The sequence below is a fragment of the Vibrio rotiferianus CAIM 577 = LMG 21460 genome (genome assembly GCF_002741985.1).
Classification (GTDB): domain Bacteria; phylum Pseudomonadota; class Gammaproteobacteria; order Enterobacterales; family Vibrionaceae; genus Vibrio; species Vibrio rotiferianus.
This window is the reverse complement of the sequence record NZ_APHW01000019.1, coordinates 1-57,671: the sequence shown is the minus strand read 5'-3', so window position 1 is coordinate 57,671 and position 57,671 is coordinate 1. Positions and strand designations below refer to the sequence as shown.

At 45.4% G+C, this 57,671-nt stretch carries 48 protein-coding genes and 2 pseudogenes (1 of these 50 running past the window's edge); 25 read left to right on the top strand and 25 right to left on the bottom strand.

Going from position 1 to position 57,671, the window contains the following annotated elements; translation table 11 throughout:
- Positions 1-1,800: the 3' portion of a trimethylamine-N-oxide reductase TorA gene (gene torA, locus B853_RS08765; protein WP_038884501.1), read on the top strand. The gene continues 663 nt to the left of window position 1, outside the view; 1,800 of the gene's 2,463 nt are visible here — the last part of the coding sequence; its start codon lies beyond the left edge, outside the window; its stop codon occupies positions 1,798-1,800.
- A gap of 199 nt (positions 1,801-1,999) precedes the next feature.
- The gene (locus tag B853_RS08760; RefSeq protein ID WP_038884499.1) at positions 2,000-3,739 is read left to right on the top strand and encodes a glycoside hydrolase family 36 protein; all 1,740 of its coding nucleotides are present in this window, start codon (positions 2,000-2,002) and stop codon (positions 3,737-3,739) included.
- 68 nt (positions 3,740-3,807) lie between these two features.
- Here the strand turns inward: B853_RS08760 and B853_RS08755 are convergent, their stop codons facing one another.
- Positions 3,808-5,022: a putative manganese transporter gene (locus B853_RS08755; protein ID WP_038884498.1), complete on the bottom strand. Its 1,215-nt coding sequence runs from the start codon at positions 5,020-5,022 to the stop codon at positions 3,808-3,810.
- A 206-nt stretch (positions 5,023-5,228) separates the two neighbouring features.
- Here B853_RS08755 and B853_RS08750 point away from each other — a divergent pair, with 206 nt between their 5' ends.
- Together B853_RS08750 and B853_RS08745 are read left to right on the top strand one after the other, a co-directional pair.
- A complete protein-coding gene (locus B853_RS08750; RefSeq protein WP_010449115.1) occupies positions 5,229-6,134 on the top strand; it encodes a manganese-dependent inorganic pyrophosphatase in 906 nt (301 codons plus the stop codon).
- Positions 6,135-6,208: 74 nt separating this feature from the next.
- Positions 6,209-6,598, top strand: coding sequence for a DUF2750 domain-containing protein (locus tag B853_RS08745; RefSeq protein WP_005425781.1), 390 nt, complete (start codon positions 6,209-6,211; stop codon positions 6,596-6,598).
- Between the two features lie 122 nt (positions 6,599-6,720).
- Here the strand turns inward: B853_RS08745 and B853_RS08740 are convergent, their stop codons facing one another.
- The 6 genes from B853_RS08740 to pspF form a co-directional block, all read right to left on the bottom strand.
- The gene (locus B853_RS08740) at positions 6,721-7,503 is read right to left on the bottom strand and encodes a peptide ABC transporter ATP-binding protein (RefSeq protein ID WP_010449113.1); all 783 of its coding nucleotides are present in this window, start codon (positions 7,501-7,503) and stop codon (positions 6,721-6,723) included.
- Entirely contained in the window at positions 7,500-8,495 is a 996-nt protein-coding gene (locus B853_RS08735; RefSeq protein WP_010449111.1) for a peptide ABC transporter ATP-binding protein, read from the bottom strand. Before B853_RS08735 ends, B853_RS08740 begins: the two co-directional genes overlap by 4 nt.
- Positions 8,495-9,382, bottom strand: coding sequence for a putrescine export ABC transporter permease SapC (sapC, locus tag B853_RS08730; RefSeq protein ID WP_010449109.1), 888 nt, complete (start codon positions 9,380-9,382; stop codon positions 8,495-8,497). Before sapC ends, B853_RS08735 begins: the two co-directional genes overlap by 1 nt.
- Positions 9,369-10,331, bottom strand: a complete 963-nt coding sequence (locus B853_RS08725; RefSeq protein WP_010449107.1) for an ABC transporter permease — start codon at positions 10,329-10,331, stop codon at positions 9,369-9,371. The genes sapC and B853_RS08725 overlap by 14 nt, the downstream gene beginning before the upstream one ends.
- Positions 10,331-11,950, bottom strand: a complete 1,620-nt coding sequence (gene sapA, locus B853_RS08720; RefSeq protein ID WP_038884495.1) for an ABC transporter substrate-binding protein SapA — start codon at positions 11,948-11,950, stop codon at positions 10,331-10,333. Before sapA ends, B853_RS08725 begins: the two co-directional genes overlap by 1 nt.
- 264 nt (positions 11,951-12,214) lie before the next feature.
- Positions 12,215-13,225, bottom strand: coding sequence for a phage shock protein operon transcriptional activator (pspF, locus tag B853_RS08715; protein WP_038884493.1), 1,011 nt, complete (start codon positions 13,223-13,225; stop codon positions 12,215-12,217).
- 234 nt (positions 13,226-13,459) lie between these two features.
- Between pspF and pspA the strand changes: the two genes are divergently transcribed.
- The 7 genes and pseudogenes from pspA to B853_RS08680 all read left to right on the top strand — a co-directional run bounded on the left by pspA (position 13,460) and on the right by B853_RS08680 (position 20,768).
- On the top strand, positions 13,460-14,131 hold the full coding sequence (gene pspA, locus B853_RS08710; RefSeq protein WP_010449102.1) for a phage shock protein PspA: 672 nt from the start codon (positions 13,460-13,462) through the stop codon (positions 14,129-14,131).
- Positions 14,132-14,145: 14 nt separating this feature from the next.
- A complete protein-coding gene (pspB, locus tag B853_RS08705) occupies positions 14,146-14,379 on the top strand; it encodes an envelope stress response membrane protein PspB (RefSeq protein ID WP_038884492.1) in 234 nt (77 codons plus the stop codon).
- Positions 14,372-14,761 carry an envelope stress response membrane protein PspC gene (gene pspC, locus B853_RS08700; RefSeq protein ID WP_010449099.1) on the top strand — a complete coding sequence of 130 codons (390 nt, stop codon included), beginning with the start codon at positions 14,372-14,374 and terminating at the stop codon, positions 14,759-14,761. Before pspB ends, pspC begins: the two co-directional genes overlap by 8 nt.
- Positions 14,762-14,916: 155 nt before the next feature.
- Positions 14,917-15,947: pseudogene (locus B853_RS08695) on the top strand (efflux RND transporter periplasmic adaptor subunit).
- A 1-nt stretch (position 15,948) separates the two neighbouring features.
- The gene (locus B853_RS08690) at positions 15,949-17,034 is read left to right on the top strand and encodes an efflux RND transporter periplasmic adaptor subunit (RefSeq protein WP_038884489.1); all 1,086 of its coding nucleotides are present in this window, start codon (positions 15,949-15,951) and stop codon (positions 17,032-17,034) included.
- The gene (vmeI, locus tag B853_RS08685) at positions 17,031-20,135 is read left to right on the top strand and encodes an efflux RND transporter permease subunit VmeI (protein WP_038884488.1); all 3,105 of its coding nucleotides are present in this window, start codon (positions 17,031-17,033) and stop codon (positions 20,133-20,135) included. Before B853_RS08690 ends, vmeI begins: the two co-directional genes overlap by 4 nt.
- 69 nt (positions 20,136-20,204) lie before the next feature.
- On the top strand, positions 20,205-20,768 hold the full coding sequence (locus B853_RS08680; RefSeq protein ID WP_038884486.1) for a DNA-3-methyladenine glycosylase I: 564 nt from the start codon (positions 20,205-20,207) through the stop codon (positions 20,766-20,768).
- A 45-nt stretch (positions 20,769-20,813) separates the two neighbouring features.
- On the opposite strand, the gene B853_RS08675 is transcribed toward B853_RS08680, so the two are convergent.
- Both B853_RS08675 and cls read right to left on the bottom strand, forming a co-directional pair.
- Positions 20,814-22,019, bottom strand: a complete 1,206-nt coding sequence (locus B853_RS08675; protein WP_038884484.1) for a cystathionine beta-lyase — start codon at positions 22,017-22,019, stop codon at positions 20,814-20,816.
- Between the two features lie 190 nt (positions 22,020-22,209).
- Entirely contained in the window at positions 22,210-23,667 is a 1,458-nt protein-coding gene (cls, locus tag B853_RS08670; RefSeq protein ID WP_010449085.1) for a cardiolipin synthase, read from the bottom strand.
- Positions 23,668-24,097: 430 nt separating this feature from the next.
- Here cls and B853_RS08665 point away from each other — a divergent pair, with 430 nt between their 5' ends.
- The 4 genes from B853_RS08665 to B853_RS08650 all read left to right on the top strand — a co-directional run bounded on the left by B853_RS08665 (position 24,098) and on the right by B853_RS08650 (position 29,039).
- A complete protein-coding gene (locus B853_RS08665; protein ID WP_050568948.1) occupies positions 24,098-25,468 on the top strand; it encodes a sodium-dependent transporter in 1,371 nt (456 codons plus the stop codon).
- A gap of 251 nt (positions 25,469-25,719) precedes the next feature.
- Entirely contained in the window at positions 25,720-27,333 is a 1,614-nt protein-coding gene (locus tag B853_RS08660; protein ID WP_038884481.1) for a methyl-accepting chemotaxis protein, read from the top strand.
- A 49-nt stretch (positions 27,334-27,382) separates the two neighbouring features.
- Complete coding sequence (locus B853_RS08655) at positions 27,383-28,075, top strand: TIGR01621 family pseudouridine synthase (protein WP_038884478.1); 693 nt, start codon at positions 27,383-27,385, stop codon at positions 28,073-28,075.
- Between the two features lie 31 nt (positions 28,076-28,106).
- The gene (locus B853_RS08650) at positions 28,107-29,039 is read left to right on the top strand and encodes a class I SAM-dependent methyltransferase (protein ID WP_038884476.1); all 933 of its coding nucleotides are present in this window, start codon (positions 28,107-28,109) and stop codon (positions 29,037-29,039) included.
- A gap of 92 nt (positions 29,040-29,131) precedes the next feature.
- Here B853_RS08650 and B853_RS08645 read toward each other — a convergent pair whose 3' ends face one another.
- From B853_RS08645 to norR, 3 genes and pseudogenes are all read right to left on the bottom strand, one after another.
- The gene (locus B853_RS08645; RefSeq protein ID WP_038884475.1) at positions 29,132-30,175 is read right to left on the bottom strand and encodes an FAD-binding oxidoreductase; all 1,044 of its coding nucleotides are present in this window, start codon (positions 30,173-30,175) and stop codon (positions 29,132-29,134) included.
- Positions 30,176-30,251: 76 nt separating this feature from the next.
- Positions 30,252-31,913 carry a hydroxylamine reductase gene (hcp, locus tag B853_RS08640; protein ID WP_038884474.1) on the bottom strand — a complete coding sequence of 554 codons (1,662 nt, stop codon included), beginning with the start codon at positions 31,911-31,913 and terminating at the stop codon, positions 30,252-30,254.
- Between the two features lie 410 nt (positions 31,914-32,323).
- A pseudogene (gene norR, locus B853_RS08635) lies at positions 32,324-33,852 on the bottom strand (nitric oxide reductase transcriptional regulator NorR).
- 271 nt (positions 33,853-34,123) lie between these two features.
- On the opposite strand from norR, the gene B853_RS25985 reads away from it, so the two are divergent.
- Positions 34,124-34,276, top strand: a complete 153-nt coding sequence (locus B853_RS25985; RefSeq protein ID WP_170001019.1) for a hypothetical protein — start codon at positions 34,124-34,126, stop codon at positions 34,274-34,276.
- Positions 34,277-34,346: 70 nt separating this feature from the next.
- Here the strand turns inward: B853_RS25985 and B853_RS08630 are convergent, their stop codons facing one another.
- From B853_RS08630 to B853_RS08595, 8 genes are all read right to left on the bottom strand, one after another.
- Positions 34,347-34,955 (bottom strand): CDP-alcohol phosphatidyltransferase family protein, encoded by a 609-nt coding sequence (locus B853_RS08630; protein WP_038884470.1) that lies wholly within the window; start codon positions 34,953-34,955, stop codon positions 34,347-34,349.
- Positions 34,948-35,595: an ATP-binding cassette domain-containing protein gene (locus tag B853_RS08625; RefSeq protein WP_038884468.1), complete on the bottom strand. Its 648-nt coding sequence runs from the start codon at positions 35,593-35,595 to the stop codon at positions 34,948-34,950. The genes B853_RS08630 and B853_RS08625 overlap by 8 nt, the downstream gene beginning before the upstream one ends.
- Positions 35,561-37,270 carry an ABC transporter permease gene (locus B853_RS08620; RefSeq protein ID WP_038884467.1) on the bottom strand — a complete coding sequence of 570 codons (1,710 nt, stop codon included), beginning with the start codon at positions 37,268-37,270 and terminating at the stop codon, positions 35,561-35,563. Before B853_RS08620 ends, B853_RS08625 begins: the two co-directional genes overlap by 35 nt.
- A gap of 9 nt (positions 37,271-37,279) precedes the next feature.
- Complete coding sequence (locus B853_RS08615) at positions 37,280-38,437, bottom strand: ABC transporter substrate-binding protein (RefSeq protein ID WP_038884466.1); 1,158 nt, start codon at positions 38,435-38,437, stop codon at positions 37,280-37,282.
- A 336-nt stretch (positions 38,438-38,773) separates the two neighbouring features.
- Positions 38,774-39,451 carry a TVP38/TMEM64 family protein gene (locus tag B853_RS08610; protein ID WP_031847243.1) on the bottom strand — a complete coding sequence of 226 codons (678 nt, stop codon included), beginning with the start codon at positions 39,449-39,451 and terminating at the stop codon, positions 38,774-38,776.
- Positions 39,452-39,520: 69 nt separating this feature from the next.
- Positions 39,521-40,291 (bottom strand): heterodisulfide reductase-related iron-sulfur binding cluster, encoded by a 771-nt coding sequence (locus B853_RS08605; RefSeq protein ID WP_005478886.1) that lies wholly within the window; start codon positions 40,289-40,291, stop codon positions 39,521-39,523.
- Positions 40,288-42,084 carry an FAD-dependent oxidoreductase gene (locus B853_RS08600; RefSeq protein WP_038886872.1) on the bottom strand — a complete coding sequence of 599 codons (1,797 nt, stop codon included), beginning with the start codon at positions 42,082-42,084 and terminating at the stop codon, positions 40,288-40,290. The genes B853_RS08605 and B853_RS08600 overlap by 4 nt, the downstream gene beginning before the upstream one ends.
- Before the next feature lie 20 nt (positions 42,085-42,104).
- Complete coding sequence (locus B853_RS08595; protein ID WP_010449058.1) at positions 42,105-43,088, bottom strand: sulfurtransferase; 984 nt, start codon at positions 43,086-43,088, stop codon at positions 42,105-42,107.
- A 319-nt stretch (positions 43,089-43,407) separates the two neighbouring features.
- Here B853_RS08595 and B853_RS08590 point away from each other — a divergent pair, with 319 nt between their 5' ends.
- The 4 genes from B853_RS08590 to B853_RS08570 all read left to right on the top strand — a co-directional run bounded on the left by B853_RS08590 (position 43,408) and on the right by B853_RS08570 (position 48,731).
- Positions 43,408-45,213, top strand: a complete 1,806-nt coding sequence (locus B853_RS08590) for a sensor histidine kinase (protein ID WP_038886874.1) — start codon at positions 43,408-43,410, stop codon at positions 45,211-45,213.
- Positions 45,203-45,799, top strand: coding sequence for a response regulator transcription factor (locus B853_RS08585; protein ID WP_038886876.1), 597 nt, complete (start codon positions 45,203-45,205; stop codon positions 45,797-45,799). The genes B853_RS08590 and B853_RS08585 overlap by 11 nt, the downstream gene beginning before the upstream one ends.
- A gap of 417 nt (positions 45,800-46,216) precedes the next feature.
- Positions 46,217-46,885 (top strand): hypothetical protein, encoded by a 669-nt coding sequence (locus tag B853_RS08575; RefSeq protein ID WP_038886877.1) that lies wholly within the window; start codon positions 46,217-46,219, stop codon positions 46,883-46,885.
- 355 nt (positions 46,886-47,240) lie between these two features.
- The gene (locus B853_RS08570; protein ID WP_038887290.1) at positions 47,241-48,731 is read left to right on the top strand and encodes a SulP family inorganic anion transporter; all 1,491 of its coding nucleotides are present in this window, start codon (positions 47,241-47,243) and stop codon (positions 48,729-48,731) included.
- Positions 48,732-48,809: 78 nt separating this feature from the next.
- On the opposite strand, the gene B853_RS08565 is transcribed toward B853_RS08570, so the two are convergent.
- Positions 48,810-49,256, bottom strand: a complete 447-nt coding sequence (locus B853_RS08565; RefSeq protein WP_038887289.1) for an META domain-containing protein — start codon at positions 49,254-49,256, stop codon at positions 48,810-48,812.
- A 220-nt stretch (positions 49,257-49,476) separates the two neighbouring features.
- Between B853_RS08565 and B853_RS08560 the strand changes: the two genes are divergently transcribed.
- On the top strand, positions 49,477-49,725 hold the full coding sequence (locus B853_RS08560; protein WP_081641255.1) for a DUF1289 domain-containing protein: 249 nt from the start codon (positions 49,477-49,479) through the stop codon (positions 49,723-49,725).
- A 124-nt stretch (positions 49,726-49,849) separates the two neighbouring features.
- Here B853_RS08560 and B853_RS08555 read toward each other — a convergent pair whose 3' ends face one another.
- A complete protein-coding gene (locus B853_RS08555) occupies positions 49,850-50,071 on the bottom strand; it encodes a hypothetical protein (protein WP_010449052.1) in 222 nt (73 codons plus the stop codon).
- 439 nt (positions 50,072-50,510) lie between these two features.
- A complete protein-coding gene (ushA, locus tag B853_RS08550; RefSeq protein ID WP_038887288.1) occupies positions 50,511-52,226 on the bottom strand; it encodes a bifunctional UDP-sugar hydrolase/5'-nucleotidase UshA in 1,716 nt (571 codons plus the stop codon).
- A 349-nt stretch (positions 52,227-52,575) separates the two neighbouring features.
- Here ushA and B853_RS08545 point away from each other — a divergent pair, with 349 nt between their 5' ends.
- Entirely contained in the window at positions 52,576-53,280 is a 705-nt protein-coding gene (locus B853_RS08545; RefSeq protein WP_038887287.1) for a GNAT family N-acetyltransferase, read from the top strand.
- Between the two features lie 14 nt (positions 53,281-53,294).
- Positions 53,295-53,810 (top strand): GNAT family N-acetyltransferase, encoded by a 516-nt coding sequence (locus B853_RS08540; protein WP_038887291.1) that lies wholly within the window; start codon positions 53,295-53,297, stop codon positions 53,808-53,810.
- A 218-nt stretch (positions 53,811-54,028) separates the two neighbouring features.
- Here B853_RS08540 and rplY read toward each other — a convergent pair whose 3' ends face one another.
- Positions 54,029-54,307 (bottom strand): 50S ribosomal protein L25, encoded by a 279-nt coding sequence (gene rplY, locus B853_RS08535; protein ID WP_010449038.1) that lies wholly within the window; start codon positions 54,305-54,307, stop codon positions 54,029-54,031.
- Positions 54,308-54,713: 406 nt separating this feature from the next.
- Between rplY and B853_RS08530 the strand changes: the two genes are divergently transcribed.
- Positions 54,714-55,448, top strand: a complete 735-nt coding sequence (locus tag B853_RS08530; RefSeq protein ID WP_038887286.1) for a glycosyltransferase family 2 protein — start codon at positions 54,714-54,716, stop codon at positions 55,446-55,448.
- A 15-nt stretch (positions 55,449-55,463) separates the two neighbouring features.
- A complete protein-coding gene (locus B853_RS08525) occupies positions 55,464-56,759 on the top strand; it encodes an LssY C-terminal domain-containing protein (protein WP_038887285.1) in 1,296 nt (431 codons plus the stop codon).
- A gap of 94 nt (positions 56,760-56,853) precedes the next feature.
- Here B853_RS08525 and B853_RS08520 read toward each other — a convergent pair.
- On the bottom strand, positions 56,854-57,671 hold an 818-nt coding region (locus tag B853_RS08520; protein ID WP_128826857.1), incomplete at its 5' end, for an IS4 family transposase.

Below are 57,671 nucleotides of genomic sequence, written 5' to 3'. Positions count from 1 at the left end.
AAAAACCTACAAGTAGGTTGGAACTGTGAAACGCACGAATCATTCAACTACCTAGCACAGTTGAAAGAAAAAGTAGCGAAAGGCGAGATCAATGTTCTTTCTGTAGACCCAGTTAAGAACAAGACTCAACGTTACCTAGAGAACGACCACCTGTACATCAACCCGCTAACAGACGTAGCATTCATGCTTGCTGTAGCGCACGTGCTGTACAACGAAGACCTATACGACAAGAAGTTTATTGAAACTTACTGTCTAGGTTTCGAAGACTTCATCAAGTACGTTCAAGGTGAAACGAAAGATAAAGTTGTTAAGACACCTGAGTGGGCTGCACCTATCTGTGGCGTGAAAGCGGACAAGATTCGTGAATTCGCACGCATGCTGGTGAACGGTCGTACACAGATCCTTATGGGTTGGTGTATCCAACGTCAAGAGCACGGTGAGCAACCATACTGGGCAGCAGCAGTAGTTGCAGCAATGGTTGGTCAAATCGGTCTACCTGGCGGTGGTATCTCTTACGGTCACCACTACTCAAGTATCGGTGTACCTTCAACTGGTTTCGCGGGCCCTGGTGGTTTCCCTCGTAACCTAGATACTGGTATGAAGCCGAAGTGGGATAACAACGACTTTAACGGTTACAGCCGTACTATCCCTGTTGCACGTTGGATCGACTGTCTGCTAGAACCAGGCAAAGAGATCAACTACAACGGTGGTAAAGTTAAGCTTCCGGACTTCAAGATGATGGTGATCTCGGGTTGTAACCCATGGCACCACCACCAAGATCGTAACCGCATGAAGCAAGCGTTCCAGAAGCTACAAACAGTCGTAACGGTTGAGTTCGCTTGGACTGCAACATGTCGTTTCTCTGATATCGTGCTTCCAGCATGTACTCAGTGGGAACGTAACGACATCGACGTGTACGGTTCTTACTCGAACAAAGGTCTGATTGCTATGCATCGTCTAGTGGACCCATTGTTCCAATCTAAGCCAGACTTCCAAATCATGAGCGAACTGACTCAACGCTTTGGTCGTCGCGACGAGTACACTCGTGGCATGAGCGAGATGGAATGGATCCGCAGCCTGTACAACGATTGTAAGAAAGCGAACGACGGTAAGTTCGAAATGCCAGAATTCGATGAGTTCTGGGAGAAGAGCGTACTAGACTTCGGTCAAGGTAAGCCTTGGGTTCGTCACGCTGACTTCCGTCAAGATCCAGAAATCAACCCACTGGGTACGCCTTCTGGCTTCATCGAGATCACTTCTCGTAAGATCGGTCGTTACGGTTACGAACACTGTCAAGAACACCCAATGTGGTTCGAGAAATCAGAACGTTCACACGGTGGCCCTGGCTCTGACAAACACCCGTACTGGCTACAGTCTTGTCACCCAGACAAGCGTCTGCACTCTCAGATGTGTGAATCTGAAGACTTCCGTGCAACTTACGCTGTTCAAGGTCGTGAGCCTGTATACATCAACCCAGTTGATGCAAAAGCGAAAGGCATCAAAGACGGTGACTTGGTACGCGTATTTAACGACCGTGGTCAGCTTCTTGCTGGTGCTGTACTTACTGACAGCTACCCACGTGGTGTTATTCGTATTGAAGAAGGTGCGTGGTACGGTCCTCTAAACGAGAAAGTAGGTGCAATCTGTACTTACGGTGACCCTAACACACTAACTCAAGACATCGGCTCTTCTGAGCTAGCACAGGCGACTTCTGCGAACACATGTATCGTAGACTTTGAGAAGTTTACTGGTAAAGTTCCACCAGTTACTTCATTCGGTGGTCCAATCGAAGTAGCTTAATCAGAGCGCTAAACTTTAAATGAAATGCCAGCCTTCGGGCTGGTATTTTTTTAACCAAAATTTCAGTGAGCATTCTCTCAATACTAATTAGATGAAAGTGAACGGGATTCGGTTTCGTGAGCTTGGTAACGAATTGGGAGAATGAAGCGAAGGATAATGGGGGAAATGACATAATAAAGATCAAGTGAGTAGAGACTCTATGGCACAGACCATTCAATTGGCCAATCACACCGAAATCTCGGTAAGTAACAATGATCTGCAGTTTGAGATTGTTGGCAATCAGGCCCACTTTTCGTTTGCTGGACTTCACAATAAAACTTTCACCGAACGTGAAGTGTTATTCGAAATGCCATTTATGTATGAGCATGGTGCAACAGTCATTGGTGACGGTTTTCAAATGCTTGCGCAAACCTCTGGCACGATTTCTCAACCTGTCGAAGTAGGGCGTTGTCCTGACAACAATAGCTCTTACAGAATTTATCCGGAACACGCACCTAAACGTTATTACAACTATTTAGTTATTGAAGATTCTGCAGGCTACAGCTTGTTTGGCTTCACCTCTTGTCGCCGCTTTGCCGGCTATTTTGAAGTGCAACAGCATGACGATCGCTGGGTTCTATCAGCGGCCATTGATGGTGAGCACACCCAAGTATCAGACTGGGAGCACAACCATCTTGAATCGGTTGCGGTACTGCGAGGAAGTTCATTGTCTGAACTTTACAAAGAGTACAGCGAAATGATTGCTGAGCATCATCCTGTCCGTAATGGTGTTGTGCAAGATGCCCCAATTGGTTGGTGTTCTTGGTATGCCTACTATGCCGATGTCACTGAAAATAACATTTTGGACAACGTTGAATGCATGCAAGATAGCTTGTCTGAGCTTGAGTGGGTGCTGCTTGATGATGGCTACCAAGCATTTATGGGCGATTGGTTAACGCCATCAGATAAATTCTCTGGTGGGGTGAAAGAGCTGATTCATAACATTCGCGCGAAAGGTAAAAAACCAGCGATTTGGATGGCACCATTTATTGCACAGCCAGAGTCTGAAATTTTTAAAAATTATCCAGATTGGTTTGTTCGCCACAATGACGGCAGCTTATTGAAAGCCGAAGAGGTGACTTATGGCGGATGGCGCTGCACACCTTGGTATATTCTCGATACCTCCAATCCAGAAGTACAAGATCATTTAACCCACGTTGTTTCAGTCATGCGTCAAGAGTGGGGCGTCGAGCTATTCAAACTAGACGCAAACTACTGGGGCACGTTAAAAGGTAAGCGAAGCCAATCGGGAGTTACTGGTGTAGAAGCCTACCGCATGGGTATGGAGGCAATCGCTAAAGGGGCTGGGGATGCATGGCTTTTAGGCTGTAACGCACCAATGTGGCCTTCTTTGGGCTTAGTTGATGCAATGCGTGTCTCTGACGATGTAGAGCGCCTTAGCCATCGCTTTGAGCAAATCGCGAAAGAGACCTTTTTCCGCAGTTGGCAGCATCGTAAGCTGTGGCAAATCGATCCAGATTGTGCGACGTTTACTTCATTACCAAACCAAGCGGCTTCGCGAGAAGATTATCAATTCCATCGTAATGCTCTACTGGCGTGTGGCGGTTTACTGCTATCTGGTGACCCTTTACCAGAAATTACGCCATTTGCGAGTAAAACGTTAGCAAAATTGATGCTGCGCCAGCGTCGTAATCAGGAATCTGCTAAATTTACTGCGCTCGGTTTGAACCATGCTTTCCTACCACTAACATCTAAAAACGATCTGCACTGTTTGTTCAACTACGCGAGCGATGAAGCGACAGAGTTTACGCTTACTGCAGACCAGCCTACCGATTGGTACGATTACTGGACGGGGGAGAAGCTTAACCAAGAGCCTTGTCAGTTGTTACTCGTTAGTTTGGATAAAGGCTTGAATGCTAAAGCGATTGTGACCGCATAATCTGCTTAAGTTGAAAAAGTAAAAGAGCCTCGATTGAGGCTCTTTTTATATCCATTTGCATTAGATTATTAATATTCGAATAGGAAGAAGTATCCGTAGCCGACAATTAACGCAGGGATTGCCGAGTAGACAGTCGCAACTAACGCTGCTTTTGGTGCCATTGCAATAGCGGGGAATAGCGCATCACCATCATTTGAGATTGCATTCGATAATTGTGCTGACAAAGGTACGGCACCAGAAATGTAAAGACTGGTAACGAGGATCTGCGGCCCACAGCCTGGTAGCATGCCAATCGCAAGGCCAATGAGTGGCATCCAAATCCCCCAACCAGAGAAAGTCGTACCTAAATCCAGACCTGAAAAGTACGTAGTGAGCTCAAAAGCGAGGAAAGCCAAAATCACCCATGCGCTAACAAAGTTAGTATCCTGCGCGGCTTTTTGAATTGGGTGAGAGTCTATGATTTTGTCATCTTCCGATACGGTCGACTGGTAGTCGCCAAGTTCCTTGGTCATTGCCCACAGGAACATACTTATCACCGCAAACGTCGCCCCTAACCACTCCATGGTATTGTCTTTCAATCCAAGCATTTGGTTAATATCGACTTGAAAAGAACCAAGTATTGCAACGATAGTGACAGGCAAAAGCAACCATTTCCAAAATGCACCTTGCAAGTTAATCGCGCGCTGCTCCATGGGGGTATGTGTGTCGCCGTGGCTGTTGCAGCACTGTGCTTGAGGTGATTGTTCTTTCTCCTTTGGGCGGAGGAAATCATCTGCATGAAAAGCATTCACTACCCATCCGGACAGAGTACCAACCACAATACCTAAGGCGATAACACCAAAACCAGTAGCTGGTTTCGCTGCTAGCAACAAGAAAGCTGCATCGCCCATGGTCGAAGTAAGTACGGCCACAATCGCCCCAAATCCCACACGTCCACTAATGAACTGGGTTGTTACGACGATTGCACCACCACAGCCTGGAAGTGCACCAAGGAGTGCTGCAAAGAACACTTGATGACTGCGAGAACGATGATAAAGCGCCGTCAATCGGTTGGTCTTCGACATGAAATTCGACAGGTAGTGGTAAATCGCTAGTGTTGCTGCCACATAACAAGAGACCGCCCAGAATGAATCAGATAGGGTTGCAACGGTGACTTCTCTCGTTGCGTCGCTTGCTAATAGAGCCAGCAGCGCAACAGGAAGCAATAGTCGCTTATAAGCAAGGCGAAATTGAGTGGGTTGCAGCAACTGATGTGCCGAATTAAAAATCTTGGTCGCGTTCATAATTAGCTCAAATGCAAATGGTAATTATTCTCATTATATGAAAGTGAGAATTATTCGCAATAGGCCGTAACAACTTTTCTTCGTGTCAATCTGCCCCAAATCAGGTAAAGTAAGCGCCTTTGTGAGAAAACCCGCTTCCTCGGTGTAATTCGTTATGCAATTCACCCTATTAGGAAGCCATCAAATTGACTTGAATAGGAAGAGACATGATTCTAGTTGTAGGTCATAAGAACCCAGACAGTGACAGTATTTGTAGTGCACTAGTTGCAACTGAACTTCTAAAGGCGCGTGGCGTAGAAGCAATGCCAATTCGCCAGGGCGAAATTAACCGTGAAACTCAGCACATCCTAGAAGTAGCTGGCGCAGAAGTTCCTGAGCTACGTACTTCAGTAGCTGGCGAAACAGTTTGGCTAGTAGACTACTCAGATCTAGCGCAAGCACCAGACGACATCGCAGAAGCTGAAATCGCAGGTATCGTTGACCACCACCGTCTAGGTGACGTGATGACAGTGAACCCAATGGAAGCATGGATCTGGCCTGTTGGCTGTACTAACACAGTACTATTCAACATGTTCAAGATTGAAGGTCACGAGATCAAGCCTCAAATCGCTAAGCTAATGATGTCAGCTATCCTATCTGACACAGTAGGCTTTGCTTCTCCAACTTGTACTCAAAAAGACAAAGATGCTGTTGCTGAGCTAGCGGCTATCGCAGACGTACAAGACGTAGACGCATTCACTAAAGATCTTCTAATTGCTAAAACAAACATCGAAGGTCTATCTGCGGCTGAACTTGTTGAAAAAGACCTTAAAGGTTACCCATTCAACGGCCGTGACGTAGTAGTAGGTCAGGTTGAACTTGCGACTCTAGAGCAAGTTGACGGCATGATCGAAGCTCTAGAAGCGGATCTAGAGGCGCGTTGTGCAAACGACAGCCTAGCATTCGCTGCTGTTATGCTAACAGACATCACTACTGCTCAAACTCGTCTTCTTTACAAAGGTGAGTGGGCTGAGAAACTTGTTAAGCACGAGAAAGACGGCATGCTAATGATGGAAAACACACTAAGCCGTAAGAAGCAAGGCTGGCCTTGGCTTCAAACTGAGCTTGTGTAATTTCATTATTACCAACGTATACTGTAAATGCCCGCCATTAGGTGGGCATTTTTCTATGGGAATAGGAGACGAACATGTCTGAAGCATTAACCCAAGAGCAAATGGACACCATCAATCGCTACAACGAAGAGCAGCGCTTGAAATACTGTGTGAAGGAAATCGTAGCAAACCGCAAAGTGTGGATTCTGAAGGATGAACACGGCTGCGTGATGCTAAACACAGAAGACGACGATTGTGTACCAGTGTGGCCAAACGAAGAGTTTGCACAGCAATGGGCGACAGGCGACTGGGAAGAGTGCGAGCCAGAAGCTATCTCTTTGAATAAATGGCACAGCCGTTGGACTTCAGGTCTAGAAGATGATGAGTTGTCTGTTGTGGTTTTCCCAAACCAGAATGAAGAAGGTGTGGTGCTGTTTCCAGATGAGTTCGATTTCGAACTGCGCAAACAAGCGAGCCGTCGTTAAGCATTATCAATTGCGTTCTGAAATTCAGAGACTAAAAAGCCTGCGTTGATGCAGGCTTTGTTGTTTTTAGAGAAAGTTTTTTTGAGGAAGTGAATACTAGAGACTTACTACTCGCTCAATTTTTAGTGGCTTGGCGCTTTGTAAAAGTGGCTCTCAACCAGTCGTTGGGTAATCGCATGCTCTGGATTGGTTAGGATTTGGTTTGTATCACCAAATTCCACTACTTCGCCTTCATGCATCACCATCACTTTGTCAGTAATGTGTTTCACGATGCCAATATGTTGAGATACATACACGAACGACAAGCCCATTTCTTCTTGAAGCTCCAAGAAGAGGTTGATGATCTGAGAGCGCATTGCCATATCGAGACCGTTTAACGCTTCATCGGCAACGATGATCGACGGCTGAAGTATCAAAGCACGAGCAAGGCATACACGTTGTTTCTGACCCGCTGCGAGCATTTGAGGGTAGAAGTAAGCATGCTCTGGTAACAAGCCTACACGTAACAAGGTGTCTTTCACACGTTTCATACGTGCATCTGGCGGCATGTTAGTATTACGCTTTAGTGGCCCCTCCAAAATACGGCCTATTTGAATACGTGGATTCAAAGACGTATTTGGATCCTGGAAAATCATGCGAATCAGCTTACAACGCGTTGAGTAATCCTTATGTTCAAGGCGTTCTCCGTTTACACGAATCTCACCAGAGGTCGGTTCAATCACGCCTGCAAGCATGCGTGCTAGGGTAGATTTTCCTGAGCCGTTTTGTCCGATAAAACCGATGGTTTGCCCCGGTTCTAAACTGAAGCTTACCGGTTTCACTGCCTCTTTGACTGTACGTTTAAACAGACCTGAGCGCGTGACGAACTGTTTCGATAGGTTATCGACTTCAAGCAACGCACTCATGAATTTTTCTCCGTATTCAGTGGGAAATGACAGCTAAATTTATGGTTCTTTATACGTTTAGTATGTGGTATTTCCACACACTGTCTCTGGGCGTAGGGACAACGAGGACCTAAGCGACAGCCAATCGGCAAATGTTGCAAAGGAGGGATAGAACCTGGCAGAGATTGCAGTTTCTGTTTATGCGGTATCCAGTCATTAAAGTCTGGCATCGCTTTCAGCAACGCTGCCGTATAGGGATGTTTAGGTGCTTCGATGAGTTTATCTGTATCCGCTGATTCCACCGACTGACCACAGTACATTACGGTAATGCGGTTTGCCCATTGTGTAATGGTCGTCAAATCGTGTCCGATCAATACAATCGTGGTGTTATTGAGCTGATTCATACGGCTCAACAAACGCAAGATTTGTGATTGCGTAATTGGGTCAAGGTCGTTAGTTGGCTCATCAGCAATTAAGATCTTCGGCTTAGTCGCGATTGCCATTGCGATCATGACTTTTTGACATTCACCATCGGTTAGTTCGTATGGATAGCTGCCCATTAAACGTTTGTGGTCTTTAATACCTACTTTGTGCAGTAGGGCAATGGCTTGCTTTTTACGCCATTTAAAGCGTTCCCACCATTTACCTTCAAAAGAGCGAGATGGGATCGATTCGATCAATTGACGTCCCACTTCTTCTGAAGGGTCTAAACAAGTTGAAGGCTCTTGGAATATCATCGCGATATCACGTGCAATCACACGTCGACGCTCTTTCGGGGTTAACTGTAGTAAATCAATATTACCGAGACGCATACGATCAGCCGTCACTTTCCAGTTGTCCTTACAGACCCCTACAATCGCTTTTGCAACCAGACTCTTACCCGAACCTGATTCACCCACCAAACCACGAATTTCACCTTCATTTAAGGTGATGCTCATGCGGTCGACGGCTTTCACCAAACCCGATGGTGTTTCAATTTCAATGGTTAAATGTCGAATATCTAATAACGGCATTATTCGATCCCTGCATTGAGCGCTTGGCGTACACCTTCACCCACTAAGTTTAGAACAACCACGGTAAACATAATGGTGAGACCTGGTAGCGTCACGGTCCATGGTGCGATGTAAATCAGCTCAACGGAGTCGCCCAGAATCGCACCCCATTCAGTACTTGGTGCTTGAGCACCTAAGCCTAGGAAACCTAGTGCTGTGATGTCTAGAATCGCTACAGACAGCGCCAGTGTGATTTCTGCAGCAATAACCGTTAGAACGTTCGGCAAAATTGAGTTCCACAGAAGGTAGAAATCATTAGCGCCATCTAGACGTGCGGCCATGATGTAGTCTTTTTCAACTTCTGTATGCACTGCAATGTACACCGAGCGAATAAAACGCGGAATCAAAGCTAAGCAGATTGCGAGAAGAATATTGAACTCACCAAAGCCCAAGAAAGCCACAAAGATAATCGCAAGCAGTAGCGATGGAATCGACATCACCGTGTCGAGTAGGTGATTCAACGTGCTTGAAAGAAGGCCTTTGGTCATGCCCGCCAAAACACCGATAAAGCAGCCGATAAGAGCTGCGATAGCAGTGACAGCGACAGCAGCACCAAATGTTAACTGTGAGCCGATAATCAGGCGCGAAAGAATGTCGCGGCCCAAGTCATCCGTACCTAAGAAGTAATCTACCGTTCCGGCTGGTGCCCAAGATGGTGGAACGAGTAATTCACCCGATTGTGCTTGTGGATCATATGGAGCTAGTAACGGCGCAAAAATGGTTACCAATACGATGAATACTAAGCACCATAGGCCGAACATTGCGAGACTATTTGCACGATAACTACGCCAGAAGCGCTCAAACTGAGTCGGAATACGCTCTTCCTGATAAACGTTATTTGTTAGCATACCATTCCTTTCTCACTAGAGGGTTGATCATCGCTCCGATCAAGTCTGATAGTATATTCGCGGTCAAAACCAGAGTTGCGAGAACCATAACGCCCGCTTGAATTGATGCATAATCTTGATTTGCAAGCGCATCCAATAACCAGCGACCTATCCCCGGCCAGTTGAAGATAGACTCTGTAATGATCGCCAAAGTGATCATACTGGATAGCTGAACGCCAACTTTTGGGATGATTGGTGGAATTGCGTTGCGAAGTACATGCTGAGTGACAATTTCACGGTTGGATAAACCTTTGATTCGCGCAGCACGGATATAGTTTTGGCTCATGACTTCCGCTACTGAAGAACGCATTAAGCCGATGACTTGAGTGGTAGGTGCAAGTGCTAATACCAAACATGGCAAGATCATGTGTTCGATTACACTTTGCAGTGCGTGCGCTCGGTACTCACCTTTTGCCATAAAGGCATCAATAATGGCGAAGCCCGTAACATGATCAATTTCGTAGAGTAAATCGTAACGCCCTGCGACAGGAAAGACGTGATACTGCAACGAAAACATCATGATCAACATCAGCGCGACCCAGAAAATCGGTGCTGAGTAACCTGACATCGCAACAAACGAGATGCTGGTATCGAGCCATTTGCCTTGTTTCATACCTGCAATGGTACCGAGTGGGATACCAATCAGTAGCGACACCACGAAAGCGAAAAAGCACAGCTCTAGCGTTGCAGGGAATACCACCGCCAGTTCATCGTAGATGGGGTTACCATTTTTGCTAATACCGAAATTGAGCTGAGACAGCTCGACTAAGTAGCTTTGCCAGCCTGACCAAAACTCAACGTTTGCCCAGTGTGAGATTGGATCTAGGCGTAGCAGAGAAAAGCCCACTAAAGTGAGAATCATCAAAGTGATGACAAAGAGATTAAGGCGTCTTACGGCATACCAAAACATTAATGAATTCTCTCAACTTTATCAAAAGGTTGTGAATTGAAAGGGCTCGATTTAAAGCCTTTCAGCGATTTATCGTGGACACGGAATTGAACGCCATGAGCCAGCGGAATAACCGGAAACTCCTCGTTCAAAATGTTCTGTGCTTGACGGTATAAGTTCAGGCGGTAACGTGGTTGTTGTGTTTCTAGTGCTAAGTCCAGCAAGAAGTCAAAATCATCGTTACACCACATTGATACGTTCAAACCGACACGTTCTGAATCACAAGAAAGTAGAGGCCTGAAGAAGTTATCCGGATCACCAGTGTCACCGATCCAGCCTGTGAGCAACAAGTCGACATTATCGATGGTTTCAAGTTGCGTTCGTTCAAAACGATCATCGGTCAATAACTTCAATTCAACACCAATATCGGCAAAGTTTGCTTGAATTAATTCTGCAGTCTTTCTTGGGCTTGGATTAAATGCACGAGGCTCTAATGGAACCCACATAGTCAGCTTAAGCCCTTTCTTAAACCCAGCATCGCGTAGCAATGCCAAAGCATAATTTCGGTCATAACGTATTTTTACGCTGTCTTTTTGATAAGCCCACGAGTTCGGAGGAAGTAGGGTATAGGCTTGAGTACCCGTACCGTAGTAAACAGAATCCAGAATATTTTGCCGATTGATCGCTAGGTTTAATGCTTGGCGAACTCGAGGATCACTAAGTGCAGAATGACTGGTGTTGATAGCGATAAAAGAAACGTTGTTCGCTGGCGTTGCGGTTAACTCAAGGTGCTCTGTTTCTTGAATGATCGGTATCTGGCTAGAAATTGGCGATGCTAAAACATCACATTCATTTCTTAATAGCTTGGCGAGAGTACCTGTCCCACGATGTGAGATATCAAATACGACTTGTTCCATCTTCGCTGGTGACTTCCAGTATCTAGGGTGACGCTCTAGCCGAATAAGATCGTTAACTTGGTACTCTTTAAGTTGGTAAGGACCACTGCCGATAGGCAAAAAGTCAATTTGTGCTTTTTCATCTTTTACAGCAAGCTGTTGACCATACTCGGCAGATAAAAGTACCGCATGGCTAGTAGCGATATTGGCTAGGAATGCAAAGTTAGGTTGAGTAAGAACAAATTTAACTGTGTAGTCATCGAGAGCTACCACATCTTTGACAAGGTTTTGGAAATCTAAGCCCGCAAACCATGGATAAAAACCACCACCAACGTCGTGAAACGGATGGTTTACATCAATGATTCGCTTAAAGCTAAATACGACATCTTGCGCATTTAATGCCCGAGTCGGTGTGAACCAAGCAGTACCCTGGAATTGAACACCGCGCTTAAGATTAAACGTGTATTCAGTTCCCGCTTCGTTTACAGACCAACTTTCTGCAATGTTTGCAACGGGTTGATGAGATTTTGGATCGAGCGTAAGCAGTGTATCGTAAAGCTGAGGACTTAAAGCTTCAGCAGTGATACCACTGTCAATGAGCTGAGGGTTAAATGTTGTTGGCTTACCTTGCCCACAAAACACAAATCCATTCTCACGAATCTCATTGTGATCGATTTCGTCACCACATGCGGTGAGTAAGCTAATACCAAGAAGGCTCAGCGATAGTCTTATAAAAGCTTTCATAATATGAAATGGTCATTGGACTTTGCTTGTTCCTTCTGCTTTTTGCATTAGGTATAACAAGCGAAAATGATCCCGCTAATTTATCATCTTTACCAACTCGCTCCAAACATAAAATCTTTGAGTCACGGGGTGTTAGATCAAATTACCGTATCATTGTCTGGTTGTTGACCTTCTTTGCCTCTCAAATTGCCCACTATTGATGTAAAACAGCTTGTTTTCCTTCAGTATAGTGAGCCATTTCTAGACTGAGAGGGCAGGTGAAATTTATCCTTGGCCGACTAAACTGTATTTTCTGACCATACCTCTAAGTTGGTGGTAGCTTAATCCCAATAACTCTGCTGCTTGGCGTTGGTTAAATTTCGCTTCTTCCAGTGCACGGTTGAGCAGTTCAATATCTTGTTCTTCTTGCCATTGTTTATAGTCCAGAGGGAACCGAATCACAGAGGTTTGATTGGTTTCAGTTGTTTCAGCTTCTTCTTGAACTGCGGTATGGCCAAGCGAGTTATCCCAACCAGTTTCAAATGGGTTAAAGGTAAGATGCTCGATAGGGTCAGCATTCAAACCGTGGCGATAGATTGCTCTTTCAATAACGTTCTTTAGCTCACGGACGTTACCCGGCCATTCGTAATCGAGCAGCGACTGTTGCGCTTCTTCCGTGAAGCCCACAAAGTATTCCAACTGCAATTCACGGCACATCTTGATCGCGTAATGCTCGGCAAGGGAAAGAATGTCTTCCTTTCGCTCTCTCAGTGGTGGAAGCATGATGACGTCAAACGCCAATCTGTCGAGTAGATCCGCTCGAAAATCGCCTTGTTCGGCTAGTTTCGGTAAATCGGCATTGGTCGCACACACTAGACGCACATCGGCAGTGAGTGCAGTATGCCCACCAACACGCTCATATTCGCCATATTCGATCACACGTAACAGTTTCTCTTGTACCAACAAAGGGGCAGTTGCTAACTCGTCTAGAAACAGAGTGCCGCCTTCAGCACGTTCAAAACGTCCTTTGTGTTTACCTTTAGAGCCAGTAAATGAACCGGATTCATGGCCAAATAGCTCGGAATCAATCAAACCTTCGCTTAGGGTCGCACAGTTTAAAGAAAGCAGTGGCTTGTCCCAACGCTTTGATAAATAGTGTAAACGTTGTGCGATGAGCTCTTTACCCGTGCCTCGCTCGCCAATAATGAGTACGGGGCGTTCGATTGGCGCAAGTTGTGATACTTTATCTAGTACGGCGAGAAAAGCGGGCGATTCACCAATGAGGTTTTGCTTCATAAAGTCCTTCTTATTTTCTATCTGGCCATAAGTTACCGTATTGAAGTTGGTGAAATTTACCAACTATTGGTAAAAAACATCATAGCATATCGGTGCGTCACAACAACAATGTGCTTAACTTATTGTTTATTAAGGTTAATTAAAGTTGGCACGCAACTTGTTATATGTAAAGGGAGACGCAAGGTAAATTAACGCCTTGTCGAGTTTAAATAGGAAAAAAAGAGGAGTTCCGTTATGGGTATTTTTTCTCGTTTTGCAGATATCGTTAACTCAAACATCAGTGCATTGCTAGACAAGGCGGAAGATCCTGAAAAAATGATCCGTCTTATCATTCAAGAAATGGAAGACACACTCGTAGAAGTACGTACTAACTCGGCTAAAGCAATTGCAGACAAAAAAGAGTTGGCTCGTAAAGTGGAAGCACTAGAAGACCAAATTAATGAATGGAGCCAAAAAGCAAGCCTTGCTTTAGTGAAAGAGCGCGAAGATTTAGCACGTGCTGCACTAATTGAGAAGCAAAAACTTGAGCAAGTGATTAAAGGTCTTCACACTGAACAGACGTTGGTAGAAGAGACCATCGAAAAATTGACGGGTGAAATTGGCAAGTTAGAAGCCAAGATCACTGAGACACGAGCAAAGCAACAAGCGTTAGCGATTCGTAATCAAACAGCATCTAACCGTCGCGATGTACAAAAACAGCTTCACGCAGGTCGTACAAACGAGGCGATGGCAAAGTTCGAGCAATACTCTCGTAAGATTGACGAAATGGAAGCGGAAGCGGATCTGTACGCGAAAACTGGCAACGCAAAATCTTTAGACCAAGAGTTTGCAGAGCTACAAGCACAAGATGAAATTGAAAAAGAGTTGGCAAAACTGAAAGAACAGATGTCATCGAACGATAAATAAGAAAGGAGCCATTTATGTCGACATTTTTTATTACTGGACCATTGATTGTCTTTTTAATCTTTGTCGCTCCACTATGGCTCTTCTTACACTATCGCAGTAAACGCAAAGCAGATAGTGCACTGTCGAGCCAAGATCTAGAGCGTCTTCAGGTACTGTCGGAAAAAGCGGAGTCGATGCAGTCTCGAGTTGAAACATTGGAGCGTATCTTGGACGCAGAATCCCCAACGTGGAGACGCAAATATGAATAAACGAGAACTGTATCGTGACCCTGTAAATGGAAAAATCTCCGGCGTGTGTGCCGGAGTGGCAAACTACTTTGGTGCGGAAGTTTGGCTAATTCGTATCGTTGTGATTTCAGCGGCATTACTAGGTGGTACCTTTCTAGTATTGCTAGCATATGTCGCGATGACCTTTATGTTGGAAAAGCAGCCAGTGACTTACACAGAAAACATTAAGTCACGCCAAGAACATACGCTGAAGAGTAAACCGTGGCAGAAAGGTCAAAGCCCAGACCAGTTGTTGAGTGTGCTAGAAAGCGACTTCAGTCGCCTTGATAGCAAAATTCGCGGTATGGAGGCGTATGTCACATCTGATACTTACCGTGTAAACAGAGAGTTTAATAAGCTCTAGTAATCAGTTCCCAATTTATTGATAAAGCAGACTCAGGTCTGCTTTATTTTTATCTCAAATTACTATTTTTTAAGAAATTTTTTCCTTCCTGCTCTAGAAGAACACCATAAATTCATCTACCTTAAATAGAATGGATGTTAAATGGATGAATTCACATGAGAAAAGCGCTCATTCCCTTAGCGGTCATGACGGTTCTATCTGGATGTGGGAAAGAACTGCCTCCTGTCCCTGAACCCGAATCACGGCCCGCAAAACTCTTCACGGTCTCTGTAGCAATGCCCAGTTTGAAAGACATTTTCCTGCCACCACAGAAGCCGGCGACCGAGCAGTACTCGCATTCCGAGTGCCTGGCTTACTTCAATCGATAGAAGTGAATGCCGGGCAAATGGTTAAAAAAGGCGATGTGCTCGCGGTACTCAACCCTGACGAGTATTCACTCCTCGAAAAACAAGCCCGAGCAAATTACACCTTAGCCGACGTTCAATACGAACGTTCGAAAAAGCTTCGCAAAGAGCAGGTGGTATCTGAACAAGACTTCGATGCGGCAAAAGCCAATCATAATTCCGCAAAAGCACAGTGGGACCAGGCCAAAGCAAACCTAAGATACACAAAACTTGTTGCGCCCTACGATGGCACTATTTCCTATCTGCCAGCCGAAAACCATGAGTTCGTGGCCGCTAAAGAAGGCGTCATGAACATTCAAACTAACCAAGTGATGAAAGTTCTGTTCCAGCTGCCTGATTACCTGTTGAGTAAATTCACCCAAGGTGCCAATGCCTACGCGACGATGACTTTTGATGCGTTTCCTGAGCGTTCTTTTGAACTCACTTTCCAAGAAATTGATACCGAAGCCGATCCTAAAACCGGCAGCTACAAGGTGACGATGGTAATGGATCGCCCAGAAGGTGTGGGTATCTTACCGGGTATGTCCGGTAACGTTCATTTAGTCTCTGAAAATGCTGGTGTGACCAAGATTCCTGATTCAGCTTTGTTTACTGAAGATGGCAAAACTTACGTTTGGCGTGTGAATGAACAAGGTATTGTTGAGAAAGTCTCAGTCACGTTGAACGAAAAGCAGCAAATTGAAGAAGGCTTGGATGATGGAGATCAAATCATCATCTCTGGTGTGAACGTGATTGAGTCAGGGATCAAGGTTCGCGAGTGGGTTAAGGAGCGAGGATTGTAATATGAAAGGAATCTTAGCTTTAACGGCTCTCTGTTCTGCCGTGTTGTTAGCGGGATGTGGTGACAAGGGCCCAGAGAGAGAGGTTGAAACACCGCGCGTCCGTGTTGCTTCATTAGAAGGAATGAAAGTGGATGATAACCTGTACTTCCCTGCTATCGCTAACGCTGCCGATCGTTCTCACTTGAGTTTTCGTGTTGCAGGAGAGGTGAGCCGAGTCTTGGTCAAAGAAGGTGATAAGGTCACAAAAGGTGATGTGATCGCGAAGTTGGATCCAACTGACTACCAATTGGATGTTGATAACGCCTCGGCGCGTTTTTCCGTGGTTGATAGCCAATATCGTCGTTCTGCGCCTTTGGTGAAGAAGGGATTATTGGCGAAATCTCAATTTGATGAAATTGCAGCGCAACGACAAATTGCACTTGCAGAGTTAGAACTGGCAAAACTGCGTTTGTCTTTCACCACACTTAAAGCCCCAGTTGATGGCATCATCTCGCGAGTTAATGTCGATCAATTTGAAAACATCAAGGTAGGTCAGTACATCGTAAATATTCACTCAGTGGAGCGAGTTGAAGTCTTAATTCAGCTTCCGGATCGATTGTATGTGAGTCAGCCACCAACAGAAGAGCGGTTGACTACGATTAATGCGGTTGTTCGTGTACCGAGTGGTAATGAATATGAAGCAAGAATCAAAGAATTTACCACAGAACCTGATCCTAATACGGGTACGTTCACCGTTACGCTTTCTTTGCCGATGCCTCAAGATGAGTACATTCTTGATGGTATGGCTGTGGATGTGACATCTAAAGACAAAAATGTTGGTTTGGAACTCAATGTTGGGATCAACGTGCCGATTGAAGCAATTTTCAATGCTGATGGTGATGAGTTAAGCCGAGAAAACAAATTTGTATGGGTATTGAACGACGATAATACCGTCAGTCGCCAAAAGGTACGAGCGGGCAAAGCCTCACAAACGTCGGTCCAAATCCTTGACGGTTTAGAGCTTGATGACAAAGTGGTTGTGGCCGGTTTATCTCGATTGAGAGATGGCATTAAAGTGGAAGTAATCAAGCAGGAGGCAACGCAATGAGTGAGCAAAATAATAGTGCGCCTCAAGATGATGATAATGTAACGGGTATTGCAGCGTATTTTATCCGTAACCGTGTAATCAGTTGGATGGTTTCATTGATCTTTTTGATTGGTGGTACCGCTGCATTCTTTGGTTTAGGCCGTCTTGAAGACCCTGCTTTTACCATCAAAGATGCAATGGTTGTAACGTCGTACCCAGGAGCGACGCCTCAACAAGTGGAAGAGGAAGTAACGTACCCGCTCGAAAAGGCCATTCAGCAGCTAACCTATGTGGATGAGGTTAACTCGATTTCCAGTCGTGGTCTGTCGCAAATCACTGTGACAATGAAGAATAACTACGGTCCAGATGACTTACCTCAGATTTGGGATGAATTACGTCGTAAAGTGAATGATTTGAAGGGGTCTTTGCCTCCGGGCGTAAACGATCCTTCGGTCATTGATGACTTTGGTGATGTATACGGGATCTTGCTTGCGGTAACTGGTGATGGTTACAGCTACAAAGAGCTACTCGATTACGTTGACTATTTAAGGCGTGAGCTCGAATTAGTTGATGGTGTTAGTAAAGTCTCAGTGTCAGGGCAGCAGCAAGAGCAAGTCTTCATTGAGATTTCGATGAAGAAATTAAGCAGCCTCGGCTTGTCACCAAATACAGTCTTCAATCTATTGTCTACGCAGAACGTGGTTTCGGATGCGGGGGCAATCCGAATTGGTAACGAATATATTCGTATCCAGCCAACAGGTGAGTTTCAAAGTGTTGATGAGTTAGGGGATTTGTTGCTAACCGAGTCCGGTGCACAAGGCTTGATCTTTTTGAAAGACGTAGCAGATATCAAGCGTGGGTATGTTGATGTACCAACGAATATCATCAACTTTAACGGTAACTTAGCTCTGAACGTTGGTGTGTCGTTCGCGCAAGGCGTTAACGTGGTTGAAGTCGGAAAATCATTTGACCGTCGCCTTGCTGAGTTGAAATATCAACAACCTGTTGGTGTTGAAATCTCTGAGATATACAGTCAGCCGAAAGAAGTAGACAAATCAGTGAGCGGGTTCGTTGTCAGCTTAGCGCAAGCGGTTGGTATCGTAATCATAGTATTACTGTTCTTTATGGGGCTTAGATCTGGTCTACTAATTGGTTTGATCTTGTTATTGACGGTTCTGGGTACTTTTATTTTCATGAAGTACCTAGCCATCGACTTGCAGCGTATTTCTCTCGGTGCTTTGGTTATCGCACTGGGTATGCTGGTGGATAACGCCATCGTGGTGGTGGAAGGGATACTGATTGGTACCCAGAAAGGGCGAACGAGGCTACAGGCTGCCACTGATATCGTAACCCAGACCAAATGGCCTTTGTTGGGTGCTACGGTTATCGCAGTAACCGCCTTTGCTCCGATTGGTTTGTCTGAAGACTCAACGGGTGAGTACTGTGGGACCTTATTTACGGTTCTGCTCGTTTCTTTAATGCTGAGTTGGTTTACGGCGATATCATTAACCCCATTTTTTGCTGATATCTTTTTTAAAGGTCAGAAAATAAAGAGTGGGGAGGGCGAAGATAATGACCCTTACAACGGCATTATCTTTGTTATGTACAAGAACTTCCTTGAGTTTTGTATGCGCCGAGCGTGGCTAACAGTCATTGTTTTGGTTGCGGGTCTTGCTGCAAGTATTTATGGCTTTACCTTTGTGAAACAAGCATTCTTCCCATCATCAACCACACCTATCTTCCAGGTAGATGTTTGGTTACCGGAAGGGACGGATATTCGTGCTACTAATACAAAACTAAAAGAGTTAGAGGGCTGGTTAGCAAAACAGGACCATGTCGATCATATTACGACGACAGCCGGTAAGGGCCTGCAACGTTTTATGCTGACGTATGCTCCAGAAAAGAGCTATGCCGCGTACGGTGAAATTACCACACGAATGGATAACTACGAAGCGTTAGCGCCATTGATGGAGCGATTCAGAGCGCATATAAAAGCGAACTATCCAGAGATCAATTATAAGCTGAAGCAAATTGAATTGGGTCCTGGTGGCGGCGCGAAAATTGAAGCTCGTATCATCGGTTCAGATCCTACCGTACTTCGCACTCTTGCCGCTCAAGTTATGGACATAATGTACGCGGATCCGGGTGCAACGAACATTCGTCATGACTGGCGTGAACGTACGCAAGTACTAGAGCCTAAATTTAATGAGAGCCAAGCTCGTCGTTACGGTATCACCAAATCAGATGTAGACGACTTCTTGTCGATGTCATTTTCTGGTATGAACGTTGGTCTATACCGTGATGGTACAACGCTGATGCCAATCGTCGCTCGTCTTCCTGAAGATGAACGCATTGACATCCGTAACATCGAGGGGATGAAAATTTGGAGCCCAGCTCAGAGTGAGTTTATTCCACTACAACAAGTAACCATGGGCTACGACATGCGTTGGGAGGATCCAATCATTGTGCGTAAGAACCGCAAACGTATGCTGACGGTTATGGCAGATCCAGATATTTTGGGTCAAGAGACTGCGGCGACCTTGCAAAAACGTTTACAGACTCAGATTGAAGCAATCGAAATGCCACCAGGTTACTCACTAGAGTGGGGCGGTGAGTACGAGTCATCAGGCGATGCGAAGGCGTCATTGTTCACAACGATGCCAATGGGCTACTTGTTCATGTTCTTGATCACTATCTTCTTGTTTAACTCAATCAAAGAGCCGCTGATTGTTTGGCTGACGGTGCCTCTGGCATTAATCGGTGTTACAACTGGTCTACTTGCCTTGAATACACCGTTTGGGTTTATGGCGCTCCTTGGATTTTTGAGCTTGTCAGGGATGGTACTGAAAAACGGTATCGTACTGCTTGATCAGATTGAGATTGAGATGAAATCGGGTAAAGAAGCGTACGACGCGGTTGTTGATGCGGCAGTAAGCCGTGTCCGTCCAGTATGTATGGCAGCGATTACTACTATTTTGGGGTTGATTCCGCTGCTACCGGATATCTTCTTTAAACCAATGGCGGTAACGATCATGTTTGGTTTAGGTTTTGCGACCATACTGACATTAGTTGTTGTGCCAGTGTTGTATCGTCTATTCCACAAGGTGGCAGTGCCTAAGTAACGGCTTAGTTTAAGTAACGTTCTAAAACGCCTCTGGCTAACGTCAGAGGCGTTTTTATAAGGATTAAATATGGAACAGAATACGTGTGCATGGGCGATGAACCATCCACTTGAACGCGAATATCACGATGCTGAATGGGGTGTGCCTGTACACGACGATACGGTATTGTTTGAATTCATCACGTTAGAAGGTGCTCAAGCCGGCTTAAGTTGGATTACGATTTTGAAAAAACGCGAAGGTTATCGAGAGGCGTTTGAAAACTATGACTTGGACAAGCTGATCCAACGCGATGAAGTACGTACAGAGTTCATTGTTGAAAACTTCGACGTGGTTAAACATCGAGGCAAAATCAACTCAGTATTTAGCAACGCTAAAGCGGCAAAGCAATTGATAGAAGAATACGGAAGCCTTTCTGCAGCCTTATGGCAATTTGTTGATGGCAAGCCAATTGTGAATCACTGGACAGACATGAGCCAAGTGCCAGCCTCTACAGAGCAGTCCAAAGCGATGAGCAAATTCCTCAAAAAGAAAGGCTTTAAGTTTGTGGGCGAGACGATCTGCTACGCCTTTATGCAAGCAGTCGGCATGGTCGATGACCATATTGTTGGTTGTCCTTGTAAAGCAGGTAAGTAGTAAAACGCCCTAAAATTAGGGCGTTTATATCTAATCTGAAGGAACTTAGTAAGACGCTTCTCTTTCTAGTACGAGAGCGTTGTATCGCTCGAAGCCAGCTTCAAGATCGGCAATGAGATCTTCCACATCTTCAAGACCGATGTGCAGACGGACAAGTGTGCCTTCGAAGTTTGGATTCGCTACTGTGCGCAAGCTGTTAAAGCTTTTTGGCTCGTTGGCTAAAATCAAACTCTCAAAGCCACCCCATGAATAACCCATGCTGAAGTGCTTCATACCATCTAACAGCGCAGTGGTTGCTTTCGGGTACGAGCTTTTCAATACGAATGAGAACAGGCCGTTAGCACCGGTAAAGTCGCGTTTAAAGAATTCATGACCTGGGCAGCTTTCTAGGGCAGGGTGACGAACGTGATCGACTTCAGGGCGGCTTGCCAACCATTGTGCAACTTTCAGGCTGTTTTCTGCATGCTGGCGCAGACGGACATCTAAAGTTCGAATACCACGCAGACCAAGGTATGCATCATCAGGAGAAACGCACTGACCCATTAGGTAGCTTTGCTCACGTAATTGATCCCAGTACTTCTCAGACGCGACCGCAGTACCCAACATCACATCTGAGTGACCAACAATGTATTTGGTCGCGGCTTGGATCGAGATATCAACGCCGTGCTTAAATGGAGAGAAGTTCACGCCCGCGCCCCAGGTGTTATCCAACATTACGATGATGTCTTGTTCGTGTGCGATGTTTGCCAGAGTAGGAACGTCCATCACTTCCATGGTGATCGAGCCAGGAGATTCAAGGAAAAGGATTTTGGTATTCGGTTGAATAAGTTCACGAATACCATCACCAATCATAGGATCAAAGTAAGTCGTCTCGACGCCCATCTTCTTCATGATGGTGTCACAGAAGTCGCGGGTTGGTTCATAACAGGTATCAACCATTAAAATGTGGTCGCCCGTTTCGACAAAAGACAGGATGGCATTAGAAATCGCTGCAGTACCGCATGGGTAAAGAGCACAACCTGCGCCGCCTTCCACTTCCACCATGGCATCTTGAAAGGCAAAGTGCGTGTTTGTGCCGCGGCGTCCATAGAACAGGGTCTTGTTTGCACGGTTGATCATCGCTTGATTCTTTTCCGCAACGGTATTAAATACGATGGTAGAAGCTCGCTGTACCGGAGGGTTTACCACGCCATTTGTCCACTTCTTATCGCGGCCAGCGGTGACGAGTTTGGTCTTTTTGCCTTCTGACATAAAAATTCCCTGTCTAAATTACAATTTTCAATATTTAAAACATGGACCAAGGGTGGTTTGCAAGGGAAAAATAGAAATGAAACGACTTGTCCGAGCATCACTCGAAAAACAGTGGTATAGGGCGTAAAAAAGAAAACCGACAGCATCAATCTGTCGGTTTTGTTGAGATTTAGCGGCTTTATCTTATTTATTAAAGTAGCGGGTTAAATAAATAGAAAACACGCTCTAAGAAACGAGAAAAGATACTGCGCTTTTTCCACTCGTCTTTGCAGACAGTGTGTGACTGTTTGATGTAAGTATCTTGCAGCCATGACATCTGTTTTGTGAACTCTTCATCGTCCACCGCAAGCGTAACTTCGAAGTTCAGCCATAAGCTGCGCATATCCATATTGACTGTGCCGACCAAACAGAACTGGTCGTCAATTACCACCGATTTGGTGTGCAGCAGGCCGCCATAGAATTCGTAGATCTTTACTCCTGCCGCCATTAACTCACTGTAGAAAGCTCTTGATGCCCATTGAACCATCATGGAATCATTTTTATGTGGGATGATGAGTTCAACTTCTACACCACGTTGTGCGGTCATTTTTAGCGTTTCAAGAAGATCGGCACTTGGGACAAAATAAGGCGTTGTGATTCTCAGTGAACGGTTCGCTTGGTTGATTGCTAAGGTCAATACCTGATAAATCAGATACTCCGGCATCCCTGGCCCTGATGGAACCACTTGAATCGGATGTTGAAATTCATCGCTATTGTCAATGCGACATTCAGGGTGTTTAGGTAGCTGACGCTCACCTGTTTCCACTTCCCAATCCCAACAATGAATAGCACTTAACACGTTAACAGTAGGGCCGGTAATACGGACCATGATATCGATCCACTGACCAACGCCACTACTTTGCTTAAAGAAAGCTGGGTCTACTAGGTTCATCGAACCAGTGTAGGCGATCTCATCATCAATCACGATGATCTTACGATGCTGACGCAAATCCAAACGGCGTAGGAAAATACGCCACATTTTTACTTCTAATGCTTGCACCACATCAATGCCCGCATCTTTCATCATCTTGTACCAATGACTCCGAAAGAAGCGCGGGCTGCCGGCAGAGTCGAGCAACAGCTTTACGTCTACGCCACGTTTTGCGGCCTGGATTAGGGCTGAAGCCACCGAGTCGGCCAATCCGCCAGGGTGCCAAATGTAGAAAACCATTCGAATGCTATGCTGTGCGTTTTCAATATCTTCGATGATGGAGTGAAGAATCTCATCTGGCGACTGTTGAAGTGAGAGAGTGTTGCCACTCAGTGCAGGAAGGCCTAAACGGTTGTTACACAGTTCGTCAATGCGGTAGATATGACGCCCCATTGCTTCAGGAACATGTGCGTTACAATCATTTAACTGAGTAAACCATTGTTGGAACGGTGTGAACATCACTTTGGCACGTTCAGCACGTTTTCGACCAAGGTTGAGCTCACCGAATAGGAAATAACAGGCAACGCCAAGCACAGGCACGATGTAGATGACCATCAGCCATGCAAGAGAAACGCTAACAGCGCGACGTTTTAATACGACACGGATAGTAACACCAGCGACTAGGAACCAATAAAGCCCGATGCTAGCAAGGGTGAGAAAATGATAGAACTTGTCCATAAATGCCAAAAGTAATAAGCCCAATATGGATACTAAGCGCAAAAACAAATTCGGGGAACAATTTTTAATTGGGAAAGTGCAGAGGATTTTGTATCAAGGAGTGAAATTTATAACAGGGCTATCTGTTATTTTTGTGTAAAAAATAAGGCTTTTTCTTAACCTTTGACTAAAAAAGCAGCATTTAACGTGCGTGAAGTTACAATTGTTCGATAAATGTAACTTTTGGGGTTCCAATTCTAATTTGAAACTGCTTTACTTGCCATACATAGAGCGTCACACAAACATCTTATAAAGTGTATACTTTTTTTTACACAACATTTTCGACGCCTATCTCTATGCATACACAACATAACTATTTTGGAGAAGAAGCGTGGCTACAACTAATACAGCAGCACCACGTGATACGTGGGGGTCTAAACTAGGCTTCGTAATGGCAGCAGCGGGTTCCGCTGTCGGTTTAGGCAATATATGGAAATTCCCTTACACAGCAGGTGAGAGTGGCGGCGGTGCGTTCGTTGCAATCTACCTTCTATTTGTTATTTTTATCGGCTTTAGCGTAATGCTTACTGAATTCGCTATTGGTCGTAAGACAGGTCTTTCAGCAGTAGGTGCTTTCAAATCTACTGACCGTCGTTGGACATTTACTGGTGTTATCGGCGTACTAAGTGGTCTACTGATCATGGGTTTCTACCCTGTAGTAGGTGGCTGGGCGTTAGCATACATCTTTAAAGTAGGTGGTGGTCTACTAAGCACCCCTGAAGCAATCGGTGATAGCTTCGGCGGTTTTATTTCTGATCCAGTTCAACCGCTAATGTGGATGGGTATTTACCTATTCCTTAACATTGCTATCGTAATGAAAGGTATTTCTGGCGGTATTGAAAAAGCAGGCAAAATTCTAATGCCTCTTCTATTCCTTATCCTGATCGTTGTATCAGTGAAAGGTCTGATGCTACCAGGTGCTATGGCAGGTCTTGAGTTCTTGTTCATGCCAGACTTCTCGAAAGTAGACAGCAATGTGGTTCTAGCAGCGCTAGGTCAGGCATTCTTCTCACTATCTCTCGGTATGGGTTGTATGATGACGTACGGTTCTTACCTGAAGAAGAAAGAGAACCTAGTTCAAACTACCGGTATGGTTACGGCGATGGATACGGGTGTGGCAATCCTTGCGGGTGTTGCAATGTTCCCAGCAATGTTCGCATTCGGTATGGAGCCAGCAGCAGGTCCAGGTCTAGTATTCGTTGTTGTACCTCAGCTGTTTGCTGAAATGGGCGGCATAATCGGTCTTCTGTTCGCTCTGATGTTCTTCATCGGACTAACAGTTGCAGCACTGACTTCTTCAGTATCTCTACTAGAGGTTGTGGTTTCTTACCTAATCGATGAGAAAGGCCTGAAGCGTTCAACAGCAGTACTTTCAGCAAGTGTAGTAATGGCGTCACTATGTGTGTTTGCATCACTATCACTTGGCGGTGTTGGTCCTACACTATTTGGTACTGGCGCATTCGACATTTTCGACCTGCTAACGGATAAGATCTTCCTAGCGGTTGGCGGTATGTTGGTATGTATCTTTGCTGGCTGGCGCCTGAACCGTGCTGAGCTTGAGAAAGAAATCACGAACGACGGTCAAGTATCTTTCCCACTATTTGGTCTATGGTACAACCTAGTTAAATACGTAATCCCAGTTGCTATCGCTATCGTAGCCTTCATGGGTATCAAGTCTGGTTTCGACAGCGGTAAAGGCGAAATCATGCTACTAGGTATCGGTATTATTGCACTAGCGGGTATCTTCTCTAAGAAGTTATAACTTACTCAGATCTTTTAAAATTAACAGCGGAAGTCCCTTAGGGGCTTCCGTTTTTTTATTTTCGAAATTTATATATTTGATGTTTTTAATACTAAATTCATAGGTTTATTGTGAAGTTGCTCGCATAGTGATTTGAATCACAAAAAACGCGATTAAAGTTATCGAGTGGCATTCCGATAAGCCTTACAGAATTTGCGTGATTTCTTATGTTTATTGAATAAGCGTAAGAATGTTTATAGGAAAGTAATTAGATGAAAATGTCTGTTCGTAAAAAGCTGTATTCGAGCTTTGGTTCAATATTAGCCATTATGCTGGTCATGATTGGAATTATCACATTAGAAGTATTGAGCTCGCACGAAGTGGCTGACGAGGTAAGAACGGACGATGTTCCTGAAACTGTTCAGTACTTAATTTTAATTGATGAAGCCGGAGATGTGTATCGAGATGCATTAGGTGCAATTGTTGACGTGCCGGGAGCCAAAGCGGATTACCAACAAAACAAAGGAGAATTCGCCGCAGCCATAGCTGACGTTAAGCTTTTAGAAACAGTAGGCGGAGAGGACTACCGCAATGTTGAAAAGGCTGAGCGCTATATGAAAACCTTCACACAAGATTTTGAAACTCAGATTCTCACTAATTTGGGCCTTCAAAATGTTGAGCAAAATGTCGCGAAACTCCGTTCACTCTATGATGCAAACTTAGCACCGATTGAGGCAATCTTAGATGCGGCATCAATGGACGGGAGAGAAAGTACCAGTGAAGCGTTGTTAAATCTTTCTGATTCCTTTACCAGTATTGAAAACACAATCTATGTTCTAGGCTCTATCGCGTTAGTTGCCACTGCAGTAATCGCTTACTTGTTGTCGAATTCAATTACCAACCGTCTGAGCAAACTCGATGAGTTGGCGCAGCGTGTTGCAGAAGGTGATCTAACGGTAGAACCGATTGAAGATAAGTCGGGTGATGAACTAGCTAACCTAGCGACGTCACTAAATAAGATGCAAGCGTCTTTGACCAGTCTTATTGGTTCGATTTCGCTCGTGTCAGAAGAAGTGAAATCTGTTACCGGCGAACTGTCAATTGTGAGCCAAGATATTGTGTCTGGTGCGAGTAGCCAATCTGATAAAGCAAACTTGATTGCGACTGCGGCAGAAGAGTTGAGCTTGACGATTTCTCAAGTTGCTGAGCAGGGTGCAGCAACGTTTGAAGAAGCACGTAAGTCGGAATCAACCGCAGAGCAAGGCCGCACCGTGATCGTGGATATGGTTGAAAGCATTCAGCAAGTATCACAACAAATGTCCGATATGTCGGTTCAGATGAACAGCCTAGGTTCTCATGGAGAGAAGATCGGCGCGGTTATCAAAGTCATTGAAGATATTGCAGAGCAGACGAACCTGCTGGCATTGAACGCAGCGATTGAAGCGGCACGTGCAGGTGAGTTTGGTCGTGGCTTTGCTGTGGTTGCAGATGAAGTTCGTGCTCTGGCTGAACGTACAACAAAGGCAACACAAGAAGTTGGTGAGATCATTCAAGCGATTCAAGTCGGGACTCAAGAGGCAGTGACTTACACCGAAGATGGCTGTCGTCTGGTTGAAATTGGTGTGAGTCAAAGCTCGGGGGCAGTGAACTCACTGGAAGAAATCGTTTCTGGTGCGGCGCACGTTCAAAGCATGGTCAATTCGATCGCGACGGCGGCGGAAGAGCAAACCGCAGTGACGAAAGAAATTGCGGCTGACATTACCTCGATCAGTGATATCTCGAATCGCTCATTACAATTGGCGAATGACAGCTCGCAAAGCGTAGAAGGTCTGAACCGTAAAGTTCAAGAATTGGAAGCGCTGGTGGGTAAGTTTAAGCTCGCCTAATTGCTTAGAATCGGTATACTTCTGGCTCCAAACGTGGAGCCAGTTTTTTATGTTCGACATTCTACACACCCATCCAGACTTTCTGATCATCAATAAACATCCCAACGTCTCAGTACACAAGGACGATGGTGATACCATGTTGCTGCAAGAAGTAGCAAAACAAAGTGGTGATGAGCAGTTGTATCTTATCCACCGCCTCGACAAAATGACGTCTGGAATTTTGCTTTTGGGTCGCAACGCAAAAGCAGCAAGTGCGTTGTCGCAAGCATTTGCAGATCGTGAAGTCGAGAAGTTCTATCTTGCTATAGGCTCGAAAAAGCCTAAGAAGAAGCAAGGGCTGGTAGTGGGTGACATGGAACGCTCTCGTCGTTCTTCATGGAAACTGGTCAACAGCAAAACGAATCCAGCGATTACCCAATTCTTCTCACTAGCGGCAGAGCCAGGAGAACGTCTGTTTTTATGTAAGCCACACACTGGCAAAACACACCAAATTCGCGTGGCATTAAAATCAGTTGGCTCGGGTATTGTTGGCGATCCTATTTATAATGCAGGCAATGACGCTGACCGCGGCTACTTGCATGCATTTTCGTTGTGCTTCCCGTATCAAGATGAAACACATTGCTTTGTTTGCGATCCACGCGAGCATAAAGCGCTTGGCAGTAAATGGCAAAATGAAATTGTATCCCAAGGTGTCGATACTTGGCTTTCTCCGTGGGAACTCAACTGGCCTACGATCAAATAACCATCACAAAGAAAACGAATAAGAGAATTCGATGCAAGCATCACAACTTCCGCTGTTTTTCCAGCATCTAGAAGCCGAGCTAACAAAAGCTCCCAATGAAATTCGTCGACTGTTTCACGGTCGTGGCCGCCGCTTTGAAGGCTTAGAGCAAATCACATGTGATTGGTTACAAGGTCAATTGATTATCAATATCTTTAAAGAAGTTGATGACGCATTTCTTGCTGAGTTAAAAGCGGGATTGAATGCACTTTCTGAGTCTGCACAGTGGGCTGAAAAACAAGGCCGTACCATCGTGATTCAACATCGCTACGCTGACGGTGCACCTTCTGAAATCCTATTGGGTGAGCTAGATGCTCGACCTGTGGTTGAAGAAAGTGGCTTGAAGTACCAACTAGACATCGGTCGTAACCAGAACTTCGGTCTGTTCCTTGATATGCGTTACGGTCGTGATTGGGTTCGTGAAAATGCAAAGCATAAAAACGTGCTCAACTTGTTTGCTTACACTTGTGGCTTCTCTGTTGCTGCAATTGCTGGTGGTGCAGATAAAGTGGTTAACGTGGATATGGCAAAAGCGTCGCTGTCTAAAGGTCGTGAGAACCATAAACTGAATGGCCATAACATCAACCAAGTGAGCTTTATGGGACACGACATCTTTAAGTCGTGGGGGAAGATCAAGAAGTCAGGCCAGTACGATATGATCATCATTGATCCGCCATCATTCCAAAAAGGCAGTTTCGCGTTAACCAAAGACTACAAAAAGATTCTACGCCGTTTGCCAGGTTTGTTGGCAGAAGGTGGTCAGGTGTTAGCGTGTGTTAACTCGCCATCGGTGACTAGCGACTTCTTGATTGAAAGCATGAAGGAAGAAGCGCCAGAGCTAGCATTCCGCGAGCGTCTGGATAACCCACCAGAGTTTATGGATGTGGATAGCGAAGCTGCACTGAAGGTTTTACTGTTTAGCTGAGTTTAGATAAAGAAGCTTCCGAGTTTAATAACCCGTTTCCATGAACAAAAAGCGCCCAGTACGGCGCTTTTTTAATGTTCGTATCAACGGCTTTAACCAATCTGTACTTCAAGATCGGATTCAATCGTCGAAGAGCAGGCGAGTACGTAGCCTTGCTCTATTTCTTCAGGAGTCAATGTTTCAAGGCTGGTTGAAGAAACGTTGCCTTTGCGAACCTTACACTTACAAGAGCCACAAATGCCGCTTCTACAAGCGACGATCAACGGTAATCCAGCGCCTTCCAATACGTCTGCAAGGACTTGGCCTTTTTGTGCATCAATCGTTTGAGCAAAGTCTGGTACTGACACACTGGCTGTTTCATCTGACACTTCCGCTTCTTCGCTGGCAGCAGGAGTAAAGCTTTCTTGGAAGAAGTTCGCCATATCAAAGCCAAGCTCGGTCAAATAACCTTGGACATCGAGCATAAACTGGTTTGGGCCACATAGATAAACCGTGCGCTGATTAAAATCTGGGACCAACTCCTGAAGCCATTCCTTACTGAGTCGACCTTCAGGGTACTGTGTCTCTCCGCGATTTTTCAGTAACAGCTTCAAGTTAAAATCTGGGTAAACCGAGTGGTAAGTCTCTAGCAAATCAAAGTAAATCGTTTCTGGTTGAGAGCGAGCGATATGCAGAAACTCGATATCTACTTCTTGATCATTGCTCAGCCACTGTTTTGCCATCGCGAATACAGGCGTGATGCCACAGCCTGCACTAATGAGCAGTGCTTTCTTTCTACCATTGACCGTGATTGGTGGGTGATCAATGCAGTTGAAGTCACCCGTAGGAGGAAGAGCTTGAACCATATCGCCAATGAGAAGCTTATCGATGATGTAGTTGGATACCTTACCGCCTTCGACACGCTTTATCGTTAGTTGCAGACAGTCGTCACCGGAAAGAGAGCTGAGAGAGTAAGCACGAAACTCCATCTTGCCATCGATTTCAACGCCAAGGTTGATGAACTGACCCGCTTTAAATTCAAACAAAAGCGATTCTGACAGGTCTGCCAGCTTGAGGCTCACTGCATCGGCAGTTTCATGGTATTTGTCTACACAGCGTAATGTGACAGGTTGACTGCCTTGCCATTCAAAAAACATAACAATCTCTTTGGTTGTCGAGTACTCAATAGATAAAAACGCCCCCAATTAAGGAGGCGCATGATAAGCGAGGCGATTACGCTGCTAGGATAGTTTTAAGGTCGTCCTGAACATTGCCAATGCTGCGCATGTCGAACTTCTCTTGAATAATCGCAACCAAGTTTGGTGTTAGGAACGCAGGCGCTGTTGGACCTGTGTAGATGCCTTTCACACCAAGAGCGAATAGCGTAAGCAGGATCACAATCGCTTTTTGCTCGAACCAAGATAGAACAAGCGTTAGAGGAAGCTCGTTGATGTCGCAATCGAACTCTTTCGCAAGTGCCAGTGCAAGCTGGATTGCTGAGTACGCATCGTTACATTGGCCCACATCCAATAGGCGAGGGATGCCATTGATGTCGCCAAATGTGTTCTTGTTGAAGCGGTATTTACCACAAGCTAACGTTAGGATTAGCGTATCTTCTGGTGCTTCTGCAGTGAAGTCGGTGTAGTAGCTACGTTCTGCTTTGTCACCATCACAGCCACCTACTAGGAAGAAGTGTTTGATGTTGCCTTGCTTCACTTGGTCGATAACCGCTGGTGCTGCGTTCATTAGTGCGTTGCGACCGAAACCAACCGTGATGTTGTGTTCGATTTCGTCATGCTGGAAGCCTTCTTGCGCTAATGCACATTCAACGACTTGGCTAAAATCGTCACCTTCAAGGTGAGCGACGCCCGGCCAACCAACGATACTACGAGTGAATAGACGGTCTGCGTATTGGCCAACGTTCGGGTTCAATAGGCAGTTTGATGTCATCACAATCGCGCCAGGGAAGTTAGCGAACTCTTTTTGTTGGTTCTGCCACGCGCTACCGTAGTTACCCACTAGGTGAGGGTACTTCTTCAGCTCTGGGTAGCCGTGTGCAGGCAGCATTTCACCGTTGGTGTAAACGTTAATGCCTTTGCCTTCAGTCTGTTGAAGGATTTTCTCTAGGTCGTGAAGGTCATGACCAGAAACAAGAATACATTTACCTTTCACTGGCTTAACGTTAACGGTGGTTGGCTCTGGGTGACCGAACGTTGCTGTTTCACCATGATCCAGCATTTCCATCACTTTGTAGTTCATAAGACCGATGCGCATTGAGCAATCTAGCAGTTCGCCTAGATCTTCTGGGTCAGTACCTAACCAAGCCATGATTTCGTGGTATTCCGCGAAGATGTCATTGTTGGTTTGCTCTAATACTCGTGCATGCTCCATGTACGCTGCAGCACCTTTTAGACCGTACAGGCAAAGTAGGCGTAGGCCGACAACGTCTTCATGTACTTGGTCTTTACCACGGTTTACCGCTACTTGAGGAGCAAATGCTAGGATTTCTTCTGCGCTATTTGGCAGTTCAAAGTCCGCGACATTAGGAATGTTCTCTACTACTTTGTCTGCCAGTGTGGCTGCAGACATCACTTGGTCTTTTAGCAGTGCTTTGTAAGTAGCTGCTTGAGAGGTTAGCTCAAGGATACGTTCTGGATCGAAGTTTACGTTAGTCAACGTAGAGAAGAATGCTCTTGGAGCCCATTGGTTGATTTCATCATTAATGATGTTGAATTCAAGCGCGCGTGCTGCCCAAAAAGAAACCCCTTGCAAAGTGTAAACCAACACGTCTTGTAGATCGGATACCTCTGAAGTTTTGCCACACATACCTTGTGCGAAAGAACAGCCTTTTACAGCTGGGGTTTGGATTGTCTGTTCACATTGAATACAGAACATATTGGGTTCTCCAGTGATTGTAGTAATAGTCGTTTTGCTTTCTCCAATAGAGCAGAATGCATGCCAATTATTATGTTATTGATTTTAAATGACTTTATTTGTTTTCAGGTACGTATTTGATGTGATTGTGACAACACGAATGATGTGCAAATGACAACGGAGTTTTAGATGTGATGATAAAAGCAACGCGCGAGAAACGTTTTAACGGGCGATAGTGGAAGTGCTTGTTAAACAGGAGAAAAGTTAATGCGGTTTTGTGGAGGCAAGAGATTCCCGATTGCGCTCCTTCGTCGGCTCGCTCCGCTTCGGGCTAGGAGCCATTCCGGACGAGCCTAAGCGAGCCATCCGGAATCTATTTTTTTAAGACGTAAGTTTCTTCTCTCTCAGAGAAGAGAGCGAAGTAGAGGCTTCTATTTGCTAATGCCGAGCTTTTTACCCATGCGATACAAGTTGCCTCGATCCATTTGTAAAAACTCCGCTGCTTTTGCCCACACACCGCCAGTTTGGCTTAAAGCGTGTTCAATCAAGTCACGCTGATAACTTTCTATTAACTCTCGCATTGGCTGACTTTCTTTCGGCAAGTAATGTGATGTGTTTTTTACATCGTCCAGTGCCAATGAAGTATCAAAGTGGCTGAGCATAATAGTGCTCGCGCCTTGCTGAATTGCATGTAATGCCGCACGCGTTAAGGTATGCTCAAGCTCTCGAACATTACCGTACCAAGGCAGAGATTCTAATTGAGTTAGCACCTTAGGGTGAACGTGAAGGTTTGGCGCATTAAATTGCTGGCGTACTTTTTCTAACAAATATCCCGCCAGAACCGGAATGTCGCCATCACGAGCGCGAAGTGGTGGCACTTTGATTGGGAATACATTTAAACGATGGAACAAATCCGCACGGAATGTGCCATCTTCCACTTCTTTTTCTAACTGTCGGTTGGTGGCTGCGATGATGCGCACGTTAACCATCAAATGCTGATCGCTACCCACACGTTGCAACTCACCTTGCTGGATAACTCGCAGCAGTTTTGCTTGTAAAATCAATGGCAATTCACCCACTTCATCTAAGAAGATTGTACCGCCATCAGCCAATTCGAACTTACCTGCACGATGACTATTGGCTCCGGTAAAAGCGCCCTTTACGTGGCCAAACAGTTCGCTCTCCGCCAGACCTTCGGGTAGGGCGGCGCAGTTTACGTAAATCATCGGCTTATCATTACGATGAGATTGAGCATGGACGGAGTGAGCAACAAGTTCTTTACCCGTTCCCGTTTCTCCCGTTACCAATACTGCGTAATCTGATTGAGCAACGGTCGCAATGTTGTTTCGTAATTGATTGATTTGTGGGCTTAAGCCAACCATATCACCGTGTTGTGAGCGCGCCTGTTGGATAAGGGTTTGCGTGACGCTCTTTTGCTTCTGGTTTTGTGCTTTAAGGGCTTTTAATTGCGCAATGTTACGCAGTGTTGCCGCCGTTAGTGCTGCGAATGTTTCGATTGCTACTGGGTCGATATGATCAAACGCACCAACAGCAAGCGCATCCATGGTTAACGCGCCAACAAGTTGTCCTTCGACGTACAAGCTAAAGCCCATGCAGTCATGGACATCAATGCACTGATCTTCCGTTAAAAGTGTTCCATCAAATGGATCGGGCAGGGCGCAGTCAGCATCAAAGCGAACTGGTTCACGACTGTGGATAATAGCGTCCAAGCGTGGATGAGCTTTAGGAAAGTAACGGCGACCGAGTACTGAGCTCGATAGGCCCTTTACTGCAACTGGCGTTAGGAAGCATCTTCATCAAAGATAAACAAACAACTTGCATCACAAGGGAATACTTGCGCCACCCCGTCTATCAGGTTTTGGTATTGCTGCTCATGAGAGCGATTTGAGCTCAGATTGAGTGCGATATTGAGAAGTACGTGGTCGACAGTAGGAGTCATAACAAGCCCAGAGTTATCTTGAATGGGCTCATGCTAGCAACTTGATGTCATTTGAACATCGAAAGGTGTGAGAGATTGATGTTCCATTGACGACGATCAAGTGACATAACAGAACTGTGATACAAATAAGTGCAACTGATTGCGCTTAAGAGCTAGGAATGAGGGATTCAGCCTTCGCAAATAATATTCTCCGAAATTGAATTTTTCCGTTGACCTTAAGTTAACTTGAGCTTTTATCCTCCACCTGTAATACATGTCAGGAGGACAGGTTATGCATAATAACTACATTAAAGAGTTAGCCGTAAAGAGCTACCAAGAGGACCTACAAAAAGAGTATTACCGCGCTAAGCAGCGGACGTGGCATTTTCCGAGTTTTGTCTCTGGAATTGTGGTGACGCTGGTGGTGAGTGGGATGCTTTACTGAGGGGGGGATTGAAAAGAGATTCCCGACTGTATTCCTTCGTTGCAATCAGGAATCTCTCTTGAAGTTTTGTTTACGGCTTCAGTGTATGAAACCCAGAATAAATACGCGTAAATGTAGTAAACCAACACGCTGCACCAAAGATGTACGCAATGATGGCAAAATGTTGTGGGAACAAACAGAACAGCACGAAGCAACCGATGGTCTCTGTGCCTTCTGTCAGGCCGCTCATGTAGTACAGAGATTTGTGCTTGTAGATAGGGTTATCGATACCACGTTTACCCGCCATGATCGCGAAAGCTAAGAAGCTGCTTCCTGTACCAATAAACGAGAAGATCAAGAATGCGCCCGCGACGGCGTTTTGTTCTGGGTTTGCTAGTACAAAGCCAAATGGAATCAAAGAATAGAACAAGAAGTCTAGGCTTATATCAAGGAAGCCGCCCGCATCGGTGATGCCTTGAATCCTCGCTAGAGCACCATCCAATCCATCACAGATTCGATTCAGTAGAATAAACGCTAATGCAAGCGTGTATTGCTCTGCCATCAATGCAGGTAAGGCAAAACAGCCAAGGGCGAAGCCAAACAATGTGGTTTGGTTAGCTGTCACGCCACATTTATCAATAAGTTTTGCGCTCTGTGCCAATGGCCACTTAATGATTTTGATACTCAGGCTATCAAGCATGGCTTGTCTCCCAAGGCCAGTTCAGGCAGCGACTGCCCTCAGGAATATCATCCTCATCGTGAGTCACCATTAATGCAGGAATGTTGGCTTGTTGAAGTTGCTCCACAACCCAATTGCGAAACTGTACGCGCAGATCTTTATCTAATTTGCTGTATGGCTCATCTAGTAGGGCAACTTTCGGTTTTGCCAATAACATGCGAGTGAGAGCAATACGTGCGCGCTGGCCGCCTGAGATTTGATCAGGGAAAGACTCTGCAAGTTTAGTTAGCGAGATGTGCTTTAAAGCCAGCATTGCACGTTCTTTGCGTTCTGCGCCTTTGATTGAGTCGGGTAGTGCAAAGGCAAGATTCTCCCACACGGTGAGATGTGGGAAGAGCAAATCATCTTGGAACAGAATACCCACCTGGCGCTTATGCGCAGGTAACGCATCCAGCTTTTCATTATCGAGAGTGATTGAGCCTGAATAGTCGAACTCGGAAGACAGGTGACCAGCAATGGCATCCAATAAGGTGGATTTGCCACAGCCGCTTGGACCCATCAGGGTAACAATTTCACCTTTCTCTACCGTCATGTTGAAGGCAGAGAAAAGCGTGTCGCCATTGGTTTTACGGATGGCGAGGTTTTCGAGACAAAGACTCATTCGGTAGTAAACCTTTAATAGACAACCGGCGATACTTAACGTGTAAACGGCTAAGTAAAATCGCAAAAGAGAAGAACATTAACGGCAAGAGCGCTTGCCAAATGGCGTAAATCGCAGTGACACGACGGTCAAAGCCACTTGATAGGGCGACTGCTTCTGTTGTTATTGTGCTGATGCGACCAGCACCCAGTACGAGTGTTGGTAGGTATTGCGCCAAGCTAACACTAATACCCACTGCCCAAGCAAAAGCAATCGCAGGCAGAAGGATCGGCAGTTTGACTTTTAGCCAAGCCTGCATCGGTGATTTTCCAAGGCTTAAGGCAACGCGAGTTAACCCATTGTCGAAGCTGCGCCAAGGCCCATCCAATGACAGATAAACGAATGGGAAAGCGAAGAAGACATGTGCCCAGCATACCCAGAAGAAATACGCATTGCTGTCGAGATACAGCGTGACGACTTGCATACCAAACAACACAGATAGCTGGGGGATCAACATTGGTACGGCAATGATGTATCCCGGCACCTGCCAGCGGTAACGTAATCGGTATTCATGAGCAATCAGCGCCAGTACAAGGGCAATAGACGCACTGATCACCGCAATCAACATGCTTTGCTCGAGCGTGCCGAGAATGCTTTGCCACTCGTATTCCCAAAAACGTAAGCTGTAACGGCTTGGTAATAAATCTGGGAATCGCCAACGTTGAGCGAAGCTCCAGACCACCATAAGTGGCACCATTAACAGTGCTAGCAAGGCAATCATAGAGAACAAGGTTTTACCCGGTAAGCGGAAGCCGCTACGGCCGGAGTATTGCCAGCGTTTGAAGCCTTTGGTAATGCTCCATTCGACGAGTCGTGCAAAACCAATCAAGATGCTCGCAATGGCAAACAACATCACTGCACCTGCCGCCGCTCTTGGTAGCAGGGATAAGTCAGGATCGTTAAACCACTGCCATACCAACACAGCAAATGTAGGAGGGTTGGTTGGGCCAATGATTAGCGCCACATCCACAACGGATAAGCTGTAAGCCAGAACGGCCAACATTGGGAAACGCAACTTCGCTAACCATTGTGGGAAGACACATTTCCACCACGCCTGCGCTGAGCTGTAACCCATCGAATGGCTGACTTTTTCAATCTTCTCAACTTTTAATTGCTGAAGAATAGGAATGCTCATCAACAATAAAAATGGTACTTCTTTAATAGCGAGCATGACGATCAAACCCAGTGCGTGTGGGTCTTTGATCAACAACGCTAAGTCATTCACCGTTTGCGCATTTGGATCGTAACCAAACATTTGATTGAGTACACGAACGCCCATGCCTGTTGGTGCGAATAGAAAAGCGAAGCCAATGGCAAACGCGACATGCGGCATAGCAAGAAGAGGGGAAAGACTCATTTCAATCTTGCGCCAGAACTTGCTGCCCCATGAGGCTTGAAGAATCGCGAAAGTGATCAAACAAGCAAGGTAGCTGCTGAAAATGGCGGAATAGAAAGTCAGTCCAATCGACGTCCACACACCTTCCCAGTCAAACACAGCATGAAAGCCATCCAGTGAAAAGTGGTGCAAACCAATAGGGGGTACATAGCCGAGCGCAGACACCACCACCCCGAGTAGCCCCGGGATGGTCGGTAATATACAAACTGCGATAATAACTAGATACAGCGCTCTTAACATGGGTGTGTATTAATTTCCGTAGCGTTTCAGCCATTCTTTTTCTAACGCTGCTTGCCAGCTTGGATGTGGCTCCGCGATAGATTTGAACTGCTGAGTATTCTTAGCCGTGCCGGTTAGGTACTGGCTGCTTAGCACTGAAGGATCACCCCAGATGTTGATGTCACCTTTGCGAGATTGTGCTTCAGGGCTTAATAAAAAGTTTATAGCAACTTGCGCACCTGCACTGGCATTTGCGTTCCAAGGAACTGCTAGGAAGTGAATGTTAGACAGTGCGCCAGCATCCATCGCGTACGCTTTGGTGCTCTCTGCAAGGTTGCCGCTTGATTGTGCTGAATAAACCGCGTTCGGGTTGAAGGTGATGGCTAAGTCAATTTGACCGTCATCCAGCAGTTGCACGGTTTCCGCGGTACCACCCGGGAACTGCTTACCACCGCGCCATGCGACTTTGTGAAAGTCATCTAAGTAAGCCCACAGAGGTTGTGTGACGGTTTTAAATGATTCGCCTGTCACTGGTTTTTGCAGTGCAGCGTCGTTATGACTCAACTCAATGAGTAGAGATTTGATGAAGCTGGTGCCATGAAACTCTGGTGGGCGAGGGTAAGTAAGGCGGTTAGGAAACGCTTTTGCGTAACTTAGCATTTCTGCGTACGAGCTTGGCGGGTTGTTTAGCGTCTCTTCATCGTAGATAAAAACAAGTTGGCCGACACCCCAAGGTGCTTCTAGACCATCTGTTGGTTCAGAGAAATCGATATCTACCGGTAGTGTTTTGTCGACATATTGCCAACTTGGTAGACCGTCAACAAAAGGGCCAAACAGCAGTTGGTTGTCTTTCATTGATTTAAAGTTTTCACCGTTAATCCAAACCATATCAACACTGCCACCGCTGTTTTTGCCTGCAGCTTTCTCTGCAATAAGACGAGTGGTGGTTTCAGAAATATCAGTGACTTTGACGTGGTTAAGCGTCACGTTATAGCGAGATTTAAGCTCTTTGCCTGCCCATTGGATGTAGCGGTTAATTTCTTGGCTGCCACCCCAAGCATGAAAATAAACGGTTTGACCGTCGGCTTGCTGTTCTATTTTTTGCCATTCTTCTGAATGAGCAGCGGCGAAAGAGGAGGTGGCAAAAGTGGTGGCTAAAATGCCAATGGTGCTAAGTAGCTTTTTCATACGTAATCCGTGTTTCTTATCTTTGTTTTCATTTTGGAGCTCTGTATACCCGTGCGATGAAAATCATTTGTTTTCAGCACTAAATATAAGGGTATAAACCACGCTGGAAGCTCCGTTCCCTCAGGTGGATAGTAATCTATCTCGCTTTATTATCAACGCGAATTTGATAATAGATTCAGAGAATTACTCGCCTTGTGAGGTCATACCAATCCACGTCAGTTTTTGGCCTTAAAAGTCACCAATTGAAGGGCAAAGTGTGAGCAAATTAGTAGCAATGAAAAGAGTGCAACTCTCGATAAGTCGCACTCTTTTGGCGTCAATAATGGATAGACCGGATTACTTCGCTAATTCTTCCATGTTGATGCCTTTTTTCTTCGCGATGTATTTTGGAATCAGAGACATGCCAAATAACACAAGGCCTGCCACTGCAAATTTCACTAGCAGCATTGCAGACACACCGTTTGTTGCGATATCACCCGCCATGTAAGCGAAAATGAATGCACCTGGTGCCATTGTTAGTAGCGAAACCAGAGCGTAAGTGCCTAGGTTTAGGCTAGTTAGACCGTAAGCGTAGTTCTGTAGGCTGAATGGGAATACAGGCACAAGACGAGTCAGGATCAAGAAGCTGGTACCGTTTGCAGCTACGCCATCATCGATTTTCTTGAAGATTGGGTTGTCGCCAAACTTCTTCATGATGGTATTACGAAGCAGGAAGCGCGCCACGATGAATGCTGCCACTGCGCCAAGCGTTGCAGAGAACAGCGCTAAGATACCGCCTTTGATTGGGCCAAATACGATACCCGCTACGATGGTGAATGCACTGCCTGGTAGTAGGAAAACACACGCAAATACGAATGCTGCTACGAATACTGCGTAACCCCAAACGCCAAAGCTTGCGATCCAATCTTGTAGGCTCTTGATGTCTGTGATGATTTCAAGGATGCCAGTTTGTTTTGCTGCAAATAGAGCGAGAGCGATAACAGCAACAATAAGAGCGATTTTTACGAATTTCATAAGTTCAACTTCACTTAAACCTAATAATTAAAAAGATGTAGCTACAAAAACGTAGCTACAGAGACACATCTACACAGACATACACTTGATTAGGCCCGCTTTAGATTTGTAGCGGTTGAACCAAGCTTTTACAGGGCTAGCGAGCACGTTGACTGGCGGCTCATCACCTTGCATGATCACAGGGCCGAACATCAGATCCAGAATGTGCCAAGATTTCGTACCAACACCCATCATGGATGCGCGACAAGCCGAGCAGTAAACCACAACGTAGTCTGTCTCAAACTCTTCCACGCGGCGTTTGATTACGCGTGTTGCGACGTCTGGGTTTGCTGGCACTACCATGCCGCCGAAACCACAACAGCGTGTGTTTTCACGTGTGTGTTCTGGTTCTGAGGTTTTGTAGCCAAGCTCGTTCAAGATCCAGCGGATACCGTCTTGCAGTTCTTTTTCGTAGCGAGTAGAGCAAGAGTCGTGAATGGTGAATACCACGTCACTGTTTTTCGCTTTACCACGTAATGCTTCTGGCAGACCAATTTCAGGAAGCAGTTTCCATAATGAAACTGGCTTTTGTGTCCCACCGGATTTTTTGATCATGCCGTAGCAGCTTTGACACGCCACGATGACTTCTTGTGCATCCAGCTTGTCAAAGTCAGCTTGAAGCTGGCCGTAACGCTCTTTGAACTTCTCTGTTTGACCGATAGCAGCGGTGGGCTTGCCACAGCACTTCTGCACTGCGCCCATCTCAGGGAATACTTCTTTTAGGTAGCTTGCGATTGCCGCTACGCCTTCTGGCGAATAGGATGGCAAGCTGCATCCTGGCATAAATACTTTATTACTCATTTTGTCGATACCGCTCGTTTTGCCATAGTGAAGATTTTTGAGAAACCCAGCTTCTGGTGCATGTTGATCGCTTTGTGACCAGGCATTGGTGATTCACCGTTGTTTGCCTTAACAAAGTCAGCACGTGCGCCTAGGAACATTTCCTTCATCGGGAAGTCTTTCGGACACACGATGGTGCATTGGTCACACGCGTTGCATGAGTAAGCCATCAGTGGGTCCATCGACTTGTTGTTCACAAAGTCAGAGAAGATGGTCTTCGGACAATCGCTGAAGTCATTCATCATGATGCACTCGTTCATACATAGCTTGCAGCTACATTGCAGACAGCGAGAGGCCTCTAATTTGATTTGCGCTTCAGTAAAGCCTAAGTCCACTTGGGCAAAATCTTGCTTACGCTCTTCAGCGTCACGTAATTCACTGTGTAGGCGAGGGGTATCTACCGTACCTTTTGGTAGTGGTACGTCTAGGCGAGATGCGTAGCTGTACTCTTGTTCGAAGTCGCGATCTTCAGTCAGTGGACGAGCCGTTAGGAAGCGCTCAACACTCATTGCTGCTTTACGACCCAATGCCATCGCTTCAATCACGATGTTACCGCCACATGCGTCGCCGGCTACGAATACGTCTTCTAGGCTTGATGCTAGTGTTTGTTTGTCGACAACGTAACGTCCGCCGCGAGTTTGTTCTAGTGCGCCGTCAGTAATGTCTGCCACGATTTGGCCCGTAGCGAAAACAACCGTATCCACAGAGATGGTTTTGCTTTCTTCGCTGTATTGAGGAGCAAAGTTGCCTTGCTCGTCGAAGATAGACAGTACTTTCTTGATAGTGATGCCGGTTACTTTGCCGTTCTCATGTTCGATAGCAACTGGGCCCCAACCTGCGTTGAACTCGACGCCTTCTTCTAGTGACTCATCGATTTCGACTTGGCTTGCAGGTAGGTTTTCAAGACTCTCAAGTGAGCATTGGTAAACGTCGCTTGCACCAATACGCCATGAAGAACGAGCACAGTCCATTGCAACGTCACCACCACCGATAACCATCACGCGTTTACCTGCACGAGGGAATTGGCGAGTTTCAGAAATCTCTTTTAGGTACTCAACCGCAGAGAACACACCATCGTTGTCATGACCCGGTAGAGGGATGATTGAACCTACGTGTGCACCGTGAGCCAGAATCACAGCATCATGTTCGCTACGTAGAGTGTCGAAGCTAATGTCTTTGCCGATCTTAACGCCAAACTGAGTTTTAATACCCAGCATCGCTAGGTAGCTGTATTCGAAATCGATAACATCGCGTGGTAGACGGTATTCAGGGATACCCACACGCATCATGCCGCCGTATACGTCTAGCTTTTCGTAAATCGTTACTTCGTGACCTTGACGACGAAGTTCGATCGCTGCTTGAGCACCTGCAGGACCAGCACCTACGATCGCAATGTGTTTGTTCGTTAGAGGGGCAATGTTGAGATCCCAGTGATCTTGGTTATCCATTTTCTCTGCGACGAAACGTTTGATGCCCGCTACGCTGATCGGTTGACCGAACTCTGTGTTACGACGACAAGACGCTTCACAAGGGTGGGCACAAATACGGCCAAGAGTTTGAGGAAGGAATAGTTTGCTGCGGATCAGATCCAAAGCGCCTTGGAAATTCCCTTCGCCTGCCATGCGAACGTACTGTTTTACGTCCGTGTGCATTGGACATGCGGTTTGACATGCCGGATCGGCATCACCCATACAACCATCGACAATCGTTTGAGCGGTGTCGAATAGCTTTTGGCTAAAAATTACATTGTTCATTCACTGCGGTTCCGTGTTGATTAGCTCTTGCCGTTGATAACGTTCACTTCAGGATTCTTTTGCTCGTAGTGAGCGTGGCTGTATTCGATCCATGAGCCGTCGTAGTTGTAGACGCCTTCTGCACCGAGGACTTCAGTAAGAATCATGGTGGTGTGGGCAGAGCGAACACCAGATTGGCAGTAAGCGATGACTTTTTTGCCTTTGATGATGTCGCCGTAAAGGGCTTGCAGTTCTTCTGCTGATTTCAGCGTTGTGTCTTCGTTCAGCGCTTTAGTCCAGTTAATGTGAACACTGCTTGGGATTGTGCCAGGGCCGTACGCACCAGAAACCGCAACCTCACCGTTGAATTCGTCGTTGCCGCGAGTATCTAGGATCACCCAATCAGGGTTGTTTTGCGCTGCGATAACCATGTCGAGTGTTGCTAGGGCATTGTTATCTTGTTGTGTATTAGGTGCGTTGTATTCAACAGCTGCCACGCTTTGGTTTGCAGACCCTGTTGGGTAACCAGCACCCATCCAAGCGTTCAAGCCGCCGTCAAGGTAACGAACGTCTTGGTGACCCAGATTATGGATTTGCCAGTAAAGGCGAGCTGCATCGTGGTGAGAGCCCGCGGCATAAACCACGATTGTGCTGTCTGCTGTCGCGCCGAAGCTGCCTAGAATCGTTTCCATTTCTTCTGTGCTGTTGCTCATACCGCCGAAGTCGTAGGCGTCTTCAGCTGCTGAGTAATCGTTGCGCCACATAGTGTAAGAACCAGAAATAGGGCTATCTGGTTTAATAGGGTTTAGCGCACCGATCACAACCAGGTCTTTGTCACCGTCCATCAGCGACTTAAGTTGTTGTGCAGAAATGAAGTGTTCTGGGTGAGCGTACTGTGTGAACTTCTGCTCTTGAGCAGCAGCATCCACAGTCACAGCCTCAGCCGAAAACATCGTATTGTAAGCTGAGTAGCCAACCGCTGTAACAGCGGCTAACACACCCAACGCAATCGTCGATTTTTTCATGAGTTGCTTCCATATTTTAATTTAAAGTTTTGCTGCCGAACCTTCGATGTTTCGACAGTTCGATGTTTCGACAGATAGAATGCTTTTGAAGGGGGAGTACAGGCATGAACGTTTTTTATTCATTTTTGGTGTTCATGATTTAAAACAGGTGAAAATGCGCTCTACCCCTTTATGGGTAAGGCATTCTGAGGAAATCGTTTAAATGGCGATATTGTGGTTTCCCACAATAATGATGTGGGATTGATCTAAAGCAACAAAGTAGCAGGGGGGGGAATGGTGGTAAAATGCGCCACAGCCGTATTTTGGTAGTATTTTGTAAGTGATTGATAATTATTCTCAAAAGTTTATTCTTTTCATTTTTGCTCTCTCTTTTTTCTTCACCTCTTTTGCTTTTGCTAATGACCAAAAAGTACAGAGAACAGACTACGATGTGGGTGTTTTAGCGCTGCGTGGACACGCACATGCGCGAGAAGCATGGCAACCGACTTTGGATTGGCTGGAGACTCAGAATCCTGGCTATCAATTCAACCTACATACTTACGATTTCGACCAGCTTGAAGATGCATTTTTACACGGTTGGCTCGACTTCATTCTGACCAGTCCGGGGCAGGCGACCAAACTTGCTCGCGAATACCCAATCAACTGGTTGGCAACGCAGAAAACCGCTTACAGTGATTTACCAAATAAGTCGATTGCCTCGGTGGTGGTTGTACGTGAAGAATCGCCTTTTAAAACACTGAAAGACATCAATAAAGCCAATGTTGCGGCGGTATCGGAAAAAGCGTTTGGTGGTTTTCTCGCGCTGCGTTACGAGCTCGATAAACTGGGCTACTTCAAATCATCATTCTTTGAAAAGATCCACTTTACTGGCCCACCGACGGATCAACTGATTTTGGACGTGATCGAGAACGATCTCGATGTGGCGATCGTACCTGCTTGTACTTTGGAGAACATGGCGAAAGAGGGGCGTATTCAACTGCATAACCTACGTGTATTGAATGAGAAGCGTCCTGCAGATTCAGTTTGCGCGGTGAGTACGCCACTGTACCCAAACTGGACGATGGCGATGACGGAACGTGCACCAGTCGATGTTGGTCAGATCGTGGCACAAACCCTATTCGCAATGCCAGAAGACCACCCTGCAGCGATTGCTGCAAACAATGTCGGTTGGATGCTGCCTGCACCGAGCATCAATGTAGATAAAGTTTACAAGCACTTAGACATGCACCCGCTGCAAAAATCTTGGGGCCAAAAAGCGCAAGAGTGGCTGCATAAGAACCAAGCCATTGCGATGGCGTCTTTACTGACTTTACTGTTGTTGACGGGCTATCACTTCTGGCTGGAGTGGAAGTTTCAGCGCAGTCGCGAAACGCTAAAAACCACTATGAATAATTTGCGCCGCAAGAGTTCCATGCTTGAGCACGCGCAGCGAATCACCATTGTCGGTGAGCTTGGTAGTAGCCTGGCGCATGAAATAAATCAACCTCTGGCGGCGATAAAGAACTACAGCCAAGGGGCTAAGGTACGTATGGAGCGAGGTGCGACTGCGGAAGAGATGGCACCAATCCTCGATAAAATTCAACAGCAGGTTACTTCTGCAAGTGACATTATTCAGCGCCTTCGCAGCTTGATAAACAAAACGCCAATTGAAAAGAGCTGGGTGGATTTAGCTTCGTTAACTGAAGAAGCGATGAAGCTGGTCGATTACGAGTTTCAACGTCACCGAATTCAATTGGGCGTGCTTTACTCTGGCGAGCCACAAAAAGTCTTTGCTGACGCCACTGGTTTGCAGCAAGTCATTCTCAATGTTCTGAACAATGCAAAAGACGCCTGTTTGAGCCATGTGCCGAAGCGCGAAGACTTGTATGTGGATCTGCACGTTAGCTTTTGCGATGAGATGGTGATTATCGATGTGATGGACAATGGCATTGGTATCGAAGAGCAAGAGACACCATTAGATCAAGCCTTCTACACCACCAAAGAAAATGGGCTGGGCTTAGGTTTGGCCATTTGCCGTGATGTGCTTGATGCCCATCAAGGCAGCATTCAATTTAGGTCAATTGATCCAACAGGGTGTCAGGTGACCATCGTTTTACCGTATCAGGAGGCTTGTCATGAGTCGTAACCTTTGTTCGCTTTATATCGTTGATGATGAAGAACCAGTATTAGAGTCCATGGCGTTTCTGTTAGAAAGCTATGGCTATGAGGTTGAGACTTTCTCTAGCGGGATAGATTTTCTCAATGAGGTCAATTTGTCTGCACCTGGTTGTGTTTTGCTTGATAGCCGCATGCCAGACATGCGCGGGCAAGATGTTCACCAAATGATGAACGAGAAACTCAGTCCAATTAGCGTGATTTACCTGACTGGACATGGTGACATTCCAATGGCAGTGGATGCGCTAAAAGGTGGCGCACTCGATTTCTTTCAAAAACCAGTTGATGGTAACGCCCTTGTGATGGCGGTGGATGATGCGATGGCGCAGTCACTCAAAAATGGTGAGAAGTTGGGTGCTAAGCAGGTGTTACAGAGTCTCACTAAGCGTGAGAGAGAAGTTCTCGGTTTGGTCGTCAAGGGGATGAAAAACCAAGAGATGGCGGACTTATTGTGCGTATCTTTGAGAACGATTGAGGTGCACCGTTCTAACGTGATGAAGAAGCTCGAAGCAGAGAGCTTAGCGGTGTTGATCCATAAAGTGGGGCGTTTAATTTAACTTCAGTGTATTTTGGTATCGATAAATGAAAGTATTTAGGTCGAAATATTCATTGTAACCTAATGATATTTAGGGAAAGGTTTGCTCAATTGATATCAGGAAGATAACATCAGCAACCAGAATAAACCTTAATCTTGGCTAGGGTCTGTTGACCTTTTGAGCTGATTTTTGCAGCAGTTTGTGGGTTCTTTATACAAGGCAGAGGCTTTGAAATGTAGTTGCCCTACCTGATAAGCCGATAACGCAGTAGAAAGGAACCACAAACGCTGCCCGAAGGGTTCGGCTAAAAGCGTTTTACTCTTTGTTGAGAGGATTTTGCTTAGAATAACTAGGCTACAAGCCTCTCGCCGCGATTAAAACGCTTTTATCTCGAACAAAATTTAACCGCAAAAGGTCAACAGACCCTAGAACTTAACTATGTTTGTCGATACCGTTAAAAGCGCTTTTTCTTCTCTGAGTACTCATAAACAAGCGATCGCAAAAGCAACCGCGTTACCCATCCTCCTCTCAATTATTCTGGATCTTCTCTTAAATACATCAGAAGGTGACGGTGCTACTGTCTTAGTGCAAATTTTGATGGCATTACTGTCTGCCATTGTGGCAATAAACGTACACAGCATCATTTTGAAAGGCCCTCAATCGGTACCTCAGTGGGGACGTTTCACCTTTGGAAAGATCGAAATGTGGTTTATCGGTCACTACTTGGTAATGACAGTCGCAGTTGTCGCGGTTGCAGCTCTCTTTGCTGTGATTAACGTGGCACTTGCTGCTATCGCGTTGCTGGTGTTAGGTGTTATTTGCTGTCGACTAGTACTGGTGTTTCCAGCGATTGCGATCGGTAAAGGTGTCTCTTTCCCTTACGCATGGAATCTGACCAAAGGCCACACCTGGTACATGATGAGCGTGGTTATTTTGGTGCCGCTTCTGTTCGGGTTGGCTATGTCGCCATTGGCGTTTTTGCAACTGCCTTTCTTAATGAGTCTATTGAGCTTTGTAGTAACCATTATCGGGATTGCAATTCTGTCTAAAGCGTATGAGCAATTGAGTGGTTTTGACGGGGAGTCTTATTCTCAGCAGTCATTCTGATGCTCAAATGAAAATAAACTTTGATATAACAAAGTGTTACTGATGATGAAGCGCTTCCTTTGAGAGGCGCTTTTTTATTGTTGTTTGTAGGTGTATTTATCTACTTTTGTAAGAATTTATTACAAATTACATTTTTGAAGTGATATAAAGCACACCTCTGATGAGGCCGGTCTTGTTTTTTGACTGTCCATATCGAGGAAACTCATTTCGAGGAAACTATGACTTTTTAATTGATGAATAAGGAAGGTGCTTTTTGCTCATTAGTCCGCCCTAGAACGATCTCTCAGATGCGTTTGCATCACTCCCTTCACCGTGCGCAAGGCACCAATTAAGGCAATACGTTTATGAGAGATTTATGTTTAAATTTACAAAAGATACTTGGTTCAACAATGTTAAAGGAGATTGTTTATCAGGAGTTGTTGTAGCACTGGCACTCATTCCAGAAGCTATCGCATTCTCTATTATTGCAGGACTCGACCCTAAAGTGGGATTGTATGCCTCGTTTTCCATCTGCGTCGTGATTGCGTTTACTGGCTCAAGGTCCGGAATGATTTCCGCGGCAACTGGAGCGATGGCGTTATTGATGACCACCTTAGTTAAAGATCATGGTTTGCAATACTTGCTTGCCGCATCGTTTTTCGCTGGCGTGCTGCAACTGTTAATCGGCTATTTGAGGCTAGGGGATTTAATGCGTTTTGTATCCAAGTCGATTATGACAGGGTTCGTTAACGCTTTGGCAATTCTAATTTTTATGGCTCAACTGCCTGAACTGACTGACGTTTCTTGGCCAGTTTATGCTTTGACCGCGTTAGGTTTAGCCATCATCTATTTGTTCCCATACCTGCCGAAAATCGGAAAAATGCTGCCTTCTCCATTGGTGTGCATTATCTCGGTGACGGTGATTGCGTTGATGTTTGATATCGATATTCGCACCGTTGGCGACATGGGTGAACTGCCCAGCGCGCTCCCTGTGTTCATGATTCCCGATATTCCTTTCAACCTCGAAACTCTACAAATCATTTTCCCTTATTCGTTAGCATTAGCAATTGTTGGTGTACTTGAATCATTAATGACCGCATCTATCGTCGATGAGTTGACGGATACAGAGAGTGAGAAAAACGACGAGTGCAAAGGACAGGGGATTGCGAATATGGTCGCATCGCTGTTTGGTGGTATGGCAGGGTGCGCAATGATTGGTCAGTCGATGATCAATATCCAGTCTGGCGGTCGAACACGTTTATCGACGCTTTGCTCCGGTGTATTTTTGCTGATCATGGTGGTGTTTTTGGGAGATTACCTCAAGCAAATCCCAATGGCGGCACTCGTTGCCGTGATGATCATGGTAGCAATTAGCACTTTCTCATGGCACTCCATTGCAGAAATGCGTAAACACAGCTTGTCGACAAACCTTATCATGCTATCGACTGTGATTGCGGTTGTTGCCACCCACAACCTTGCTATAGGTGTGTTGGTGGGTGTTCTGCTGGCGTGTGTTTTCTATGTGAACCAAAGCCGTACCTTGATGAAGGTTTCGGATGAAGTCATTGTCGATAACGACCATACGATTCACAAAGTTCATGGGCAAATCTTTTTTGCTTCCGCTTACAGCTTTACCGATATGTTTGACTTTGATACTGCGACGAAATACATCACGATAGATTTATCCGATGCGCATTTTTGGGATATCACAGCGATATCGGCATTGGATAAAGCGATTCTTAAGTTCCGAAAAGGGGGCTCGATAGTCGCTGTGACCGGAATGAACGAAGCGACGTTGGATATGATTGATCGCCACGCGGTTTATGACGATCCAGAAAAGCTTGCTAAACAAGGTATGGGACACTAGAAGCAAAAAAAGCAGCCATTGGCTGCTTTTTAGAGACTTATTCTGTCAGAGACCGATTGCCTCGAAACGAATATGGGATTAGTTTACCCAATCACGCAATTCGAACGTTAGTTCGTGGTCTGCGTTTTTCAGTACTAGACCTTCGTTAGTCAGAGTAATGTTGCTCCAATCAGAAAGCGTTTCAGACATTACTTTTTCAATCTTCATTTGGTCATCCATACACATCATCATGGTCATACCCATTTTTTCGATGCGTAGTTGGTTGTCTTTCAGTTCAGCTTGACCGAAGAAGTTGTTACAACCAGCGTTGCCGTTTGCCGTCAGGTTTTCGCCAATCTCTAGGCGAGGTGCTTTTTGACGCTCTTTCAGTTCGATGTTATTGCCATCGATTTGAACCAACTGCCAGTTATGGTGCTGTAGATCTTGAGCCGTAATTTCTTTCACATTGTCACCATTGCTAGCGCATGCAGTCATTAGAACTGGAAGTGAGATTGCTGCTACTAACGTTTTTAGGCTAAGCTTCATTTTATTGACTCCGTTTTTAGAAAACGTGGTAAGTATAGGTAATAAAACACTGTTTTTGTCAGCATACGGTTATGGTTTCGTATGTTTTTAAACACGGCGTATTTTATAACAGAGATCCCATTCTCGGTATTGAAATTCACCGAAAACTTCGAAATTTCTTATGGTTATTTGATTATAAACGTATCGGACTTAAATAAGTGAGCGGAAGAACGGGTTGAGCATGGAGCAATTGGAGTTTTTTACCGTCCCAAGTCCTTGTGTCGGAGTTTGTACTTCTGACGAAAAAGGTTACTGCAAGGGATGCATGCGTAAAAGAGAAGAGCGGTTTAATTGGCTGAGCTTTACTCCTGCGCAGCAGATGCACGTCATTAAGCTGTGTCGACAACGATACAGAAGAAAGGTGTTAGCAGGGAAGGGTAAAAAAGAAGTGCCTCGCGATGATGCATCACCACAACAAGATCTGTTCTAGCTTTTTTATTTCTATTTTGATTGTTCTCGTTCCATAACGATTCCCGGCCCAGTCTGAAATTCTTATCCATAAGAGCCGGGAACTTCCTATCCATCTTCTCGCCCAAAGATACGAGCGTTTGGCGTTATTTCAATGACCATTGGTCGCTTACCCAGCCTCCTGCTTGTTCGTCGAAGTGACTACCTGCAAAGCGATGATTTTGTTCCACGTCTAATTTACTGGTTGGCAATTCATCCATTAGTTGATGTATGTATCTCGCCATAGGATCAGTACACGCTTCGCGCTCTCTACGAGTGACCACTTCTTTAATTAATTGCAGTCTATAGCTGTTGCTGGCTCGTTTCATTTTGACCTCCAGAACTCGATGGCAGCAGTTTGAACACATTGGCGTTCAGGTGGCTGCTCATTTGCGGGAGCGTAGAAGCCCATCGCTTTAGTTTGAAGTCTGAGAGACAAATTGTTTGAGAGCAGTGTTTGTAACGCCATTCGCATCTTTCTTAGAATCATTAGCTATGTGAATCAAAAAGAGTCATAAATCACAGTTAATGAATCTGCATATTTGAAAGACCTTATCAAACATAGAAGTCCTACACAGAGGCGTCAATAACACAAGTGAACATTTTTTGAACGATTTGTGAAGGTGGTGTTTTATCAGAGATTTAGCGCTAATAAAAAACCGGAGCCTTTAGGGCTCCGGTTGATCTTAGGGTCAGTCTGACGACTTTTGTTTCAGTTGTTAACTAACTGAGTGGACGTCGACAACAAGTTAAAGCAATTATGCTTGTTTAGTTGCTTGCAGATGGACAGCCTTTAACAGCTTGACCGTTACTGAAGTACTGAATGTTGTCTAAGTTTTTATTGAAGTCTTCAGCTGAGATCTGAGGGTTGTTCACAAAGAACTCACGCAGAACAGACGCGTCAGTCATCTGTGTAGACTCAACGTCGATGATTGGGTAGTTATCACCACCTGCTGCGCTGAAGCTGATTACAGAGAATGTGTAAGTAGCTGCAAGATCGAAGCCTTTGCCGTTGATGTCAGTGATTGTTACGTCGCTAGCATCACAATCAACAGATAGCTTGATGTTATCTAGTTGAGCGTATGCACCAGAACCTGCAGACTTAGTTGCTACTACGTCTAGGTACTCTTTCACTTCTGCACCAGTCATGGTTGCTTTCGTTACAAAGTTACCGAAAGGCTGTACTGTCAGTACGTCGCGGTAAGTGATGTCACCCGTTTGGATTGAATCACGAACGCCACCTGAGTTCATCACACCGAAGTCTGCATTTACTAGGTTGTAAGTACGGTACGCTTCACCCAATAGGTGACCAAGGTTAGTTTGCTGTGAGCGAACTGTAGTACGGTCGCCTTCTAGCTTGCCGTCAGTTTCAGACACTTTAACGTCTAGAAGATCTTGGCCTTGCTGTTGGTAAGGAAGAAGAATTGACTTAACTGTTGCGTCAGGCTTGATTTCTTCAGTGATGAACTGGTAATCACCATTTTCATCTTTGGCTTTTAGGTTTACTGGAATTAGCGCGTAATCAGCTAGGTGCAGTTTACCGTCGTAGTATTCAAAATCTGCACGGCCGACGTATTTACCCCACTCATGCGCTTGCATGATGTAAGTGCCGTTTTGTTGGTCTGGTGCACAATCGTCGCCTGGTTTAAAGTCAGCGTATTCGTTAGTGCCTGGTTCCATACACACAGGGTTTTGTGAGTGACCACCGATGATTGCATCAAGCTCACCTTCTTTAAGAGAGCGTGCCAGCATTACATCACCCGCCGCTTCACTACCGTGGTTACCGTCTTGGTAGTGACCCATGTGCGTAGTCGCAAATACTAGGTCAACTTTTTCGTTAGCTTCGATTTCAGCAAGTGTTTTTTGGATTTCAACTTGCGGGTCTTCGAAGTAAATGCTTTCTACATTGTCAGGGTTAACCAACTTCGCAGTATCTTTTGTAGTAAGACCGATTACTGCAACTTTAAGGCCGTTGATAGTAAATACTTTGTAAGGAGCGAAGTAACGTTCACCCGTTACTTTACCGTCTGCATCTTTCTTATAGATGTTTGCTGCTAGCATTGGGAAGTCAGCAAGTTCTGCTTGCATGTCTAGGACATCTAGAGAGTTATCAAACTCGTGGTTACCTACTGCCATTGCGTCGTAGCCAAGAAGGTTCATACCTACGAAGTCTGGCACTGCGTCTTGCATATCTGACTCAGGAACACCAGTGTTGATGTCACCACCTGAAAGTAGGATTGACTCACCGCCATTAGCTGCAACTTCGGCACGAATTGACTCGATAAGAGTTTTACGTGCTGCCATGCCGTACTCACCTTTACTGTTTTCCCAGAAACGACCGTGGTTGTCGTTAGTGTGTAGAACAGTGAATTTAGTACATGAATCTGCTGTTTCACAAGTAACTGGAGAGTTATCGCTGTCTGAGCCACATCCTGCTAGTGCTGCGCCGACTGAAAGCACCAAAAGAGATTTGGAAAACTTCATAGGGGATCCTTTCTGTGTGATTTTGATTTAGTTACGGCGTGAAATATACGGAAAAAATATTAAACTTTAGTGATCAGAGTCTTATTTATACTTCTGTCGACGAAAGGAATTAACGAGGCTGCTACCTAAGTCTACAAATAAACAGAAATGGTATTTTGTGGTTGGGAGTTAAATTTAAGTTTTTATTTTGTGAGTGACTTAATTGAATTCATTTTTCTAATGTGAATCAATACGCATTTTGGTGAGATATGAAGCAAACTTTGGTGATTATTTTATCAGATTAATGTCTTCTTACCCTCTATGAAACAAATAGTTAAGATTTTTCTGTACGCTGTGTTGAGAGGAAGGGATGCTCAAAAAAACAACCACACTTACCGCGGAAATCGATTGCTCATGGCAAAGACTGTTCAATGTGAGCGGCAATTTGTACAACGGCTATTCTTATGACCCGCACTATTGGCAAAAGTTCTCTGAACTTTGCGCTGTATTTCTATACCAATCGGGTAGCGTCACATATATTTCTTGCCCAGAAAGTTTATGGGAAACAATTAAACATGTTCACCCAAATGAGCTGGAGAGAAAGCTCAATGATCAGCAATTGTTCTGTGAATTTGATGATGTCGACTACTATTTATTTAATGATAATAGTAATAATAAAGATGATGGGATAATTCCTCTCTCGATCGAATCTGATCTCGAATTACTTGAATCTTTTGTTAGCCGAATGAGCGAAGAAGATATCCTTAAAGCGGACTTTGACCTCGATAGCCATTTCTTTTACGGCATATTTGACAAAAATGAGCTGGTCGCGGCGTTGGCTTCTTATTGCTATAAAGGGAAAGAACCGTTTGAATCTTTATCCATATTGGTTTCTCCTGAAGCAAGAGGAAAAGGGTATGGAAAACGCCTGCTCAGTCATTTAATCAATGAAGTGAAGTTGAGGCAGCGTAAAATCAGGTATCGAGTAAATATCGAAAATACGCCTTCGATAAAGCTTTGCCAGTCTTTTGGGTTTGAAGCGTACAGTCGTCAAAGGGTGTTTACTCCGGAGTAATGGAAAGTCAAGCAATGGAATATACAGTTAGAAATGCAATTAGAGATGAAGCGGGTCAGATCGCCAAAATACACGTCGATTCATGGCAAGTCGCTTACAAAGGGTTAATGCCTCAAAGCTACATCGACCAATTTACTCGAGAGCGTAGAGAGCGAATGTGGACTCGGGTTATGACGGAGCAACTGGCGCATCTCATTGTTGTAGAGAAGCAGAAGGAGATTGTCGGCTTTTTGAGTTATGAGCTGCCTAATCACTCCAGTGAAGATAAAACGGCTATTGTGACTTGCTGCTATGTATCTCCCTTATACTTCGGGCAAGGTGCTGGTAGTGCTCTGATCGATGAATTAGAAACTCGCTTGCTCTCAACGCCAGTGATGCAAATCAGTCTTAAGGCGTTGGACAGCAATAAGCAAGGGCTTAATTTCTACAAGAAGTGCGGTTTTGTACGTTCTGGAGAGGAGGAAGCGGAAGTCATTGATGAGATGACACTCAACGATGTTACGTTAGTGAAGTATATAGCACGAACGTGATAACTTACTGGTGAAGGATGTGCTGCGCAGCGTTTGGTAGAGTAAGCTGCTGGCAAAATTGAGAAAAGAGGAAGAGAATTTACTTTTCCCTAAATAGTAAAACCCCGGAGGTGGTAAGTCTCCGGGGTTTTGAAATTTTTTAGATGTCTCGGTTGGTAAGTCCGATAATCTTTTATGCAAAAGGTTTGGATTTTATCCGTTAATTCCTTGGTAGGGAATTAGATACGGATGAAGTCCATGTGCTCAACTTTTGGCTTGTAAGCGTGACGTTGAACGTCTTGTGGCTTAACTTTAACTTCAGCGCCGTCGATAACTAGAACGATGCCTTCGTAGAACGCTGGCTTGTCCATTTGGTTAACGATGTCGTCGTGGTTAAGAACGATAGCAACTGCTGCTTCTTCACCGCCGTATACAACTGCAGGGAATTTGCCAGCGTGACGTAGGCGGCGGCTCGCACCTTTACCTAGTTCAGTACGTACTACTGCTTCGAATTTCATAGTATTTACTCTCAAATTAGTAAAAAATAAAACTTCACGACACAATGCGACCTTGTGTTCGTGGTAAAGCTTGAAACAGGAACTGTTCAAGCGAGCGCGGATACTATCATCCTGCTCTGAATTCAGCAACCGAAATTGTACCTAAATCACCAAAAAGCCAGTAATTCTTCTTGCAGAAGAGTGTCGTTTTTGCGGCTCGGGCAAAAGTTTGCTCACATTGCGCTGATTTTAACCGATTTTGCTTTTTTTGTTCGCACGTTTTATTCCTCTTGCAGTCAATTCTCTTTCTGAACGAAATCATTCGTTAACAAAATGAACGCAAAATGAATGTTGGCCTCAGTAACCGTTAAGTCACTCGGTTCTATTCTCCATCGTAAATAAACGGATAACCTCAATGGAGCACATTATGAATTCAGTTAGTATCGTTGTAATTACCTTGAATGAAGAAAAACGTATTGGTCGACTACTTGAAGATTTAACCAAGCAAACTCACCAAAAATTTGAAGTGATCGTAGTGGATTCGAACAGTGAAGACTCGACGAGAGAAGTCGCGCAAGCTTACGATGGCTCACTACCAGAACTGACTGTTCATCATATGGAAACGCGTGGTGTCAGCTTAGGACGTAACACGGGAGCAGAACTTGCAAAATATGAACGTATTCTTTTCTTAGATGCGGACGTGCGCTTACCGAGCGATTTTCTGAGCCGAGCAATGGGTAAATTGGAAGGTGCGAAGTTGGAAGTAGCAGGTGTTTATATGGGATCAAACGATCTGCCAATGGCACATAAGTTAGGCTACGGCCTGTTTAACGCAGGTTTGTTTATTACTCAATACGCATTCCCAACCGCAGTAGGGGCATGTATTTTCTCTACAAAACGTGCGCATAATGAGATCAATGGCTTTGATGAGTCCATCACGCTTTGTGAAGATTGCGATTATGTAAAGCGAGCTTCAAAAACATGGCGTTTCCGCTTCTTACCTATGACTTTTGAATTCGATCCGCGCCGCCTTGATCAAGACGGTTTCTTTAAAATGGGCATGACCTATTTCAAAGCTAATATGCGTCGATTCTTCTTTGGTGAGATGCGTAATAACGAAATGGAATACAAATTCGGCCACTATAAAGATCAACACTCATAATCGACGGGGGGCTGCATGCTGGAAGCGATCAGCCTGTTCTTCGGGGCTCTGTTAGATGCGACGATTGGACCTAACCTCTTTATCCCGGGCGAGCCGTTTTTGCTCGCTGCGGGCTATCAATTACACCAAGGCGTCATTTGGGGCGTCATCGCCGTTTTATTGGGCGGTTGGATTGGCGACCAACTCAGTTATTTTATTGGCAAACGTTCTGGCTCTAAAGCGCAGAGGAAGCTTATTCGGTGGCAAGCCAAGACGAAGCGCCCAATAGCCCGTTGCCGTTTGCTGATGAAAAAACGCGGCAATGCCATTTTGATCTTTGCACGCTTACTCGGACCTGTTGCTTGGGTCGTGCCATTTATGGCGGGTTCTGTGAATGTGAGTTGGAAGCGTTTTACGGTCTGTTCATCAATTGGATTGGTGCTCGGTGTTGGGCAGTTTGCCGTTGCAGGGTATTTGCTTGCCGCGGGTCTTAACACATGGATTTCAATTGATTCCATTAAGTTCATCCTGTTTGAACACAAGCTTCTTATCGCCTCAGTGCTAATCGCTTCTGTATTCGCCTTTGTGGCTTGGAAGAAAAGCTGGTCACGTAAATGGACCAAATCCCTAACAGCTTTAGTGTTCTGTTTAGTTGCTGCGAATTATGGACACTTTTTCTATCTAGCAGATGACAATATTGAACAAAACGGCGTTGTTGAAAATCAATCGATAGTACTTGATGATATCGGCTTTAAGGTTTATCCGGGGCGCTCGAATGTGTTTGACGCTCAGGCAGTGAACTTGGTGTATGTCGGTGAATCCCCGAGAAGCCTAATGCAAGCGCTAGGCTGGCTAGAGAATAAAACCTTCTCGAGAAACGACATCGAGCTAGCAGATTATGTGAGTTTGTTGAAGCAGAAACTGCCGCCCGTTTCTGATCTGTTTTGGAATGGCAAGCCACAGTCGATGGCATTCCAAGAGCCCGGAAGTTTGCTAAAACGTTCTCATATCCGCTGGTGGCAAGCAGGTTTAGAATCAAAGTCTGGTCAGCCGATTTGGGTTGGAGCGGTTAGCTACGATGACGGTCTCAAGTTGGCGCATTACTCAGGCATTGTGACGGTGTTGCATCGAATAGACCCTAATGTGGATAGTGAAAGAGACCGTCTAGCGAATCAAATTGAAGTGAGTGATTTAGCGTTAGTGGGGGAGTTATATTCGCTGGCACAGCCTGTTGCAATGGACAGTAAGCATGACTATTACTCTGATGGAAACGTGTTGTTGATTAGCGAGCCGTCGTTAGCTCTAAATTTAAGTAGCCAGAGCTCAATCTAGATACAAAAATGGCACCTAGCGAATAAATCGATAAGTGCCATTTTAAAGCGTTACTGTGAGTGGCTTATGTAAGCGACTTAAGCGCTAACTCCTATCACTTAACGTGTTTGGAACGAACTGGATAGCGAGTCTTACTCATACGAACGGTCCTTGATTTGGGCCGTTTTTTTCGCTCTGGCAGAATGTAACGCTTCACCCGCTCTCGCATCGCCCTCAATTTTTTAGGGATCGAGCCTGGCGATGCTATCGCACACCACATAAGTTCATCTTGAATATCTCGAAGTGCCATCATAAAACTTATCCGCAGAGGCGATACCTTCGCTTCTTTAGCAATACGGCTTATCTCTACACGAACCAAGTTATAAGCGATTAATATTCCCCAGACCTCTTGCTCTATTCCCTCTACTGACTGGCTCCGAAGAAGAAGTTCATCTTCCAGCATGTCGTGTTTTATCTCTCCATAACTGTTCTCAACTTCCCAACGCTCGAAGTAGACATCCAGTAGGGATTGAAGGTCATATTGACTATCGGTTAGCGAAGTTAGTACGCCTTTTATATGGTTAGGTTGTTCTGGCTCAGGGTACAGTGCTAATCTCGCTTGCCATTTCTCTGGGAGACTTGGATCTTGTTTGCGTGCATGCTGTGAGACATCCATTTCGACAATCAAATCACGCCCTTCCTTGTCTAGCTTCTTGATGACTTCATACTGTGTATTGGATTTTATTGGGGTCATCCAGTGACTAGAGTTGTGTTGACGCTGCCAATTAATCATTAGCTCGGCACTTAAATAACATCTGTCAAAGATCGTCAGGGAGTTAGGCATCGTTGATGATATTAACTGTTTTGCGTAACTCACTTCTCCTGTTGAACTAGGACCAAAAGCAACATCATGGAGTAAACGACTACGAAGAG

Bases quoted from the DNA above. Each gene is read 5' to 3' on its own strand.
- B853_RS08740 (WP_010449113.1), bottom strand. From the start codon at position 7,503: ATGAGTGCGTTGCTTGAAGTCGATAACCTATCGAAACAGTTCGTCACG.
- B853_RS08680 (WP_038884486.1), top strand. From the start codon at position 20,205: ATGGAACAGAATACGTGTGCATGGGCGATGAACCATCCACTTGAACGC.
- B853_RS08615 (WP_038884466.1), bottom strand. From the start codon at position 38,437: ATGAAAAAGCTACTTAGCACCATTGGCATTTTAGCCACCACTTTTGCC.
- B853_RS08630 (WP_038884470.1), bottom strand. From the start codon at position 34,955: ATGCTTGATAGCCTGAGTATCAAAATCATTAAGTGGCCATTGGCACAG.
- B853_RS08585 (WP_038886876.1), top strand. From the start codon at position 45,203: ATGAGTCGTAACCTTTGTTCGCTTTATATCGTTGATGATGAAGAACCA.
- B853_RS08655 (WP_038884478.1), top strand. From the start codon at position 27,383: ATGTTCGACATTCTACACACCCATCCAGACTTTCTGATCATCAATAAA.
- B853_RS08555 (WP_010449052.1), bottom strand. From the start codon at position 50,071: ATGAAACGAGCCAGCAACAGCTATAGACTGCAATTAATTAAAGAAGTG.
- B853_RS08675 (WP_038884484.1), bottom strand. From the start codon at position 22,019: ATGTCAGAAGGCAAAAAGACCAAACTCGTCACCGCTGGCCGCGATAAG.
- B853_RS08560 (WP_081641255.1), top strand. From the start codon at position 49,477: ATGGAGCAATTGGAGTTTTTTACCGTCCCAAGTCCTTGTGTCGGAGTT.
- B853_RS08650 (WP_038884476.1), top strand. From the start codon at position 28,107: ATGCAAGCATCACAACTTCCGCTGTTTTTCCAGCATCTAGAAGCCGAG.
- hcp (WP_038884474.1), bottom strand. From the start codon at position 31,913: ATGTTCTGTATTCAATGTGAACAGACAATCCAAACCCCAGCTGTAAAA.
- B853_RS08540 (WP_038887291.1), top strand. From the start codon at position 53,295: ATGGAATATACAGTTAGAAATGCAATTAGAGATGAAGCGGGTCAGATC.
- B853_RS08570 (WP_038887290.1), top strand. From the start codon at position 47,241: ATGTTTAAATTTACAAAAGATACTTGGTTCAACAATGTTAAAGGAGAT.
- B853_RS08745 (WP_005425781.1), top strand. From the start codon at position 6,209: ATGTCTGAAGCATTAACCCAAGAGCAAATGGACACCATCAATCGCTAC.
- rplY (WP_010449038.1), bottom strand. From the start codon at position 54,307: ATGAAATTCGAAGCAGTAGTACGTACTGAACTAGGTAAAGGTGCGAGC.
- B853_RS08725 (WP_010449107.1), bottom strand. From the start codon at position 10,331: ATGTTTTGGTATGCCGTAAGACGCCTTAATCTCTTTGTCATCACTTTG.
- B853_RS08760 (WP_038884499.1), top strand. From the start codon at position 2,000: ATGGCACAGACCATTCAATTGGCCAATCACACCGAAATCTCGGTAAGT.
- B853_RS08750 (WP_010449115.1), top strand. From the start codon at position 5,229: ATGATTCTAGTTGTAGGTCATAAGAACCCAGACAGTGACAGTATTTGT.
- B853_RS25985 (WP_170001019.1), top strand. From the start codon at position 34,124: ATGCATAATAACTACATTAAAGAGTTAGCCGTAAAGAGCTACCAAGAG.
- pspF (WP_038884493.1), bottom strand. From the start codon at position 13,225: ATGAAGCAAAACCTCATTGGTGAATCGCCCGCTTTTCTCGCCGTACTA.
- B853_RS08660 (WP_038884481.1), top strand. From the start codon at position 25,720: ATGAAAATGTCTGTTCGTAAAAAGCTGTATTCGAGCTTTGGTTCAATA.
- B853_RS08755 (WP_038884498.1), bottom strand. From the start codon at position 5,022: ATGAACGCGACCAAGATTTTTAATTCGGCACATCAGTTGCTGCAACCC.
- B853_RS08620 (WP_038884467.1), bottom strand. From the start codon at position 37,270: ATGTTAAGAGCGCTGTATCTAGTTATTATCGCAGTTTGTATATTACCG.
- B853_RS08565 (WP_038887289.1), bottom strand. From the start codon at position 49,256: ATGAAGCTTAGCCTAAAAACGTTAGTAGCAGCAATCTCACTTCCAGTT.
- B853_RS08605 (WP_005478886.1), bottom strand. From the start codon at position 40,291: ATGAGTAATAAAGTATTTATGCCAGGATGCAGCTTGCCATCCTATTCG.
- pspC (WP_010449099.1), top strand. From the start codon at position 14,372: ATGAATAAACGAGAACTGTATCGTGACCCTGTAAATGGAAAAATCTCC.
- B853_RS08690 (WP_038884489.1), top strand. From the start codon at position 15,949: ATGAAAGGAATCTTAGCTTTAACGGCTCTCTGTTCTGCCGTGTTGTTA.
- vmeI (WP_038884488.1), top strand. From the start codon at position 17,031: ATGAGTGAGCAAAATAATAGTGCGCCTCAAGATGATGATAATGTAACG.
- B853_RS08545 (WP_038887287.1), top strand. From the start codon at position 52,576: ATGCTCAAAAAAACAACCACACTTACCGCGGAAATCGATTGCTCATGG.
- B853_RS08530 (WP_038887286.1), top strand. From the start codon at position 54,714: ATGAATTCAGTTAGTATCGTTGTAATTACCTTGAATGAAGAAAAACGT.
- B853_RS08600 (WP_038886872.1), bottom strand. From the start codon at position 42,084: ATGAACAATGTAATTTTTAGCCAAAAGCTATTCGACACCGCTCAAACG.
- pspA (WP_010449102.1), top strand. From the start codon at position 13,460: ATGGGTATTTTTTCTCGTTTTGCAGATATCGTTAACTCAAACATCAGT.
- B853_RS08575 (WP_038886877.1), top strand. From the start codon at position 46,217: ATGTTTGTCGATACCGTTAAAAGCGCTTTTTCTTCTCTGAGTACTCAT.
- B853_RS08525 (WP_038887285.1), top strand. From the start codon at position 55,464: ATGCTGGAAGCGATCAGCCTGTTCTTCGGGGCTCTGTTAGATGCGACG.
- sapA (WP_038884495.1), bottom strand. From the start codon at position 11,950: ATGAAAGCTTTTATAAGACTATCGCTGAGCCTTCTTGGTATTAGCTTA.
- B853_RS08625 (WP_038884468.1), bottom strand. From the start codon at position 35,595: ATGAGTCTTTGTCTCGAAAACCTCGCCATCCGTAAAACCAATGGCGAC.
- sapC (WP_010449109.1), bottom strand. From the start codon at position 9,382: ATGCTAACAAATAACGTTTATCAGGAAGAGCGTATTCCGACTCAGTTT.
- B853_RS08665 (WP_050568948.1), top strand. From the start codon at position 24,098: ATGGCAGCAGCGGGTTCCGCTGTCGGTTTAGGCAATATATGGAAATTC.
- B853_RS08610 (WP_031847243.1), bottom strand. From the start codon at position 39,451: ATGAAATTCGTAAAAATCGCTCTTATTGTTGCTGTTATCGCTCTCGCT.
- pspB (WP_038884492.1), top strand. From the start codon at position 14,146: ATGTCGACATTTTTTATTACTGGACCATTGATTGTCTTTTTAATCTTT.
- B853_RS08735 (WP_010449111.1), bottom strand. From the start codon at position 8,495: ATGCCGTTATTAGATATTCGACATTTAACCATTGAAATTGAAACACCA.
- cls (WP_010449085.1), bottom strand. From the start codon at position 23,667: ATGGACAAGTTCTATCATTTTCTCACCCTTGCTAGCATCGGGCTTTAT.
- B853_RS08645 (WP_038884475.1), bottom strand. From the start codon at position 30,175: ATGTTTTTTGAATGGCAAGGCAGTCAACCTGTCACATTACGCTGTGTA.
- ushA (WP_038887288.1), bottom strand. From the start codon at position 52,226: ATGAAGTTTTCCAAATCTCTTTTGGTGCTTTCAGTCGGCGCAGCACTA.
- B853_RS08595 (WP_010449058.1), bottom strand. From the start codon at position 43,088: ATGAAAAAATCGACGATTGCGTTGGGTGTGTTAGCCGCTGTTACAGCG.